Origin of the sequence: Gordonia sp. JH63, from assembly GCF_009856645.1 — a bacterium.
GTDB lineage: Bacteria > Actinomycetota > Actinomycetes > Mycobacteriales > Mycobacteriaceae > Gordonia > Gordonia hongkongensis.
On sequence record NZ_CP047235.1, the window covers coordinates 3,334,440 to 3,392,110 of the forward strand.

The following is a 57,671-nucleotide window of genomic DNA, read 5'->3' on the forward strand; positions in this document are numbered from 1 at the left end:
GAGATGTCCACCAACCTGCAGAACTCGGGCTTCGAGCTCGAGCGCGGCCACCACGAGGTCGGCACCGCGGGCCAGGCGGAGATCAACTACAAGTTCAACACGCTGCTCCACGCAGCCGATGACGTGCAGCTGTTCAAGTACATCATCAAGAACACCGCATGGCAGAACGGCAAGTCGGTCACCTTCATGCCGAAGCCGCTCTTCGGCGACAACGGTTCGGGCATGCACGCCCACCAGTCGCTGTGGAAGGACGGCAAGCCGCTGTTCCACGACGAGGCCGGCTACGCGGGCCTGTCGGACCTGGCGCGCTACTACATCGGTGGCATCCTGCATCACGCACCGTCGCTGCTGGCGTTCACCAACCCGACCGTGAACTCCTACAAGCGTCTGGTGCCGGGCTACGAGGCCCCGATCAACCTGGTCTACAGCCAGCGCAATCGGTCGGCCTGTGTGCGTATCCCGATCACCGGCAACAACCCGAAGGCCAAGCGCCTCGAGTTCCGTTGCCCGGACAGCTCGGGCAACCCGTACCTGGCTTTCGCCGCGATGATGATGGCCGGCCTGGACGGCATCAAGAACAAGATCGAGCCGCACGAGCCCGTCGACAAGGACCTCTACGAGCTCCCGCCGGAAGAGGCCAAGAGCATCCCGCAGGCCCCGACCTCGCTGGCCGCGGTCATCGACCGTCTCGAAGAGGATCACGAATACCTCACCGCCGGTGGCGTGTTCACCGAGGACCTCATCGAGACCTGGATCGCGCTGAAGCGTGAGAACGAGATCGAGCCGGTGCAGATCCGTCCGCACCCGTACGAGTTCTCGCTGTACTACGACTGCTGAGCCCAGGCTCCGACGTCGACTCGGCCCGCTCCGCGATCGCTCTCCGATCGCCGAGCGGGCCGTTTCGTTGTCGGCCGACTCGACCATCAATCCGCGCGAGCAGCCGTGTCCGACCGTCCCGCCGTGCGACGATGAGCCGCATGGGCACACTGCTGACGTCCGACGAGTTCGAGATCCGCCTGCTGTTCGCGGAATCGGTCCCGGAGGTGATGCAGTTCGTCCGCGACATGGTCAGGCAACGCGAACCGATCGCCCTGGAACTCGAGGGATCGGCTCACCTCGTGAATCTGGCCAACGTCCGGCACTTCTCGCTGGTCGATCAGACGGCCGACGACGAGACGCTGGACTCGGACGACCGCACCACGGTCGTCCTGTCCATCGCCGAAGCCAGAGAGTAGCGACGCCACGCAGATCGCGCGTACGTCGCCGCGGGGCCGGCGGACCGTCAGTCGCCGGCGGCGATGATCACCTTGAGCGCGTGCTCGTCGGCCGCGTTGCCGAACGTGTCGTAGGCCTCGTCGAACTGGTCGAACGTGAACCGGTGGGTGATGAACTTCTCCGGGGAGATGTCGCCGCGTTCGATGCTCTCCAACAGTTCGGGTGCCGTGGTGGCATTCACCAGTCCCGTGGTGATCGTGAGGTTGTTGATCCAGTCCCGCTCGATCGGGAACGTCACGCTCTCGCCGTGTACGCCCACGTTGGCGACATGACCGCCGGGACGCACGGAGTCGAGCGCGACGCCGAACGTCGCGGGCACGCCGACCGCCTCGATCGCGACGTCCACACCGAGTCCGCCTCGGCTGAGTTCCTTGAGTTGCGCGACAACGTCGCCGCCTGCGTTGACGTCGATCGTGTCGGTCGCGCCGAAGTCCCGGGACTGTTCGAGCCGGAACTTGTTGCCGTCCACCGCGATCACCTTCGACGCTCCGGCGGCCGCCGCCGTCATCACGGCGGCCAGGCCCACCGGCCCGACCCCGACGACGGCGACGACGTCGCCCTGCCCGACGGCGCCGTAGCGCACCCCGATCTCGTATCCGGTCGGCAGGATGTCGCTGAGCATCGTCCCTTGCTCCGGCGTCACCTCCGCGGGTAGCGGGATGAGACCGTTGTCGGCAAACGGGACCCGGACGTACTCGGCCTGGGTGCCGTCGATGAGGTGACCGAAGATCCAGCCGATGCCACCCACCGTCTGGCAGTGCGACGTCAGACCCGCTCGGCAGAACTCGCACGTTCCGCACTTGCTCACGCAGGACACGATCACGCGATCCCCGACCCGAACCCGCTCGCAGCCCGGACCGACCTCGGTGACCACTCCGACGCCCTCATGCCCGAGGATCCGCCCCGGCGTGACCGCCGGTACGTCGCCCTTGAGGATGTGCAGATCGGTTCCGCAGATGGTGGTCACCTCCATCTTGACGATGGCGTCCGTCGGCTCCTGCAGAACGGGGCCCGGAACGTGTTCCCACGCCTTCTGCCCGGGACCGTGATACACGAGAGCTTTCATCGCCGACTCCTGATGTGTGCGGGTGTCGCGCGCAGAATAAGCACGATCGCCGTCGCGATCCGTCTCACATTGAGACTTGTCCGACGGGTCCCGGGCCCATCGGGGCGCCGATCATCTCGTCCCGCGTCGACGCCGGGTGTGGCTCACTTGATGGCGACGGGGTTGACCGGCGAGCCGGTCGCCTCGTGGATCTTCAACGGCGCCGCCACGTAGAAGAACGAGTACGCACCGTCCTCGGCACAGTCCGCCGCGAGCTTCTCGAGGTCACAGATCTCGGTGAACGCCACGCCGAGATTCCGCATGAGCGCGTTGTGCAACACCAGGACCGCGCCGTTGTTCGGGTCGGTGGTCACCTCGTTGGCCATCGTGTCGGTCACGAGATTGGGGATCTCCATCTCGTGGAACCACGCCACGAGCTCCGGGGAGTAGACGAGCCCCGACTCGCAGAAGCCTTGGTAGAAGTCATCGCCCTTGTCGTAGAACAGTTGCAGATGGTTCGTGCGGACCACCAGGATGTCGCGCGGCCGGATCGGGGTGCCCTGCTGCTCCGCACACGCGATCAGATCCTCGTGGGTGAAGGTTTCTTGTGGCTCGAGGTGGTCCTTGCCCCGGTGACGGGCCATGTCAAGGAGCACGGCTCGGCCGGCGACCCCGCGCTCGGCGATCGGGGCGACGCTGGCCTTGGACAGGCCGCCGACCGTCGTCTGGGCGTCGAAGCCGTTCCAGATCTTGCCGTCGTACCAGACGTGACCGAGCGCGTCGTACTGCGTCGACCCCTGCAGGGATGCGTAGAGCGTGTCGTCGGCGCAGTGCAGGCCGCCCGGGAATGCCGGCCCGTTTCCGTCTGCGTCCCAGTGTGATTCGTCGAGAACCATCTCGCGCACGGCAGGAGTACGACCCGGCCACAACGGATCGCCCGCGGGGTCCCCGATCAGACGCTGGAGGGTGAACACCTTGCCCTGCTTGATCTGCGCGGCTCCGGCCAGAACCTGCGCCGCGGTCAAGTAGTTGAGACTGCCGACCTCGTCATCGGGCCCCCACCTGCCCCAGTTGGTCGGCGCGTCGGCGAGCAGTTCGGTGAGCTCGGGAACACGGGCGTCAGAAGCTCGGGCGTCGGGCATGGATCACCTTTCTGAGGCGCGGAACGTTCGCCGGGTGAATGCTCACGATGATCAGCTCAGCTGAGAGCTCAATGCGACCTGATCAAACCGATCTCGGAACCGGTCCATCTCGATCCGTGAGTGGCCACCCTCGCATGTGATCCATACCACTTTTGGGACCTGTTACTCTACCGACCCACAAGGTACGACCGTAGTTTGGACCAATGACCCGTGATGTATATGTCGAAGATCTCGTACCCGGTGACCGCATCCGCCTGGAGGGCACCCCGCGAGTGGTTCGGACCACCAGTCGCGTCGACGACAACCAGCTGCGCATCGAACTCGTGAAGGGCCACGACGACCTGAGCGAGGTCGTCCTGGACCGCACCGTCAAGCTGCAGGTCAACTGACTCCTGATTCGACGATCCGACGTTCGGGCGGACCTATGGGTCAGGCCGCCCGGGCGCCGTCGAGATCGCCGAACACCGCCTGATTGTGGTCGAAGGCCGCGATGGCCTCGTCGACGAGCCGTTCGATCCCCTCGGCATCGAGCGGTAGCGCGTCCAGCCGGGCCCGGTAGGCGTCCTTGTAGCGCTTGAGCTTGTCGATCCCGTCGAACGAATAGAAGCTCAGCGCCGCGTCGTCGACCCCGTAATGCTCTCGCATGCGGTGGGCCACCACCTGGCCACCGCTGAGGTCGCCGAGATAGCGCGTGTAGTGATGAGCCACGTATCGCGCCGGGTCGGTGCGGGTGGATTCGATCGCCGCCACATAGCGCGCCACCGCCGGCAGCGGCGCCGCCGGCGACGGGTCGATGCCGAAGGAGGCGAGGTCGGCGCCGAGGCGTTGCAGGCGAAGCAGTTTCGGGTCCAGCACGGCATCGGCCACCGGGTCCCCCGCCAGGTCGGCACCGACACGCTCGAGCGCCTCGTAGACGAAGTACAACTGGACCGCCAGGCGCTGATACTCACCGGAGTCCAACCGGCCCGACATCAGATCGTCGATGAACGGCGCATGCTCGGCGCGTTCGTGCGCCACCGCGGTGGCCGAACGCAGACGTTCGGAGATACTCGGGCGGTCGTGTGGTCCGACGTTCTCGGGATCGGGCGTCATGATGCCACCAGTGTTACCACCAGAGTCCGGTGATCGGAACCCGGCAGGTAGTGGGTGTCCATCGACGTGGCCACGAAACCGCGCAGGATGACCCGGTCGATGGCGACCAGCGGCCGGTTGCCGAGTTGCTTGTCGGTGGGATAGCTCGGCAAAAACCCGGCACCGGCCATGTCGGTGCCGTCGACGAGCCCGTTGGTCAGCAGGCTGCGGTACTTCGCGTGATTCCAGGTGGAGTTGTAGTCCCCGATCGCGATGACCCGGCCGGGTGGGAGCTCGGCGAAATGTGCGGCGAGCGTGTCCATGTCGTCGTGCCAGTCCCAGTTGCGACCCCACAGCGGTGCCGCCGGGTGGATGGCCAGGACCTGGGTCCCGGCGGCGCCCGGCAGGTCGGTGCGGGCCTGCAGGTTGTGCAGCACCGTCCCCGGGATGTTGTATCGCTCGTCCAGCGGGCGCTTGCTGAACATCGCGGTGCCGGCCGCGTAGGTGTACGGGATCGCGAACTCGTGCGGCAGGGTCCGGCCGATCTCACTGCGCCGCAGACGTTCCAGCGCCTCGGGGGTGACCTCTTGAAGGGACACGAGGTCCGGGTCGGCGTCGGCGACGATCTTCTCGAGCACACCCAGGTCGCCCCCGCCGAAGAGGAGGTTGGCCGAGACGATGGTGAACCGCTCGCCGGACGGCGCCGCGTTGGCGATGACCAGCGGCACCTGGGTGTAGGCCAGACCGCCGACGGCGACGATCGCAATCGCCAGCATGAACCAGCGCCGCAGGACCGCGAAGACGACGATCGCGATCACTCCGGGGATCAACGCGAACTGCACGGCGCTGGTGAGGTACAGGGCGACGTCACCGCGGGACGGGTAAAAGTGCAGGAACACGCCCAGCACCACGACGGCGAGCATCGCCCACCCCAGGACGTACGCGGCCGCCCACAGAAATCTCGTCATCGCTCCCCCATGTGATCCGGTGTTCCCCCGCCGGAGTCAGCTGCGCCCTTCCGCGCCCGTCCGTTTCTCTCCGCGCTCAGGCCCCGAAGACCTTCAGCACCACGGCCTTGGCCCGGCGCGTCACCCGGAGATAATTCTCCAGGAACTCGTTGGCCTGGTCCTCCGGCCACCCCGCGGCAAACGCGATCTGGCGCAGTTGTGCACCCGGCCCGGGCAGTTGGTCGATCGGCTTGCCACGCACCAGGACCAGCGCGTTGCGCGCCTTCGTCGCGGTCGTCCAGGCGTCCTTCAACAGCGCGACGTCGTTCTCCGACAGCAACTCCGCCGCGCCGATGGCATCCAGTGAGTCCAGCGTCGACGTGTTGTGCAGGCTCCGATAGCGGTGCGCATACTTCAGCTGCAGGAGCTGCACCGTCCACTCGATGTCGGCGAGGCCACCGCGGCCGAGCTTGGTGTGGGTGGCCGGGTCGGCGCCGCGCGGCAGACGTTCGGCGTCCACGCGGGCCTTGATCCGGCGGATCTCCCGAACGGCGTCGTTGCTGACACCGCCGGCCGGATACCGCACGTGGTCGATCATGTGCAGGAAGTCGATGCCGAGGGCCTCGTCGCCCGCGACCTGATGCGCCCGGAGCAGCGCCTGCACCTCCCACGGTTGCGCCCATTGCGCGTAGTAGGCGGCGTAGGACGCGAGAGTCCGCACGATCGGACCGTTCCGACCCTCGGGGCGCAGCCCCGTGTCGACCTCGAGCGGCGGATCCGCGCTCGGGCTCCCCAGCATCGACCGCACGTTCTCGGCGATCGTCTGCGCCCACTTGAGCGCCTCGGACTCCTCGGCGTCCCGATCGGGCTGACACACGAACATCACGTCGGCGTCGGATCCGTAACCCAGCTCGCCACCGCCGAGCCGACCCATGCCGATCACCGCGATGCGCGCCGGCGCCCGGCTCCCCCGTTCGCGCTCGGAGATGTTGATCGCGACGGTGAGCGCTGCGTTCAGGACCGCCGCCCACACACTGGACAGCGCCTTGCAGACGGCCGGTACGTCCAGCAGTCCCAGCACGTCGGCGGAGGCGATGCGGACCAGCTCGGCCCGACGATGCGAACGGGCCACGGCCACCGCGCGTTTCATGTCCTGCTGGCGGACGGTCGAGGCGACGAGGCCCTTGGCGACGTCCTCGGGGCGCACGTTGCACAGCTTGGGCCCGTCCGGCCCGTCGGAGTACTGGTGGATCACCTCGGGCGATCGCATCAGCATGTTCGCGATGTACTCCGACGTCCCGAGTACCTTCATCAGTCGCGCCGCCACCACGCCGTCGTCGCGCAGCAGTCGCAGGAACCAGTCGGTGTCTTCCATCACGTCGCACAGCCGGCGGTAGTTCAGCAGACCGGCATCGGGATCCGGCGTGTCCCCGATGTGTTCGAGCAACTGCGGCAGGATGAGCAGCTGGATCTGACCGCGGCGTCCCGGCGCGTTCGACAGCGCGCGGATATGACTCAGTGCCCGATCGGGTTTCGCGTAACCCAGTGCGGCCAGCCGCCTCTCGGCGGAGGTGTCGGTCAGGGTCAGCTCGTCGGTCTTGAAGCGCGTGACCGCCTCGAGCAGCGGGCGGTAGAACAGCTTTTGGTGCAGCCGCCGGACCCGCAGGCTCTGATGGCGGATCTGTTCGCGCAGCACCCCCGTCGCGTCGAGCTCGCCCTCTCGCCGGATGTGTGCGGCGCGGGCGAGCCAGCGCAGCGCCTCGTGGTCGTCGGGCTGCGGCAACAGATGCGTCCGGGACATGCGCTGCAGCTGCAGCCGATGTTCGAGGAGACGCAAGAACTGGTACGACGCACTGAGATTCGCGGCGTCGTCGCGTCCGACGTAACCGCCTGCGGTGAGCGCGGCCAGCGCATCGACGGTCGGCATCACGCGCAGGTTCTCGTCCACCCGGCCGTGCACCATCTGCAGCAGCTGGACCGCGAACTCGACGTCGCGCAGACTGCCGCGCCCGAGTTTGAGGTTGCGCTCGCGCTCGTCCTCGGGGAGCAGGGATTCGACGCGGCGTCGCATCTTCTGCACCTCGGGCACGAAGTCGGGCCGCTCGGCCGCCTTCCACACCATCGGTTTGACCGCGGCGATGTAGTCGTCGGCGAGTTGCATGTCGCCGGTCATCGCCCGGGCTTTGAGCAGTGCCTGGAACTCCCAGGTCTTGGCCCACCGTTCGTAGTAGGCCACATGCGATTCCAGGGTTCGAGTCAGCGCGCCGGACTTCCCCTCGGGACGTAGCGCGGCATCGACCTCGAAGAACGCGAGCGAACCGATGCGCATCATCTCGCCCGCGATCCGCGCCGCGGTACCGTCGGCCGGGTCACTGACGAAGATGACGTCGACGTCGCTGACGTAGTTCAGTTCGCGCGCACCGCATTTGCCCATCGCGACGACGGCGAGCCGGACCGGGATCGGATCGTCCCCGCAGACCTCGGCGAAGGCGACGGCCAGCGCCGCGGTCAGGGCGGCGTCGGCGCAGTCGGACAGGTAGGCACCCACCTCGGGCAACCACATCACCGGTTCGTCCTCGACGGTCGAGGCGACGTCGTGGGCCGCGAGTTGCAGGATCAGGTTGCGGTAGGCCAGGCGGAGTGCGATGACGGCCTTCGGGCCGGTGAGCGCCGACCGGTACACCCGGTTGCCCTTCTCGACCTCGCCCGGAACGGGCTCGGCACCGACGGAGGCGAGCATCAGACGGTCGACCTCGGCACGGTCGGGCAACTCGTCGGCGAGCAGGAGCCGCCAGCTCGACGGTTCGGCGACCAGGTGATCGGCGAGCGCGTCCGACGAGCCGATGACCGCGAACAGGCGCCCACGGAATGCGCGCTCCGTGCGCACCAGGCCGTCGATCTCGGACCACTCGTCGCCGACGGCGCTGCGCAACCGCACGAGCGTACGGAGGGCCAGGTCGGCGTCGGGAGACCGCGACAGGGCCCACAACACGTCGACCGACTCCGGCGTGTTCCACCCGAGATCGGCGAGGTTCCGGGGTGCGGAGTCGTCGAGCAGACCCAGCCGGCCCGCGCTGGGGACGGTGCTGCGTCCGGCTCGCCCCGGGGGTCCCGATCGTGTTGTCACATTACAAAAGTAGCGACCGGATCCGATCGGCACGACATCGCGGTCCCGGACCGGGCAAGGCAGCCCTTACAGCGGCAGGTAGTTCTGCAGCTCGAACGGGGTCACGAGGCTGCGGTAGTTCGTCCATTCCGTCCACTTGTTGCGCAGGAAGTAGTCGAACACGTGCTCGCCGAGGGCCTCGGCGACCAGCTCCGAGTTCTCCATCTCCTTCAGCGCGTCGGCGAGGCTGCCGGGGAGTTCCTTGTAACCCATCGCGCGACGCTCGGCCGAGGTGAGTGCCCAGACGTCGTCCTCGGCCTCGTCGGGCAGCTCGTAGTCCTCGTTGATGCCCTTGAGCCCGGCGGCCAGCAGCACCGCGAAGGTCAGGTACGGATTGCAGGCGGAGTCCGGGCTGCGGACCTCGATGCGGCGTGACGACGCCTTGTTCGGCGTGTAGAGCGGGAGGCGGATCAGCGCCGAGCGGTTGGCGCCGCCCCAGGTGGCCGCGGTCGGCGCCTCGCCACCGTGGATGAGCCGCTTGTAGCTGTTCACCCACTGGTTGGTGACCGCGCTGATCTCCGAGGCGTGATGCAGGATGCCGGCGATGAACTTCTTCCCGGTGGCCGAGAGCTGCATCGGGTCGTCGGGGTTGTGGAAGGCGTTGAGGTCGCCCTCGAACAGGCTGAGGTGGGTGTGCATCGCCGAACCGGGGTGCTCGCTGAACGGCTTGGGCATGAACGTCGCCCACACGCCTTCGTTGATCGCCACCTCCTTGATGAGGTAGCGGAACGTCATCACGTTGTCGGCCATCGACAGCGCGTCGGCGTAGCGCAGGTCGATCTCCTGCTGACCGGGCGCACCCTCGTGATGGGAAAACTCGACCGAGATGCCCATCGACTCCAGGGCCTCGATCGCATGCCGCCGGAAGTTGGGCGCGGCGTCGTGGACGGCCTGGTCGAAGTACCCCCCGGAGTCCGCCGGAGTCGGCACCGACCCGTCCAGGGGCGCTTCCTTGAGGAGGAAGAACTCGATCTCGGGGTGGACGTAGCAGCTGAAGCCGAGGTCGGCGGCCTTGTTGAGCTGCCGGCGCAGCACATGCCGTGAGTCGGCCCAACTGGGAGTGCCGTCGGGCATCGCGATGTCGCAGAACATGCGTGCGGAATGGTGCCGACCGGCCGAGGTTGTCCACGGCAGCACCTGGAAGGTCGACGGATCAGGCTTGGCCACGGTGTCGGCTTCCGAGACCCGGGAGAATCCCTCGATGGACGAGCCGTCGAAGCCGATACCCTCGGCGAACGCGCCCTCGAGTTCGGCCGGGGCGATCGCCACGGACTTCAGATAACCGAGGACGTCGGTGAACCACAGTCGGACGAAGCGGATGTCGCGCTCCTCGAGGGTCCGCAGCACGAATTCCTTTTGGCGATCCATGGTCGCCGACATTAGAAGTACGCTGTTAAATCCGTGTTACACGCGCAATTCCAACTCGATGTGCTGCAGTTTTACGGACTCAATCCCACATCGTGAGACGTCCGACCAGTAGCTGGGACGCGGGGCCGGGCACGAAATCCCAAGTGAACTGCCGACAGAGTCGCACACGGCGCTCTCGACCCCGTCCGCGCGTGTGACCAATCGCATAAACATGGCAGGTCACAACAGGTCGTCCTAGTGAAACAATGGCCTACGTCCGTGTTCAACCCGGGTACCCGCCGCGCCTCTCCGGCCAGTCGGGACTCGAGGCAGAAAAGAGACAACGATGTCCGATTCCTCGGTTTACGGCGCGTCCGCCCCCGCCCAGTCCGCCAAGCGACGCGTGACCCGCATCCACCATCTCGCGCAGATGAAGGCCGAGGGTGAGAAGTGGTCGATGCTCACCGCATACGACTACTCCTCCGCCCGCATCTTCGACGCCGCCGAGATCCCCGTCCTGCTCGTCGGCGACTCCGCCGCCAACGTCGTCCTGGGCTACGACACCACCATCCCGGTCACCGTCGACGAGATGATCCCGCTCATCCGCGCCGTCGTACGCGGCGCACCGCATGCACTCGTCGTAGCCGACATGCCGTTCGGCAGCTACGAGATCGGCCCGCAGCACGCCCTCGAGAACGCATTCCGGATCTTCAAGGAGACCGGTGCGCACGCGGTGAAACTCGAAGGCGGTGAACGCGTCGCCCCGCAGATCGCGGCGCTGACCGCGGCCGGCATCCCGGTCATGGCCCACATCGGGTTCACCCCGCAGAGCGTCAACGGGCTCGGCGGCTTCCGTGTCCAGGGCCGCGGGGACGGCGCCGATCAGCTCGTCGCCGACGCCATCGCCGTCCAGGAGGCGGGCGCCTTCGCCGTGGTGATGGAGATGGTGCCGGCCGATCTCGCCGGTCAGATCACCCGCAAGCTGACCATCCCGACCGTCGGCATCGGCGCGGGCAACGAGACCGACGCGCAGGTCCTCGTGTGGCAGGACATGGCCGGACTCACCCACGGCAAGACCGCGAAGTTCGTCAAGCGCTTCGCCGATGTCGGAGGCGAATTACGCTCGGCCGCCGAGCAATACGCCGACGAGGTGCGCCGCGGAGTGTTCCCCGGCCCCGAACACAGCTACTGAGAGCCCGGACGTCAGCACTACGCTGACGTCCATGCGGAACTTCTACCCGGAGATCGAGCCCTACGCCTCCGGCCATCTCGACGGCGGCGACGGCCAGCAGATCTACTGGGAGACCTCCGGCAACCCGGACGGCAAACCCGCCGTGTTCGTGCACGGCGGGCCCGGGGGCGGGACGTCCCCGGCGCAGCGCCGGTTCTTCGACCCGGCGAAGTACCGGATCGTCCTGTTCGACCAGCGCGGCTGCGGACAGTCCCGGCCCCACATCGCCGACGGCGCGGACCTCACCGTCAACACGACACCCCATCTCATCGCCGACATGGAGCGCCTCCGTACTCATCTCGGGATCGAACGCTGGCAGATCTTCGGCGGTTCCTGGGGTTCGACACTCGGTCTGGCCTACGCGCAAGCCCATCCCGACCGGGTCACCGAACTCGTGCTGCGCGGCATCTTCCTGCTGCGGCGCAGCGAGATCGACTGGTACTACAACGGCGGGGCCGCCCACATCTACCCCGACCTGTGGGAGAGCTACCTCGAGCCCATCCCCGTCGACGAACGCGACGGCGACCTCGTCGCGGCCTATCACCGCCTGCTCACCTCCGGGGACGCCGCGACGGCCCGCGCCGCCGCCCGCGCCTGGACGGGTTGGGAGCAGGCGACCAGCTATCTCCTCCCCCGCCCCGACGAGGAGTCGGACGGTTCCTCGACGGACGACCCCCAGAAAAAGGACACCGACCGCTTCGACCTCGCCTTCGCATCGATCGAGAACCACTACTTCGTCAATCACGGATTCCTGCGCGACGGTCAGCTCCTCGACGAGATCGACACGATCGCCTCCATCCCCGGCGTGATCGTGCAGGGCCGCTACGACGTCGTGTGCCCGATGCGCAGCGCCTGGGACCTGCACCGCGCCTGGCCGGCTGCCGATCTCCGCATCGTCGCCGACGCCGGGCACGCGTCGTACGAGCCGGGTATCAGACATCACCTGATCGAGGCCACGGACCGGTTCGCGCGGTAGCCGACGCCAGTACTCCGCACGCACCACTAAGCTCGACGGACAGCCGTCGAGAAACCAGGAGGAACAGGTGGCCGCATCCGAGCAGGTCGAGGTGGAGCTGAAGTTCGACGTGGACGCCGGACACGTGGCCCCCGACCTGCGGGTGCTGCCCGGCGTCGTCTCGGCGACGACCCCGGAGACGTTCTCACTCGACGCCACCTACTTCGACACCGAGAACCTCGACCTCGCCGGCAACAAGATCACCATGCGGCGGCGTACCGGCGGAAGCGACCAGGGCTGGCACCTCAAGCGCCCCACGGGCATTCCGGGAACCCGGCGAGAGCTGCACGTGGGCTTCGACGAGGCTCCCGCGGACGGCGACGTCCCCGCCGCACTGTCGACACCGGTCCTGGCCCACATCCGCGAACGCACCCTGATGCCGGTCGCCGTCATCTCCACGACGCGCACCGTGACCCGGTTGCTCGGCGCCGACGACGAGCCGCTCGCCGAACTCGCCGAGGACCTCGTCACCGCCCAGTCGCTCCTGCCCGGCGGTCACAGCCAGCAGTGGGCGGAGTGGGAGTTCGAGCTCCTCGCCGGTGGCACGCCGAAGCTCCTGAAGGCCGCCGACAAGGCGCTGCGTGCCGGGGGCGGCCGCGAGGCGTCGAGCGCGTCGAAACTCGCCCGTGCGATCGGCGCCACCCCGACCGTGCACGAACCGCGCCTGTCCAAGCGGCCCACCGCACTCGAACTCGTCGTCACCGACATTGCGCTGCATCGCAATTCGCTGGTCGACTACGATCCGCTGGTGCGCGTCGACGCCCCCGACGCGGTGCACCAGATGCGCGTGGCGTGCCGCCGCCTGCGCAGCGTGTTGTCGGGCTTCCCCACCGTCCTCGACGCCGAGCGCACCGCCCACATCGGCGCCGAGTTGAAGCTGCTCGCCCAGATCCTCGGCGACGCACGCGATTCAGAGGTGCAGCTCGAGTTGAGCGAATCACTGCTGCGTGGCGAGAACGCCTCGCCGGAGCTGCTCGCCGAGCTCGCCGGCACCGAGGTCACCGCGCACGACCGCGCCCTGCGAGCGGCGCACGCCGCGATGTCATCGAAGCGGTACTTCGCCCTGCTCGACAGCATCGACGGCCTGATCGCGTCGCCCCCGCCGGGCCCCGACGCCGACATCCCGGCCACCACGGTCGTCGACAAGGCGATCGCCCGCAGCCGCAAGCACATCCACCGCGCACAGGCTCGTCTCGCCGGCTTCGCCGAGGGTTCCGGCGAGTGGGAAGAGCAGCTGCACACCATCCGCAAGCGCGCCAAGCGGCTGCGCTACAGCATCGACGCGACCGAACCGCTCGGGAAGAAGAAGTATCGCGAGGTCGGCGTGGCGGCCAAGAAGATCCAGTCCGCGCTGGGCGATTTCAACGACACCCGGATCAACCGGACGCGACTCGCACAGATCGCCTCGGCCGGCACCCTCGGCGGCCCCGACATGTTCGTACTCGGCCGGATCGACGCCCGGCTCGAGGCCGACGGGCACCGCGCGATCGCCGCGTACCGCCGAGTCGCCAAGGAACTCTGACCAACCGGCCGCTGGTTGAGCCGGCACCGAGCGGAGCGGGCCGCCCCCCTGCTGGTTGAGCCGGCACCGAGCGGAGCGAGGCGCCGAGTCGAAGCCACTCCGCCACCACCGCTCACACCTCGCGGAACTCCACCGTCCGGGTCACTTCGTCGGCTTTGGTGAGTTCGACGGCCACGCGGTCGCCGGGGCGTAGATCACCCGCGCAGCGCGCGATCACCGGCGGATCGGACAGGAAAATCTGCGCCTGCCTGCGCTCGGTCGCGCCCGACATCACGACCGCGTCGAACCGCTCACCCACCCGCTCACGCAAGATGACGGCTTCCGCCAGGTCGATGCTCGCGCGATCCGCGGTGGCGCCGAGAGTGTCGGCCGACCGCAGGATCTTGGGCAGCGTCGGCAACGCGCGGTGCACCCAGTCCGGTACCGGCGTACCGGATGCGATCGCCAGACACACTTCGGTGGCGAACCGGTCCCCGAGCCGCCGCAGCGGTGCGGTGACATGGGCATAGAGCCCACCGATCGCCGAATGCCGCATCAGCGCGTCATCGACGGGCTCGTCGGGTCCGGTGAGGGCGAGGTAGTTGGCACCCCGCATGAGCCCGGCCGCGGCCGATTGCAGGGCGAGCGTGCTCGGCTCGCCACCCGGTAGCCCCGCCAGGAACCGGCCCACCGGCAAGCCGGCCGGCCACTGAACCCCGAGGGCCCGGGCAGCGGCACGCAGATCCTCGATCGCGTCCTCCTCGGCCGGCGGCAGGGTGCGCAGCAGCCCGACACCGGCCTCGGCCATGATCGTGCCCGCGCACATCCCGGCCAGCAGCGACACCTGCGAGTTCCACATGTCGGCGGGTGTGTGTGCCTCGAGATCAAGACGCCACCCGTCGGCCGTGCGGACGACCGTCTGGTCGGGCAGGTCGAGTTCGACCGCGCCCCGCGCCAGCGCGACCTCGCGTCGCAGTTCGCCGAATGCAGGCAGGGCGGCGATGGCGGGATGCAGCCGGCCGGCGGCGGCATCGGCCGAGACTCCGGCGTAGTCGAGGCGCGCGACCGAGGCGATGCGGGACCGCCGCACCCGGACATCGGTCACCGATCCGTCGCCGGCCACCCGGATGGTCCACAGCACACACAGTCTGACCTGCTCCGGCAGAAGGGAACCCGCGCCCTCGGACAGTGCGCGAGGGTGCAACGGGACCGACCCGTCCGGGAAGTACACGGTCGCGCCGCGTCGCCGGCTCTCCTGGTCGAGAGCACCTTCGGGGGTGATCAGGGCCGCGACATCGGCGATCGCGTAGTCGACGACGAACCCGTCGCCGTCGGCGGTGAGGTGCACCGCCTGGTCGAGATCCCGGGACGTCGGCGGGTCGATCGTGACGAAGGGGACGCCGGTGTGGTCCTCGCGGACGTCGGCGTACCGGTCGGCACCCGGAGCGCCGGAGTCGATCATCTGCGCGGTGGCCCGGGCTTCGGCGAGGGCATCGTCGCCGTACTCCTCGTCGACGCCCAGTTCGGTGCGTATACCGGCGAAGTCGATGTCGGGGGCGGAGAGGATGCGCTTCACTCCCCCAACCCTAGAGAAGAGTGAGGCGAACGAGTCGGCACGTAAGCCGGATCCTGTTCCCGCACGGTCGTGAGACCGCGTGGGCGGCGACCATCCATCTGGGCACACCGTCGCCGGGTACCTCGAGCGGCCCACCCGCGGGCTGGGGCGAGCAGCCCTCGTGACGCCCGCGCACACGCACCGTGAGGTGCGTGCTTCGGCCTTGCTCCGGGTGGGGTTTACCGAGCCGGCACGGTCACCCGTGCCGCTGGTGCGCTCTTACCGCACCGTTTCACCCTTACCGACCTCGCGGCCGGCGGTCTGTTCTCTGTGGCACTGTCCCGCGGGTCACCCCGGGTTGCCGTTGACAACCACCCTGCTCTGCGGAGTCCGGACTTTCCTCGATGCGCGGCGTGACGGGAGACCGCCCGTTCCGCGCACCGCGGCCGCCCGGCCGACTCGTTCGCGCACCCAGGATACGGCAGGCGTTGTGCGGACCCTCGACGGCGGCGTCAGACGCGCCAGTGCGCGGCGTCGTTGACGAGCCGCACAACGGAGCCGCCGTCGTCGAAGTACTCGGCGATCGACACCGACGCGAGGTCGAGGTGCAGCCGGAACAGCAGTTCGGGTCCGACGCCGAGCGCGTCCTGCAGCAGCGTCTTGATGGGCGTTACATGCGAGACCAGCACCACGGTCTGACCCGGATACCTCTGCAGCAGTTCGGCTTTCGTCCGCGAAATACGTTCGGCGACCTGCGCGAAGCTCTCCCCGCCGGGCGCGGGCACGGTGATGTCGGACAGCCACGCGCGGTGCAGATCCGGGTCGCGCTGCGACGCCTCGGTGAACGTCAGACCCTCCCAGTCACCGAAGTCGTTCTCGATCAGCCCGGGATGTTCGACGACGTCGATCCCGGTCAGCACTGCGACCTCCTCGGCCGTCGATCGTGCACGCCGCAGCGGCGAGGTCACGATCGCGGCGATCCCCTCCTCGCGCACCACGCGCGCGGCGGCGGCGCGGGCCTGGCGTCGACCCTCGTCGGTGAGGTCCGGGTTGCCTCGCCCGGAGTAGCGCCGCTCCATCGACAGCGGCGTCTGGCCGTGCCGGAGCAGGATGAACCGGGTCGGATCGCTGCGCCGACCCTGCCACGACGGCGCCTTGGTCGCCGAATCTCCCTCGGGGACAGACTCTTCGGCCGTCGCGGTCACGAATCTAAATCCCGGACTCGGCGGTGCGCACGAGGATCGCGCCGCACTCTTCGCACCGGATCACCTCGTCGGACTGTGCCGCGGCGATGGTGGCGATGGTCCCGCGGTCGAGTTCCATCCGGCAGGCACCGCATCGGCGTGCACGCAGCAGGCCGGCGCCGATGCGGCCGCCGGCGCGTTGCTTGTCGTACATCGCGAGCAGCGGCGCATCGATCTCGGCTTCGAGGGTCTCGCGGCGCTCCCGCGCGCGCGACAGGTCCTCGTCGATGGCCACTAGGGACTTGTCGCGCCGGACCTGCGCTTCGGCGACCTTCTCCTCGAGGTGGCTGATGGTCGCCGCGGCACGGGTGCGTTCGGATTCGACGGCCTCCTGCTGCTCCATCAGCGACAGCATCTCGTCTTCGAGCACCGCTCGCCGGCGACCCAGGCCCGCGAGTTCGTGTTGCAACTCCGACAACGCTTTCGGCGCCAGGCCACCGGCGGTCAACAGGGCCGAGTCCTTGGCCTCACGGTTGGCCATACCGGTCACCTCGGAGTCGATCCGGCGGTACTCGCGTCCGAGGTCCTCGGCGGCGATCTCCGCGCGCACCAGATCGTCACGGGCGGCATCGATCGCGGAGTTGTGTTCGGCGATCTCGGCGTCCTCCGGCAGGGTCTTGCGGCGATGGACGAGACGATTGATCTCGGCATCGGAGTCCGCGAGATCGAGCAGCAGTCGCTGCACGGCGGCGTCGACTTTCATTGCGGTCTCCTCTTCGGCGAAAGTCCCCCCACCGTACGCGGGGGGCGCGCGAGAGCCGGCGGCGGCTCGGTTTCTCCCGAGTCAGCCCGCACTGTGCAGCGCGAACGGATCGGTCGGCGCCTCGAAGACGCTCACCGGCATGCCCAATTCTGCCTCGAGCAGCGCCTCGACCTGCGCACACCACGGGAACTCGGTCGCCCAGTGTCCGGCGTCGACCAGGGCCGGCCCGCCGTCGCGCAGACTCTCGTCGACCGGATGATGACGGAGATCACCGGTCAGGTAGACGTCGACGCCGAGACCGCGGACACGTCCGAGCAAGGAGTCCCCGGCCCCGCCGCACACCGCGACGGTCCGTACCAGCGCGTCCGGGTCTCCCGCGGCGCGGACACCCGCCGGGGTGCGCAACACCCGGGCGGCCTCGGCGACGAAATCGCGCAACGTCATCGGCTCGGTGAGCGACCCGACGCGGCCCAGCCCGACATCGCTGCCCAGGTCGGCCAGTTCGAACACGTCGAAGGCCGGCTCCTCGTACGGGTGCGCGTCGCGCAAGGCGCGCAGGACGCCGGCCCGCAGTCCGCGCGAGGCGACCATCTCGACCCGGGCCTCGTCGACGTGGGTGCGCATCCCGATCTCACCGATGGTCGGTGAGGCGTCCTCGCCGGCCTCGAATTGCCCGGTTCCGACGACCGTCCACGAGCAGTCCCGGTAGTCGCCGATCGCCCCCGCACCCGCGGCGAACATCGCCTCGCTGACCTGCTCGACGTTGCCCTCCGGCACCATCACGACCCACTTGTCCATTGCCGCAACCGGTTTCGGGTCGATGGGGACGGTGCCGCGCAGCCCGAGCCGGTCGGCCAGCGCGTCGGAGACGCCGGGGCGCGCACTGTCGGCGTTGGTGTGTGCGCACAGCAGCGCGATCCCGTTGCGGATCAGCCGATGGACGATCCGGCCTTTGGGGGTGTCGGCGGCCACGGTGGTGACACCGCGCAGGAGGAGCGGGTGATGGGCGACGATGATCCCTGCGCCGGCCGCGACCGCGGCGTCGACCACCGCATCGGTGACGTCCACGCACACCAGCACGCCGCGCGCCGGGTCGGCCCGGTCGCCACACACCAGACCGACCGCATCCCACGATTCGGCGAGGGCGGGCGGATAAGCCCGCTCCACGACGTCGACCACGTCGCCCACGGTCACAGTCGCGTCAGACGGGTTCGCCGGTTCCACTGTCTATCTCCTCTCGTACCAACTCGATCGCCCGCGTGAGCGCGCGGACCTGCGGAAGTGCCCGGACGGCAAGACGAAGATGCGAGTCGCCGAGGCCGACGAAGTTGGCGCAGCTGCGCACCGCGAATCCGTGGCGGATCAGCAGCTGCTTCACCTCGGTGGCGTGGTTCATCTCGACGAGCAGGAAGGGCGCCGCGGGCTCGGCCGCCACCCGGAGCCCGATCCGCGTCAGCTCGGCGACCATCTCGGTGCGCTCGTCGGCGACCCGCCGGGCGATCCCGGCGCAGTATCGCTGCCCCTGTTCCTCGACACAGGCGGTCAGCGCGGCCAGCGCGGGGGTCGACACGGCCCACGGTCGTCGGCCGGCGCGGAGTCGATCGAGCAGGTCGACCGGCCCGAGCAGATACCCCGCGCGGAGTCCAGCGAGACCGAAAGTCTTTGTCACACTGCGGATCACGAGAAGGTCGGGCCAGTCGGCCGAGGCGAGGGACTGGGGTTCGAGTGACCCGTCGGCGCCCAGGGTGAGGTCGGCGAAGGCCTCGTCGACGACGAGGATCCGTCCCGGCCTGCGCAATGCGGCGATGGCCTCGACCGGGTGCAGCACCGACGTCGGGTTCGTGGGATTGCCCAGGATGACGAGATCGGCGTCGTCCGGCACGGCGGTCCCGCTGTCTCCCGGACCGGGCAGCTCCCAGGGTGCGGCCAGCGCGACCTGCGTGATCGGGATGCCCGCGGCGCGGAGCACGACCTCCGGCTCGGTGAACGACGGCTGGATCAGGGCCGCGTGACGAGCCCCCAGCCGCGGGAGCATCTCGAACCCGTCGGCGGCTCCGGAGAGCAGCAGCACTTCCTCGGGACGACGGCCGTGTGCCGCGGCGATCGCGTCGACGGCGCGTCGCTCCTGCCCTCCGGTCGGATACCGCGCAAGATCGTCGAGTCCCGACCGGATGGCGTCGAGGACGAACGCCGGCGGTGTACCGCGGACGTTCACGGCGAAGTCGACGAGCCCCGGCGCGGCGTCCTGGTCGCCGTGACGTTCCGGGTCGGTCAGATCGGCGCGCGGCGGCGGTGTCCCGGCCGGGCCGGTCTCGACGTCGAGCGCGTCGTACCCAACTGTCATGTGTTCAGACCTTACGTGCACGATGGAGAGGTGACGACGACGCCGGATCCCCGCCATCCCGAGACCGTCCTACTCGTCGACCTCGACGGCACGGTCACCGACAGCTTCGCAGGTATCGAGAACAGCTTTCGGCATGCTCTCGCCGTCGTCGGGGCGCCCGAGCCCGACCCGCGCATCGTGGCCGGCATCGCCGGGCCGCCGATGATCGACACGCTGAATGCCCTGGGACTCTCGCCCGAGACGGCCGACAAGGCGATGCGCGCGTACCGAGAGCGATACACCGAGGTGGGCTGGCTGGAGAACTCGGTGTTCGACGGGATGGCCGAGCTGCTCGCCGATCTGGCCGCCGGCGGCCGGACCCTGGCGATCGCGACGTCGAAGAACCAGACCACCGCGCGTCGGATCCTCGAGCACTTCGGTCTGGCCGGACACTTCCGCTACATCGCCGGGGCCAGCGACGACGGTATCCGCCGTGAGAAAGCCGACGTGATCGCCTCCGCCCTCGCCGAACTCGGACTGCCCACCGACCCGCAGACCGGGCACGTCACCACTCCGGTCGTGATGATCGGCGACCGCAGCCATGACGTGCTGGGCGCGGCCGAATTCGGCATCTCAGCGATTCTCGTGCGGTGGGGTTACGCTCTGGGCGGGGAGGAACAGGGCGCGACCTGGGCGGTCGGGTCCGTGGCCGAACTGCGCGACGTCCTGGGTGCGTGACCTCGTACCCGGCGATCGGCTGAGGCGCACATCGACTTGTTGAGGTAGCAGTGTCTGACGAACTCCACATCTGCTTCGTGTGTACGGGCAACATCTGCCGGTCGCCGATGGCGCAGAACATCTTCCGAACGGCGCTCGACGACGCCGGACTCGGCGGCAAGGTGCGTGTTTCCAGTTGCGGGACGAGCGGCTATCACATCGGTGAGCCGGCGGACAATCGCGCGCGAACCGAACTGGTCGCGCACGGCTACTCCGACGCTCATGTCGCCGCGTTGATCGGACCCGAGCACTTCGACGCCGACCTCCTGCTCGCGATGGACGAGGGCCACGTGCGCGAACTCGAACGCAAGCGGCTCGGCGACCGCACACGACTGCTGCGCTCGTTCGATCCGTCCGCGCCCGCCGACGACCTCGATCTCGCCGACCCGTACTACGGCACCCCCGACGACTTCGTGGTGACACGCGAACAGATCGAGGGTTCGATGCCGGGCCTGATCGACTGGGTGCGGGCCGAACTCGGGGTGTCCTGACTCCGGTCCGCGTCTCCTCAGGCCGCCGGCGCGATGAGATTGTGCACGAAGCGGATCTTGGTCAGAACCGTCTCGGGCAGCACGAACGGGTAGAGGTCGGGATGGCCCATCGACCGGTTGATCTGGTTGAGCGCCCACGTCAGCGGTAGCCACTCGTCGATGACCCGGTCGAATCCCACGTCCCCGGGCGGCACCCCGTCGAAGGTTGTGCCCGCGGGCGCCATGGCGAACGCCGCTGCGGTGTCGAGCGTGTCGCGGATGTGCAGGTAGTGCGCGAACGTCTCCGCGAAATCCTCCGCCGGGTGCATCGTCGCGTACGAGGACACGAAGTCCTGCCGCCAGCCCTCGGGAGCGCCCTCGCTGTAGTGGCGGTCGAGAGCCGCCTGATAGTCGTCGTCGGGGTTTCCGAACAGCTCCTCGAAGCCCGCTCGTCGCTCGTCGGTGATGAGAACGAGCTGGTAGTAGTGGCCGATCTCGTGCCGGAAGTGCCCGAGGACGGTCCGGTACGGTTCGGCGAGTTCGACGCGCATCTGTTCGCGGTGGACGTCGTCCCCCTCGGCGAGGTCGAGGGTGATGACGCCGTTCGCATGACCGGTGATGACCGACTGCTTCGCACTGGAGAGCAGGTCGAAGGCCAGCCCGGACTCCGGGTTCTCCTCCCGGGTCTCGATGGGGAGCCCGAGTTCGTCGAGTTCCAGGATGAGGCGACGCTTGGCGGTCTCGGTCTGGCCGAAGATGACCAGCGCCTCGGGATCGTCGTCGCCGGGACGGGTACGGGTGAGGCGGCACGACTCACACATGGTCGGCTTGCCGCTCCACTTCACCAGCCAATTGCATTGCGCGACCTTGGTATTGGCACAGCGTTCGAGCAGCACGCCGTCCACCTCCACGCGCGCCTGGTCGTCGAGGACGTGGATGGTCCTGGTCTTCAGCCAGAAGCCGAGCGGGCTCCGGCAGTTCAGACACAGACTGTTCTCGAAGGAGAGACGCTGACCGCACTTCAAGCAGAGGAAGTCTCGCATTTCGATCAGGCTACCCCCGCTCGGTAGCCTGGGCGGTGTGCACGTACTGCGAACGATCCTCCGGCCCGGGTGGATTGCCCTCGGTCTCGTGGTCGCGGCGTTCGCGGTGGCCTGCTTCACCCTGCTCGCGCCCTGGCAGCTGGGCAAGAACTCCGACACCGAACGCCGCAACGACCTGATCCGCACTGCCACGTCGATCGAGACGGCACCGTTGGCGGAGGTGGCGCCGTCGTCGACCTTCGTGCCGTCCTCGGAGTGGCGTTCGGTCGCGGTGACCGGGCGGTACCTGGCGGACCGGCAGGCTCTCGTCCGGCTCCGCAACATCGATCAGCGCCCCGCGGTGGAGGTGCTCACCCCGTTCGCGGTCAGCGGGTCCGACCGGGTCATCCTCGTCAACCGCGGTTTCGTCCGCCCGGTCGAGGGAGCGGTCCCCGACATCCCGGCCCCGCCCGTCGGCGAGCAAACCGTCGACGGCCGCATCCGGGCCGCCGAGAGCGTGAGCACCGACCGCGGCACACGCGTCGAGAACGGCGCACTGACCGTCGCGACCATCAACCCGGGGCTGGTGTCCGCGGCGACGTCCACCCCGATGGACGACTTCTACCTGCAGCTCTCCCCCGACCAGCCGGGCTCGCTCGGCGAGATCCCGCTGCCCCAGCTCGACACCGGCCCCTACCTGTCGTACGGCCTGCAGTGGCTCGCCTTCGGCGTGATGGCCCCCCTCGGCGTCGGCTACTTCCTCTACTCCGAGATCCGCGCCCGTCGCCGGGCTGCCGCTGCGGCCACCGAGACATCGGCGACCGCGGCCGCCGGCACCGCCGTCGACCAGACGTCCGACCCGGTCGCCGCTGCCACCACGACCGTCGAGTCCCGCTCCCAGCGCCGGCAGCACCGTCGAAAGGAATTGCGGGCCGCCGCCGGGACGACGGTGACCCAGCAGGTCGGCGACATCGGCCATGGCCCGCGCGCCGGTGACGAATCCGGCGACGTCCGCGACAAGCTCACCCGGCGCTACGGCGGCTGAACCGGCGCGCCGCAACTCCGACGCGCGGTCGTACCACGGCGACGACCGCGCAGGTGAGCACCGTCGCGCGTTGCACGCGCCGCGACAAGGCGACCGCGGCCCGGAGATCGGCCGGCCCCGGCGCCGGTCCGGAACCGAGCGTCGGACGCATCTCGACGCCGTACGGGTAGACGGTCCGACCGCCCAGCTGCACCCCCAGCGCCCCGGCGAACCCGGCTTCGACGACCCCCGCGTTCGGACTCGGGTGGGCACTGCTGTCCCGGCGCCACGCCGCGATCGTCCGCCGCGGGGCGCCGCCGATCACCACCAGCAGCGAACCCGCCAGCCGCGCGGGCAGCAGGTTCACGAGATCGTCGAGGCGCGCGGCCGCCCAGCCGAAGTTCCGGTAGCGCTCACTCCGATAGCCGACCATCGCATCGAGCGTGTTGACCGCCCGATACCCCAGCACTCCGGGGACACCCGCCAGTGCACCCCACACCAGCGGACCGACGGTCGCATCGGAGGTGTTCTCGGCGATCGACTCGAGAGCTGCACGGCAGAGCCCCGCCTCGTCGAGTGACTCCGGGTCCCGGCCGCACAGGCTGGGAATGAGCGCTCGCGCACCCTCGAGGTCCTCGGCCTCCAACGCTTGCGCGACCGCATCGCCGACCCGACACAGCGACGTGCCGCCCAGCGCCACCCACGTCGACGCCGCGGTCACCGCGACGCCGACGACGCCTGCAGATCGCCGACCGGGCAACGCCGCGAGCGCCACCGTCGAACCGACCATCACCCCGACCAGCCCGACGCCCGCCGCCCGCGAGTCCCGGTACATACGCCGCTCGACCGCACCCGTCAGCCGTCCGAATCCGGCCACCGGGTGACCGCGCGACGGATCACCGAACAGCTCGTCGAGCACGAACCCGGCCACCAACCCCGCCGCGGTGACGTCACCACGACGGCGATCGGGGTGCGGACTACGGAAACGCGACGGTCTGGGCACCGCGCGATGGTATCCACAGATGGTCGTGCCACACTTGGCCCCCGTGGCCCGGACAACCGCACACCCGACACCCGGTCGGTACGACATCGACACCGGCGTCGCCGAGTTGAGCCCCGACACCATCGCGGGCGGGTGGCTGCTGACCATCAACGGGGCGCACAGCTCGCACATCCACCCCGACGACCCGACCGCGCTCGACTTCGAGTACCTGCGGCAGATGGCGGCCGTCATCGACGAACGGCACCCCACGACCGATCGGCTACGGGTCCTGCATCTCGGTGGGGCCGCCTGCGCGCTGGCGCGCCACCTCGACCACCGCTACCCGGACGCCCGCCAGGTGGCCGTCGAGATCGACGCCGAACTCGCACGCCTCGTGCGGGAGTGGTTCGACCTCCCGCGGGCGCCGAAACTCCGGATACGGGTCGGCGATGCGCGGCAGGTCGTCGAGTCGCTGCAGCCGGGCACCCGCGAGGTCGTCGTGCGGGACGCGTTCGCCGGCGACCGCACGCCACGGCACCTCACGACGCACGAATTCACCGAACGCGTCCGCGACGTCCTCGTCCCCGGCGGCCTGTATCTCGCCAACTGCGGCGACAGCCGGGACCTCGCCGGCGCCCGCGCCGAAGCCGCGACCGTCGGATCGGTGTTCGGCCATCTCGCGCTCGTCGCCGACGCCGCGATGTTCCAGGGTCGACGCACCGGCAACATCGTGATCGCGGGCAGCGACACCCCGCTCGATCCGTCGGCCTCCCTCGTCCGCACCCTGCTCAGCGATCCGCTACCGGCGCAAATCCTCTTCGGTGACCGGGCCCGCGAGTTCGCCCGCGGCGAGGCCCTGACCGACGAGCCGTGAAGCACCGGGGTGGTCGCGCGGCCGCCCGCCGGACGCGGTGTCGTGACCCGGCTGCCGGCACACGCTGCACACCTGTCGTCGCCAATGGATAGGGTTGGGTTCGATCCCGACGCCGAGGAACCGAGGATGACGTGAGCGATCCATCGTCGCGTGCGGGTACGACGCTGGGTCCGTACCGCATCGACAGACTCCTGGGTCGTGGCGGTATGGGTGAGGTCTACGAGGCCTACGACACCGTCCGGGAACGCCGCATCGCCCTGAAACTCCTGCCCCCACACCTGGTGCACGACAAGGACTTCCGCGAGCGCTTCGAGCGGGAGTCGAAGACCGCGGCGAAGCTCTCCGACCCGCACGTCATCCCGATCCACGACTGGGGCGAGAAGGACGGCGTCCTCTTCATCGACATGCGACTCGTCGACGGGCAGGACCTGCGCAAGCTGCTCGCCGCCGGTCCGCTGCCCGCCGCCCGGGCGGTTGCGATCCTCGGCCAGGTGGCGTCGGCTCTCGACGCCGCGCACCGCAACGGCCTCGTCCACCGAGACATCAAGCCGGACAACATTCTCGTCGACGCCGACGACTTCGCCTACCTCGTCGACTTCGGCATCGCGCAGGGCGCGAGCGACAGCCGCCTCACCCAGATCGGGACCGCGCTCGGGACACTCGCCTACATGGCGCCGGAGCGGTTCGGCGACGACCCCGCCGGGCCGAGTTCGGACAACTACGCGTTGGCCTGCGTGTTGTACGAATGTGTCACCGGTCAGACCCCGTATCCGGTGAAAACCGATCAGGGTCTGATGGCCGCGCACATCACCAAGGAACCGCCGACGATGGGCGGTCCGCTCGACCCGGTCATCGCGCGCGGACTCGCCAAGGATCCGGCGCAGCGCTATCCGACGGCGCGCGAACTGATCCGGGCCGCGGCGTCGGCGCTGACCGAACCGCCCGCGTCGTCGGCACCGCCGACGGTGACACCGCGCATCGTGACACCACCCCCGATGGCCCCGCCCACCTACGCGCCCGGAGGGCCCGGCTCGGACGCGTTTCGCAAGCCAGGGAGTCCGGTCCCCTCGGATCGGACGGTCATCTCGCCCGGCACACCCGCGCCCGGACAGCCCGGCGGCGCCCCCGGTTTCGGGCCACCGCCGGGACAGTCCGGCCCGCAACGACTTTCGAGCCCCCAGGCTTATTCGGGACCCCAGTCCTATTCGGGCGCGCCGTCCTACCCGGGTCCCCAGCGCTCGGGTCCCCAGTCCTATTCGGGCCCCCAGCACTCCGGCCCGCAACAGTTCTCCGGCCCGCAACAGTTCGCGGGCCCGGGCCAGTGGGGCACCCCGACCGCCCCGCCGCGGAAATCGAACACCGGACGGAATGTGGCCATCGCGGTGGGAGCCGGGCTGGTCGTGATCGCGCTGGCGGTCACCGGCATCATCGTGGTCCTGGCCGGTTCGGGCGATGAGGACCCGGCCCCGCCGAGCACGTCGACCAGTGCGATCCCGGCGGGCACCGTCGCGTGCGACTACCCGACACGAACCGCGGTCGGCGGCATCACCCAGCCCGCTCCCGCCCCAAGCCAACCGAACACCGGAACGGTCGACGCGCAGATCCCCATTGCCGGCCAGGGCACGATCGACCTGACGCTCGACCGTGCCGAGGCGCCCTGCAACGTGGGGGCGATGGTGTCGTTGATCGAGTCCGGTTTCTACGACAACAGCAAGTGTCACCGCGCGTCGCGGCAGTACCTGATCTGCGGCTCGTCCGGCGGCCGGGAGGGCACCAACCCGGGCTGGACCAGCCCGGACGAGCTGCCCGAGAATTTGCCGTCGGCCGGCACCGACGACGACGGCGTACCGCAGGTCACCTACCCACGCGGCACCGTCGGCATCCTCGATCTGCCAGACGACGAAGGCGCGACCGGCTCGACGACGTTCTTCCTGCTCGCCGACGACACCGACCTCCCGCTGACCTACTCGACCGTCGGCACCATCGACCCGTCCGGACTCGCCGTCCTCGACAAGGTCCTGGCAGGCGGTTTCACCCCGAATGCCCCGGGCGCGGCGTCGGGCCCGCCGAAGCAGAACCTGCTGATCCAAAAAGCGACCGTCGGCGGGTGACCCGAGGAGTCCATGTGGATCCAGTTGCGGTTTGTCCCGGCAACCGGGACAAACCGCAACCGGAATTCTGGGCCATCACCGATCGGCGCGCGCACAGGCACGGATCGCGGTGCTCTCCGTGAGCTCGACGCCGCGTTGGGTGGGGTTGCCGCCGCTTGGTGGTTGGGCCTCCACCCGAAAGAACCTCGAAAACACCTGGTGTTCACCGGCTCTCACGGAGCGCATTCGCGCTCGTCGGCGACTGCGGTGGTCCGGCACCGCCGCCTGACCGACGCCGACGTCACCACGCACGCCGACCTCAGGGTCACCGCAGCGGCGCTCACCGTCCTCGACGCCTCCGCCGAACTCGGAATCGCTGTCCTCGATTCGGCGCTTCTCTCCGCCTCGGTGAAACTCGCCGACCTACAGGCCGCGCACTTGCGCTACCCCGGGCGGCATGGTTCTCCGGCCATCACTCAGCACTTGCGACTTCTCGGCGACGGCGCGCGATCGGAGGCGGAGCGAATCGTGGCCACGTTGTTTCGCGAGTCGGGCATAGTGAGCTGGACACCGAACGCGGGCGCCGAGGGATACGTCATCGACGTGGCCTTCACCCGGGAGAAGCTGGCTGTCGAAATCGACGGATTCGCCTACCACCGCGATGTCACGACGTTTCAGCGAGATCGGACAAAGCGCAATGCGCTCATCGCCGCGGGCTGGACCGTCCTGAACTTCACCTGGGCCGACATCGTCGAACGCAGTGATCAGGTGGTGACCACGGTGAAAAATGCGTTGAGCCGTTCGGCCGCCTGATCCGGTTGCGACTTGTCCCGCAAAGCGATACAAACCGCAACCGGATCAGCACGAGCCGCAAAGGGCCACCCGACTAGATCACGTAGTTCATCCGGCTCAGGATCGCCTGTCCGAGAGCCTGATCGCCATGCAACTCCACCGCAGACGGATCGGCATCCCGTCGGCCACCGGCGTACCGCGCGAGATTCGTCGCATCCAGCCGGATACGCACGTCGGCGGCGTCGTCGCCGCCGTCGAACTCGTCGACGACACCTGCCCGGTCCGCGACGGCGATTCGCACGGTCCGCGGAGACACCCCGGTGATGTCGAAGAGGACGGTGCTGCCCTTCGGTGCATCGGCTCGCTTCCCGACGACGAAGGGCAACGACGCGCCGATCTCGTCGAGTGCGAACGACGCCGGGCCCCGCTCGGCCACGGCGGAACGATCGGTGCCGTCACGCAGGTCGATCTCGTGCACCCAACAGTCGAAGATCCGAATCCGCATGAATCGCCCGTACGTGTCCGGCCCGGCAGGCGTCATCGCCTCGGCGTCGAAGTCGTTCTGCGACATGGCTTTCAGCGCCTCGGTCCGGACGCCGATGATCTCGTCGAGGGCGGCGACCACCTCGGCACGCGGCTTCGGGCGGTAATGGTCGACCCACTTCTCGTTGAGTTCGCCGATCGGGTTACGGACGTGGTCGAGGGCGCTGACCGTACGGGTGGCCTCGACGTCGCGGCCGTCGAGCATGCTTTCGGTCCCGACGATGTGGGCGACGATGTCGGCATTGGTCCAGCCGGGCAGAACCGACGGCGCCGACCACGCATCGTCGTCGAGCGCGCGGGCCAGTTCGCCGATCACGCCCCACTGCGCGATCAGAGCCTCGGTCACCTCGTCGATCGGCAGGATCGTCGTCGCCATCGTTTCTCCTCGGGTCTGGATCGGCGATCAGGTCGCCGGCGGGTCACTCGGTTCAACCGTATCGGGGACCGTTCGGCGGATCCCGGGACCCGCCGAACGGAGGACACTGCGCGGTGTCGGCCCCGGCGAACGACCCGGGCACCCTACGCTTGTCCGCGTGTCTGCATCCGTGCGCGCCGGCGACCGGCTCGGTCCGTACCTCATCGACGGGTTGATCGGCCGGGGCGGAATGGGCGAGGTGTACCGCGCGACCGACACCCGCAAGGACCGGGTCGTCGCCCTGAAGCTGCTCAGCCCTCAGGTCGCCGACGACCCGGCTTTCCGTGACCGGTTCCACCGCGAGTCGCGCGTTGCCGCCCGCCTCAACGATCCACACGTCATCCCGATCCACGACTGGGGAGAGATCGACGGGCGCCTGTTCATCGACATGCGCCTGGTCGACGGCCGCGACCTACGCACCCTGCTCCTGCAGGACGGACCCCTGCCGGCTGAACGCGCGCTGCGGATCGTCGGTCAGATCGGTGACGCCCTCGATGCTGCGCATCGATCCGGCCTCGTCCACCGCGACGTCAAACCCGACAACATTCTCGTCGACGATCGCGACTTCGCGTACCTCGTGGATTTCGGTCTCGCACAGGCGGACACCGACACACGGTTCACGAGCACCGGCACCGCGGTCGGTTCCTTCGGCTACATGGCGCCGGAGCGGTTCGGCGACGATGCCGTGGGGCCGCCCGCCGACATCTACGCGCTGGCGTGCGTGCTGTTCGAATGTCTCGCCGGAGTGCACCCGTTCGCCTCGGCGACCACCATCGAGCGGTTGATCGCCGCCCACCTCACCGCCCCGCCGCCGCGCCTCGGTGCCGCGATCGATCACGTCATCGCCCGCGGGATGGCGAAAGATCCGTCGCAGCGCCAGCTCTCGGCGGCAGCGCTGGTCGCCGACGCCGGCGCCGCCCTGCGGTCGGAGCCTCTCGGCGGCACGCCGACGATCATCCCGGCCGGACCCCCCACCGTCGTCCCCGTCACCGCGTCGGCATCGACACCCGCCGGTCCGCCCGGGCCGTGGGACGCCACCCGGGCCGCGGTCTGGACCACACCGCCCCGCCGCCGGTCACCTCTGGTTCCCATCGTCGTGGCGACGTCCGTCGTGCTGCTGATCTGCGCCGGCGTCGTCGCCTGGGCGATCATCACGACCGAGCGGGACAACCCGGCGACCACAGCCGCCGACGCATCCGCAGTGTCCACGACCACCGAGGCGGCGCCCCAGCCGACGACGCCGACGCCGGCCGAACCGACACCCCTTCCCGGACCGACTTCGCAACCGGGCCCCGCGTCGCAGCCGGGTCCGGCACCCCGGCCGTCGGCGAGTCCTCAACCCGCAATCGTCCCCGGCGATCTCGGTCTCACCGTGCCGATGACCCGACCGGCGTGTGACGGCACCGGAATCGTCGTGGTCGCGAACGCGATCGCGCCCGGAAACTACCCCGGTGAAGTGCAGTCCTATCTGAACCAGCACCCGGGTGCGGCCTACCTACGCACCGATCAGTCGTGCCCGTCGCTCAAGCAGGAGAGCGATGTCGGCACTCCGATCTATGCCGTCTATTACGTCGCGGGCCGCAGCCTCGAGGACATCTGCACGATGCGCGATCAGATCGGCGGCGATGCGTACGGCCGCTGGCTCGACTACACCACCGACCCGGAATCGCAGATCACCTGCTGACCGCGCCCCTACAGGGACGACGCGACGAACAAGGACCGGACCTGTCCGCATCGTCGGGCAGGATGAGCACATGTTGGAAACCTCCGCGCGATTGCTTGCGTTGCTGTCGCTACTGCAGACACGACGCGAGTGGTCGGGTCCCGAACTCGCCGAGCGCCTGGACATCACCACCCGCACCGTCCGGCGCGACATCGACAAATTGCGCGAACTGGGCTACCCGGTGGACGCCAACGTCGGCTCGCGCGGTGGCTACCGACTGGGCGCCGGCGCGGAGATGCCGCCGCTGCTGCTCGACGACCAGGAGGTCCTCGCGGTCGCCCTAGGTCTCGACGCGGTGACGACCGGTGCGGTCGCCGACATGGCGGAGGCCTCGGCGGGCGCGCTCGCGAAGCTGCGTCAGGTCATGCCGTCGAGGCTGCGCCACCGGCTCGACGCCCTGCGGATCGAGGCCGTCCCGCGTACCGCACCGGCGAGCGCGGTGTCCGCGGACCGGCTCACCGAAATCGCGACCGCATGCCATCGGAACGAGCGGCTGCGGTTCGACTATCGGCGCAACGACGGGGAGGAGAGCCGACGCGAGATCGAACCCTATCGACTCGTCCGCAACGGGAACCGTTGGTATCTGGTCGGTTTCGACATCCAACGCTGCGCCTGGCGGTCGTTCCGGGTCGACCGGATGGAACCGAAGGTGCCGACCGGACCGCGTTTCACCCCGCGCGAACCACCCGAGGGCGGCGCGGCGGCGTTCGTACTGCGCGGTCTCGGGTCCGTCTACCGACGCGTCACGGCGCGGGTGCGTATCCATGCCTCGCTCGACGCGGTGTCGGCGATGGTCCACGAATCGTGGGGTGCACTCGAGTCCGGCGACGAGCACAGTTGCGAGATCACGCTGTACAGCACGTCGCTCGCCGAGATCGCTCGCTGGCTGTACGCCTTCGGCGCGGATTTCACCGTGATCGAACCGGTTGAACTCCGGGCCGAGTTGGTGGCCGCCGCGGAGTACCACGACCGGGTCGCCGAACGGTACCGACGGGCAGTCGTCGCGCAACCGTGACCGTCACCGACGCCGTTACCCGACCGTGACATCGGCACCGTGTCTGTCACATGGACGCTCCCGAGCCGACCGACTCCGCCGATTTTCTCTACCGTCGGTGTCATGCGACTTCTCATCACTGGCGCCACGGGGTACGTCGGTTCCCGCTTGGTGTGCGCACTGCTCAAGCAGGGACACGACGTGGTCGTCACGTCGCGGGACACCCGGAAGCTGGCCAAGTTCGGTTGGTCGGACCAAGTCAGCATGGTGACCATGGACGCCGACGACCCGGCTTCGGTCCAGAAGGCGATGTCGGACGCCGGCCAGATCGACGCGATCTACTACCTCGTCCACGCCATCGGCCAGGCCGACTTCGCGAACGGCGACCGCGACGCCGCACGCAACGTCGCCGAAGCCGCACGCGACGCCGGAGTGGGACGGATCATCTATCTCGGCGGTTTCGTGCCGTCGGACGACAAACTGTCCACCCATCTGCAGAGCCGCGCCGACGTCGCCGACGGACTGGGGGTCGACGGCGGGCCCGAACTAGTGTGGCTGCGCGCCGCAGTGGTCATCGGCGCGGGTTCGACGTCGTTCGAGATCATTCGCTACATGGCCGACCGACTGCCGGTGATCCCCGAACCCGACTGGATCACCAACGAGATGGATCCCATCTCCATCCGCGACGCGGTCCACTATCTGGCCGCGGCGTGCGACTCGTCGGTCCTGCCCGCCGGGAACTACGACATCTCCGGCCCCGACAGCGCGCGCTACATCTCGATCCTGCACGAGTACGTGTCGGCGATCCGGATGCCGAGGCTGCGGCTACCGGTCTTCGGGATCTCGACCCGGCTCGCGGGCCGGGTCGGCGGCATGCTCGTGCCGGTCCCGGCGTCGCTCACCGAGGAGCTCGTCACCTCCCTCGACCACCCGATGACGGCGTCCGAGCACCGCATCCGCGACCTCGTCCCGCCGCCCGAGGGCGGACTGACACCGATGCGCGAGGCCGTCCACGCATCCGTGCGGTCGCCGTATCCCCGCTCGGTGTGCGACCTCGACGACCTCCACCACCTCGCCGACACCGACCCGGCCTGGGCCGGCGGCGACTGGCTGCGGGTGAAGCGCAGCGTCGTCGAGACGATCGGTACGTCCCTCGGAGTGGCGACGAAGGTCGTCGGAGTCCTCCGACCGGGTCGCGCCGATGTAGCGTCGTGACCGGTGACCATTGATCGACCGATTTCCTGACCGATCGAACTAGGTGGTGATGTGCTGGTGACCTCACTGGCGCGCGACCTGTACGACTCCGTCGCCGCGGACCGCGACCCCGATCCCGGCGCCCACTACATCCGACGACGCTGGCTGGTCGGCGTCTTCCTCGTCATCGGTGCGGTGGTTCTCGGCATCTCCCTACGGGTGGAGCCGGGTGACGCCGCGTTCTACCCGCTGACCATCGGCCTGGCGGCGGTGTGGATCGTAGGCGCGTTCGTCTCCGGACCGCTGCGCCTCGGCGCCTTCAGCCCCACCCCCTCGCGCCCGCCCGACCGGATCGGCGCGATCGGACTCGGCGTCGTCGTCGGCCTGGCCGTGGGCGGCGCGTTCGTGGTCGGTGGCCTGGTGGCACGGATGATCCCCGGCGTCAGCGACCTCGCCAACCAGGTGCTGGCCTTCGCCGACTTCGGCAGCCTAGCCGTGGTCACCGCGATCACGATGCTCAACGGCCTCGCCGAGGAGCTGTTCTTCCGCGGCTCGGTCTACTCGGCGGCCCGCCCGCACAACCCGATCCTCGTGTCGACGGTCATTTACGTGCTGGTCACCATGGCCAGCGGCAACGTGATGCTGGGCTTCGCCGGCGCGGTCCTCGGCACCGTCTGCGCCATCCTCCGACGCAGCACCGCCGGCATCCTCGCACCCGCGATCACCCACGTCATCTGGGGCGCGGTGATGGTCCTGGCCCTCCCGCCCGTCTTCGCCTGACCCTCTGCTCCCCGGTCCGCGAGAAGCGACCCCCATTGCTCCCTGACGACCCCCTGCTCCCTGAGGAGCGCCCGGAGCTTGCGGAGGGCGCGTTCCCCTGCTCCCTGAGGACCGCCCGGAGCTTGCGGAGGGCCACCCCATCGCTCCCTGAGGAGCGCCCGGAGCTTGCGGAGGGCGCGTTCCCCTGCTCCCTGAGGAGCGCCCGGAGCTTGCGAAGGGCGCGTCACGAAGGGTCTTCGCAACCCGACCCACCAAGACCCTTCGTGACGCTCGCAAGCTCGCTCCTCAGGGAGCAGGGTGACGCTCGCAAGCTCGCTCCTCAGGGAGCAGGGCGACGCTCGCAAGCTCGCTCCTCAGGGAGCAGGGTGACGCTCACAAGCTCGCTCCTCAGGGAGCGTGGTAATCCCGGTCAGACCCGGTTTGAGCGACCGGCATCGGAGCGACTAAATTCGTGTGCGCAGCGCCACGCTCGTCAGCGCGGCACGCGCGTATAGCTCAGCGGTAGAGCTCTGGTCTTACACACCAGCGGTCAGGGGTTCGAATCCCTTTGCGCGCACTCCCCCGATTTCGTAGCTCAGACCCGCGCCCAGCGCGACTCCTAGCCGTGAAATAGCTACCGGCTCAACCACTCCCGCGTGTAGACGTCCTGCCAGCGCACCGAGATGTTGCGTCGGGCGGCAGCACTGCTCTCGGTCCCGAGGGTGTCGATCAGCACGTCGTCGACGATGTCGCGTACCTCGTCGGAGAGCGCGGGCAGGTCGTCGGCGTACCGGGCGATCAGGCCGACGCGCACACCGTCGACGGTGTCACCGGTGCCGTCGACCGACGCGAAGACCGTCAGGCGGCCGAGTTCGCGGCGGGTACGCACGGCGATGAGTTGTTTGACGACGCGGTCGCTCGTGTTGACGCGCAGTTCGTCGGTCGCCAGGGTCCGAGCCGGCCGCCGAATCCGTTGCAGGCTGCCCGAGATCGAGGTGATCAGCCGATCGACGTCACCGATGGGTTCGTCGGCGGCGATCTGCTGTGTCGCCTCGACGAGCCAGGCGTCGGCAACGTCGGTGGCCTCGAAGTCGCGTCCGTGCTTGTCAGGCACCGACCTCGCCTCCCTCCGCGTCGTCGACGGTCTCCGTCGGTGTGATTCTCGGTTTACCAGGGTTCCACGGCGCCAAACGGGTCAACAGGAACTTCCGGCTCCGTTGGAGATGACCGCGCACCGATCCCGTGGTGATGCGCAACACCTGTCCGATTTCCTCGAGCGTAAGCCCCTCGACTTCCTTCAGCCACCACGCGGCGCGCGAATTGGCGGGGAGGTTGTCCAGTTCGGCACGCAGCGCATCCATGAGCAGACTCCGTTCGGCCATGTCGGAGGGCAGCGGTCCGGCGGCCTCGAGTTCGGCGAACCGCTCGTCGTCGAACGGGACGTCGCGTCGGCGGCGGTGGTAGTCCACCGCCTTGCGGTGCGCGATGGCGAACATCCACGTGCGGAAGCTGCTCCGGAAAGCAAAGTCGGGCAGCCCCTTCCACGCGTCGAGCAAGATCTCCTGCGTGAGGTCCTCGGCGGTCTGCTGACCGTCGACCATCCGCAGCATGTATCGCAGCAGACCCGGGGTCACGCGCCGGACGAGCACGTCGAACGCCTCGGTGTCGCCGACGGCGGCCGCGCCTGCGAGCTCGTCATCGCCGAGCTCAGATAGGTCCAGCGCAGACGAGTCGAGTGGCTGCCTGTGAGCTGAATCACCGGTATTCATGCGTGCAACTCCCCCCGTCCGTCCCGACTGACCTTACAGACGGATCGTGAACAGCCTTTGCGATAGCGCATCATCCGAACGCGGTCCGTCTACGAAGAAGACACGACGACCGAAGGAGTTCGACATGTCCGCAAGCGCCACCACCACCAAGGACGCGACCAAGGACGACGCCACCACCGTCGACGCGACGCGCACCGACGGCGCCGCGGGCCGTGCCCTCGCCCGCCGTGATCCGTCGGGCGACCGGGGACGCACCTCCATCGCCGACATCGTGGTCGCCAAGGTCGCCGGGATCGCCGCGCGCGAGATCGACGGTGTCCACGACCTGGGCGGCACCACCGAGCGCGTGGTCGGCCGGGTCCGCGACGTCCTGCCGGGCACGACGGTGAGCACCACCCAGGGCATCGAGGTCGAGGTCGGCGAGCGTCAGGCCGCCGTGGACGTCTCGATCGTGGCCGAGTACGGCGTCGCGATTCACCAACTCGCAGCGGCCATTCGACGGAATGTGGTCTCGGCGATCGAGCAGATGACGGGTCTCGAGGTCACCGAGGTCAACATCACCGTGCACGACATCGCGTTCGGCGACGACGAGCAGGAGTCGAACACCACCCCGCGGGTCCAGTGATGACGTCGGACCTCCCGGCGGCGCGGACCGACGACGGGGGCCCACTGGCGGAACGCCTCGCCACCGCCGTCCTCGCCGTACCGGGCGTCCGTGACCTGCACAGCGGCCTGTTCGGGGAGATCGCCACGTATCTCCCCGGGCGTCGGGTCCCGGGCGTGTCCCTCGCCGACGACCACGGCGAGGTCCACATCGTCGTCGACGCCGCGTACGACCTCCACAGCACCGCCGCGCGGGTACGCGATGTCACCGAGGAGCTCGCCGCGCGACCCGTCACGGTGACCGTGGCAGACATCAGCGTCAGCTCGAAGCCGACTCCGAAAGATGGTGAAGCGCAATGAACAACGCGATCGTGGGCCTGTTCGTCGGCCTGCTCCTCGCTCTGGCCGCCGTCGCCGGCGGGCTGGCCGGTTTCCTGCTCGCCATCGTGCTCGGCGCCGCGGGACTCGTGTTGGGACTCAACCGGGACGGCACCATCGATCTGGGCGCACTCCTGCGGAGCCGGGGTCGTGGCTGAGCACGAATCCGGCGGGCCCGCCCGAGATGCTCACCCGACCGCGGGTGACTCGCCGCCCGGCACGCTCACCGTCGCCGATCGCGTGATCGAGAAGATCGCGGCCCGAGCGGCTCTCGACATCCCGGGGGTCGTCCGCCATCGCGGTGGCGTCGGGTCGGTACTGGGAGTCGGTGAGCGGAACTTTCCCGACGCGGCCGTTCATGCGGGCGGCGCCAGGATCACCCTGTCCCTCGCCCTCGAATGGCCGTGCGCGGTCGCCGAGGTGTCCCGCACCACACGCGATCACGTCGCCGCCGAGGTCGAGCGACTCGCCGGCATCGTTCCGCTTCGCGTCGACGTGACGGTGTCCAAGTTCGAGCCACGACAGGCGATCCGGCGCCTGCAGAAGGGTTACGTGGACCTGCCGCCGGTATCCGACGAGCCCGAATACGAGGACGTTGACGCCCACATTCGCGACAACGACCCGCGCCCCGACGACCCGGACCCGGACCCGGACCCGGACAACACCGACGCATCCACTCCGACCATCAGCATCGACACGGGGGTACGACGATGACGCAGACCGCACCCGAATCGGGTACCGCTCCTGTCGCGACCCTACGGAACACCGACGCCCAGAACGTCTTCCCACCTGCAGCTCTCCCGGGCGCTGCGATCGCCGGCGCAGCGTTGGGGCTCATCCTCCTCGCGTTCGGCGCGGCAGCCGTACGCGACATCGCCGTCGACGCGAGCTGGCTCAATGGTCGTCCGTGGTCGGTCACCGCCGCCGAGTGGGTCGCAGAACTGCAGTGGCAGAACTGGATGTGGCCGGCCGCGATCGGGTCGATCTTCGTAGGCCTCGTCCTGCTGTGGATCGCGATCAAGCCTCGTCGCCGGACCCACCTCGAACTCGCCGCCGGCGAGGGGATGTGGACCCGCCCCGGAGACGTCGCCCGACGCTGCAGCGCCGCCGTGTCCGACCTGCCCGGCGTACTCGACGCCGACACCGTGGTGACGCGACGGAAGGTCACATGCACCGTCGGGGTGCGGAGGCAGGTCGCCGACCGCGCCCTCATCGACAGCACGGTCGCCGCCGTGGCGGCCGATCTCGCCTCGTCACCGCGGGTTGTGGTGCGCGTGCGCGATCGAGGACCGAGGAGCGTCCGATGAATCGTCTTCCCGCAACCGCACATCGGCTGTCGGTCGGACTCGTGGCGCTGCTGCTCATCATCGTCGGCGTCGGAGCCGTGGCATGGAAGGTCGACGCCCAACCGGTGGCCGGGTGGGTCGACCGTCTCGACGAGCGTGCCGCTCTCGACGCCGCGCAGGCGTCCTGGTGGGTCTGGGTATTGGCTGGCGTCACCGTGATCGCGATCGGCTGGGGCCTGTTGTTGCTGGCCACCAACGTACGGCCCCGCGCAGTGGACGACGCCCTGCTCGTCGGTTCCGATCAGACCGGAGCGCTCACCGTCGCACCGAAACTGATCGCGAACGCGGCAGCGACGGAACTGGCCGGGAACCCGCTGTTCCAGAAGGTGACCGCGAGAGCGATCGACGACCGGTCGCGCAGCATCATCCGACTCGAGGTGTCGGCGACGCCGAATCGGAGCTTCGACGAGGTCACCGCGCCCGTCGCGGAGACCGTCGCCGCCATCCGTACCGCGCTCGGAGAGTCCGGAGTCCACGTCCAGGCTCTCATCCACCTCGACAGGTGACCCGAAGAAGCGACCCCGACGGACGGCCTCATCCGAGGCTGTCGTCGAACCAATGAGATGAAGGAGAAGAGAATGGGATTCAGCGACAAGGCCGGCAACAAGGCCGAGGACCTCTCGGGTAAGGCCAAGGAGGCCGCCGGCGATGTGACCGGTGACGACCAACTCAAGAGCGAGGGCAAGGGCGATCAGCTCTCCGCCGCCGTCAAAGACGGCGTGGAGAACGTCAAGGACGCCGCGTCGAACATCAAGGACAAGCTGACCGGCAAGTGATCATCGCCGCCGGCAGCCGAACCTCCCCGCCGGCGGTGACAGGGCGAATCCCGGAGGTGCTCAGCACATTCGGGATTCGTCCTGTTGGGGCCACGAACGGCCCGTCACGTCCCCTTGACGTTGAGGATCTGTCGCAGGGTGTGCTCGATGTCCACCAGATCGACGGCGTCGGCCATGACCTGATCGATGTCCTTGTACGCGTCCGGGATCTCGTCGACCCACTGCTCGCCGTGACGGTACTCGATCCCTGCCATCCGGGCGGCGAGATCGTCGGCGGTGAACCGCCTCCGCGCCTCGCTCCGCGAGAACCGCCGGCCGGCACCGTGCGGCGCCGAGCACAGGCCCGCGGGATTCCCCTTGCCGCGCACCACATACGACCGTGTACCCATCGAACCCGGGATGACGCCCCGTACGCCCTCATGGGCGTCGATCGCACCCTTCCGGGTGAGCCAGACGTCTTGGCCCGCGTGCGTCTCCCGCACGGTGTAGTTGTGGTGGCAGTTGATCCGGTCCACCTCCAGGGATTCCGTTTCCTCGACGACGCCGCCGGAGGCGTTGTCTGCGAACCACTTCCCGAACACCTCGACGAAACGGTCCATCATCTCCGCGCGGTTCTCGAACGCGAACCGCTGCGCCCAGGCCAGATCCCGCAGATAGGCGGTCAGCTCCGGGGCCCCCTGCGGCAGGTACGCGAGATCGGCGTTCGGCAGTTTGATCCACCACTGGCGGCACAACCGCTGAGCGATCTTGATGTGCTTCTGCGCGATCTTGTTGCCGACGCCCCGCGAACCCGAGTGCAGGAACAGCCACACCACGTCGCCCTCGTCGAGGCACAGCTCGATGAAGTGGTTGCCACCGCCGAGCGAGCCCAGCTGCTCCCGCCACTTCGGCGAATGTGACAGGTCGACACCGTCTTTCGTCGCCTGTTCGGCGAGGGCATCGATGCGTGGCCGGGTGAACTCGAACCGGTCCAGACCGCGGTTGTAGTTGCCGGGCGACAGCGGGATCGCGTCCTCGATCGTCCTCCGCAGTCGCCCGAGGTCCATTCCGTCGATGTCCGCGGCGCGCAGGCGCGTCTGCACCGCGATCATGCCGCAGCCGATGTCGACGCCGACGGCCGCGGGAATCACCGCGCCGGTCGTCGGGATGACGGTGCCCACCGCGGAGCCCTTCCCGAAGTGTGCGTCGGGCATGAGGGCGATGTGCGGGTGCACGAACGGCAACCGGGCGGTCTCGGCCGCTTGGGTCAGGGTGTTGTCGTCCACGTGCGATGCATAGTTCAGCACCTTGGGCGACACCTTGGTCGGCATGGAGTTCTTCCTCTCGTGTGCGCCCGCGTCAGCGGGCCCACACATCACACCGTCGAATCCCCGGTGCGGCAACCGTATTTCTTCTTCCCGATGCCACCCGGAACTCCCGCCGCCACCCGTCGCGGCGACACGACGGCGCGCAGCACTGACTCACGGGCGACACGAGACACACCAGGCGACCCGTCATGTACCGACCCGAGTCGACAGCAGATGGTCAGCCGATGACGCCGAGTGCCTTGTCCCAGACGGCGTTCTCGCGCACCTCACCGGGACCGACCATGTCGGCGAAGACAATCGTGCCGTCCCGATCGACGAGAAAGGTCCCGCGGTTCGCGTAGCCGCGATCCTCGTTGAACACCCCGTAGGCGCGCGCGGTGTCGCCGTGCGGCCAGAAGTCGGACAGCAGCGGGAACAGGAAACCCTGCGCGGCGGACCACACCTTGTGCGTGGGAGAGGGTCCGACCGAGATGGTCACCGTGGTCACGTCGTCGTTGTCGAAGCGGGGCTGCTGGTCACGGATGTAACCGAGCTCGCCCTGGCAGGTACCGGTGAACGCGAGCGGGAAGAACACGACGAGCACGTTGCGGTCGGCTCGCAGGGTCGACAGCGACACGAGCTGGTTGTTCTGGTCGCGCAGGGCGAAATCCGGGGCCCGGTCACCGACGGTCAGGGGCGCAGAAGGCAGAGCACCGCTCATGCTTTCTTGCCCGCGCGGGCCTTGGGCTGGACCAGTCGGGCCGCCGACCAGTCACCGAGGCTGATGGCCGACGTCTGGGTGAGTCCCGCGGTCGGGGCCGCCTCGGCGATCTCACTCGGATCGACGTAGCCGGACTTGCCGGTCTTCGGCGACAACACCCACACGAAACCGTCTTCGGCGAGCGGACCGATCGCATCCATGAGGGCGTCGACGAGGTCGCCGTCGCCGTCGCGCCACCAGAGGACCACGACGTCGACGACGTCATCGGCATCCTCGTCGACCATCTCGGCGTCGATCGCGTCCTCGATGTCAGCGCGCAGTTCGTCGTCGGTGTCCTCGTCCCAGCCGAGTTCCTGCACGACCAAGCCTGCGGTCAAGCCCAGTTTCTGGGCGTTGCTACCGTCTGTGGCGGCTACCACCGCGCGTGACCTCCTGAAGATTCGTGGATCGTTCTGTGCGTCGTCTGTGGCGAATCCGCGTGCGCTCCCGCACGCCGTTCGCCTGTCAGCATAGGCAACAGCCTAGAGCCTCACATTGCAAGCCGAACGCCGTCAGGGATTTCGGGCGTTTCGCACCGGTTCCGTGACCGACCCGCCCGATCGTTACCCACAGCGGGGCGGAACAAACCGTACCCAGCGGCGCGAGGCGGACGGCGGCGTCAACCCCCGGGTCGCTCGGCCGACGTCGTGGCGGGAACCGACGGTCGAGGTGTGGCCGAGGACGTGGCCGGGAGCGGCGTGTAGGTACCGCACACATCGAGCAGGCGCTGTTTGGTGCGAGACCACTCGCTCGACACCGGGTTCAGGCCGGCACGCAGTTCGCGACTGATCGCGTTCTCGAGGCGCGCGGTCGACGCGAGGAACGCCCGCGCCGGCGTGGAAACGGCCGCTGGCGACGTCTCGGTGATCTTGGGGCGGATCCCGTCGGCACCGGCGATGAGACTGGCACGTGCCTTCTCGTCGAGATCCCCGACCCCGGCGTAGGTCTGCGCCGCGTTCAGCCGGGCGACGAAGGCGTTGAACCCGCGGACCATCACGACCATCGACGCCATCGACTCGCGGCAGAGCTCGACACCCTCGGCACGCACCTCCGCGGCCGCCGAGGCGGACAGTTCGGAGCGGTACACCGCCACCTCGCCGGGCGCCGGCGCCCCCGCGCCATCGACGGTCGACGCGCACGCCCCCGACAGGGCCGCGCCGAGTGCGATCGTGGCCGCGGTCGCCGACCGGACGGCACGACCCCGGCGCCGCCCGTCGGCCGCGCCTCCTCGATCCGGCATCCACTCCCCCTACTGGTCAGTAACCGTTTCTGGACGCTACCGCATCACGCCGATCGGGACACGCGACACGGATCCACCCGGTGCCAAGCCACCCCACATGGGGCACGATGAGGGTAGGCGCCGCACCACATCGGAGTGCGGTGCCGACGCCATGCGGTCGGACCACCACCCCGAGTTCGGCCTGTCAGAGGGAGTAGGCATCACCGTGACCAACCAGATGGACCAAGCGACACAGGACGTCTCGCCGAGCGCCGCCGGGAACACCGGCCCCAGCTCGAACGGACGTGCCGCCGGACAACGAGTCCGGGTCATCCGTGAAGGAGTCGCGTCCTATCTGCCCGACATCGACCCCGACGAGACCGACGAGTGGCTCGACTCGTTCGACGCCCTCCTCGACGCCGCGGGCCCTGGTCGCGCCCGGTACCTGATGTTGCGTCTGCTCGAACGCGCCGGCGAGAAGCGGGTGTCGATCCCCGCGCTCACCTCCACCGACTACGTCAACACCATCCCCACCGAGGCCGAACCCTGGTTCCCCGGTGACGAGGACGTCGAACGCCGATTCCGCCAGATGATCCGGTGGAACGCCGCGATCATGGTGCACCGCGCACAGCGCCCGGGCGTCGGCGTGGGCGGCCACATCTCCACCTACGCCTCGTCGGCGTCGCTGTACGAAGTCGGCTTCAACCACTTCTTCCGCGGCAAGGACCATTCCGGCGGCGGCGACCACATCTTCATCCAGGGCCACGCCTCCCCGGGCATCTATGCCCGCGCCTACCTCGAGGGCCGCATCGACGAGGCCCGCATGGACGGGTTCCGGCAGGAGCACAGCCACGCCGGCGAGGGCGGCGGCCTGCCGTCGTACCCGCACCCGCGACTGATGCCGGACTTCTGGGAGTTCCCGACGGTGTCGATGGGCATCGGCCCCATGAATGCCGTCTACCAGGCGCGGTTCAACCACTACCTGCACGACCGCGGCATCAAGGACACCTCCGACCAGCACGTGTGGGCCTTCCTCGGCGACGGCGAGATGGACGAGCCGGAATCGCGCGGCTTCGCGAGCTTCGCGGCCACCGAGGGCCTCGACAACCTGACCTTCGTCATCAACTGCAACCTGCAGCGTCTCGACGGCCCGGTGCGCGGCAACGGCAAGATCATCCAGGAGCTCGAGTCGTTCTTCCGCGGTGCGGGCTGGAACGTCATCAAGGTCATCTGGGGCCGCGAGTGGGACTCGTTGCTGCACGCCGACCGTGACGGCGCGCTGGTCAACCTGATGAACACCACCCCCGACGGCGACTTCCAGACCTACAAGGCCAACGACGGCGCGTTCGTCCGCGAGCACTTCTTCAACCGCGACCCGCGCACGAAGGAACTCGTCAAGGACCTCTCCGACGCCGACATCTGGAATCTGAAGCGCGGCGGCCACGACTACCGCAAGATCCACGCCGCCTACGCCGCGGCGATGACCCACAAGGGACAGCCGACGGTCATCCTGGCCCACACCATCAAGGGCTATACGCTCGGCAAGCACTTCGAGGGCCGCAACGCGACGCACCAGATGAAGAAGCTGACGCTCGACGACCTGAAGGCCTTCCGCGACAGCACTCGCATCCCGATCACCGACGAGCAGCTCGAGAAGGACCCGTACCTGCCGCCGTACTACAACCCCGGCAAGGACTCGCCGGAGCTGCAGTACATGCTCGACCGGCGCAAGACCCTCGGCGGCTTCCTGCCGAGCCGCCGCACCAAGGCGAAGGTGCTGAAGGCCGACATGAGTTCGGCACTGAAGGCCACCGCGAAGGGCTCGGGCAAGCAGCAGGTCGCGACCACCATGGCGCTCGTGCGCGTCTTCAAGGATCTGTTGCGCGACAAGGAGGTCGGCAAGCGGATCGTGCCGATCATCCCGGACGAGGCGCGGACCTTCGGTATGGACTCATGGTTCCCGACCCTCAAGATCTACAACCGCAACGGACAGCTCTACACCTCGGTCGACGCCGAGCTGATGCTCGCCTACAAGGAGAGCCCCGAGGGTCAGATCCTGCACGAGGGCATCAACGAGGCCGGGTCGGCAGCCAGCTTCGCCGCGGTCGGCACGTCGTACTCGACCCACGACGAGCCGATGATCCCGCTGTACATCTTCTATTCGATGTTCGGCTTCCAGCGCACCGGTGACAGCTTCTGGGCCGCCGCCGACCAGATGGCGCGCGGCTTCATCATCGGCGCGACCGCGGGCCGCACCACGCTGACCGGTGAGGGCCTGCAGCACGCCGACGGGCATTCGCCGCTGCTCGCCGCGACCAACCCCGCCGTCGTCTCCTACGATCCGGCCTTCGCCTACGAACTCGGCCACATCGTCGAGAGCGGCATGGAGCGGATGTTCGGCGAGGACCCCGAGAACGTCTTCTACTACCTGACTGTCTACAACGAGCCGATCAGTCAGCCGGCGAAGCCCGAGGGACTCGACCCGACCGGCATCGTCAAGGGCGCCTACCGGTTCCAGAGGGCGCCGGAGGGCAAGGAACACCCGGCCAACATCCTCGTGTCCGGTGTGACCATGCCCGACGCACTGCGCGCCGCCGACATGCTCGCGGAGGAATGGAACGTCGGCGCCGACGTCTACTCGGTCACGTCGTGGAGCGAGCTCGCCCGGGACGGGATCCGCGCCGACCGCGAGGTACTGCGTGATCCGGCCGCCGAGCCGGCACCGGCGTACCTGACCGAGCTGCTCGCCGACGCCGCCGGCCCGTTCGTCGGTGTCAGCGACTACATGCGCGGAGTGCAGGAGCAGATCCGGGCATACCTCCCGGGCACCTACCTCACGCTGGGGACGGACGGGTTCGGGTTCTCCGACACGCGCCCGGCGGCGCGACGGTTCTTCAACGTCGACGCCGAGTCCATCGTCGTCGCGGTGCTCGTCGCGCTCGCCCGGGACGGCAACATCGAGATGTCGGTGGCCAAGCAGGCCGCCGACAAGTACCAGATCGACGACGTCTCGGCCGCACCCGAGCAGACCAGCGATCCGGGAGTCGCCTGACCGGTCGCGCCGACGGACACGGCCTCCACTCGCCCTCGGCCGGGGAACCCACCCCGGCCGAGGGGCTAGATTGAGGTCGTGTCCGATGCGCGCGTGAACAGGAAGCAGCCACCGGCTGACGTGTTCGGTGAGCGGGGCGCGCACGTACCGGCCCCCGCCACCGTGCACGACGCGCTGCCGGACACTCTTCTCCGGCGGGTCAAGCAGTACAGCGGCCGACTCGCCACCGAGGCGGTCCATTCGATGCAGGACCAGCTGCCCTATTTCTCCGACCTCGACGCCGCGCAACGCGCGAGTGTGCAACTCGTCGTGCAGACCGCGGTGGTCAACTTCGTCGAGTGGATCCAGGACCCCGAGGGCAACGTGAAGTTCACGGTCCAGGCCTTCCAGGTGGTCCCGCAGGACCTCGCCCGCCGCATCACGCTGCTGCAGACCGTCGAGATGGTCCGCGTGGCCATGGAGTTCTTCGAGAAGTGGCTGCCGCTCCTCGCCCGCAACGATGCCCAGCTCCGTGCGCTGACCGAGTCGGTGCTGCGCTACGGACGCGAGATCGGTTTCGCCGCGGCAGCGATCTACGCCTCGGCCGCGGAGTCACGCGGGGCGTGGGACTCCCGGCTCGAGGCCCTCGTCGTCGACGCGGTGGTCCGCGGCGACACCGGGCCACAATTGCTCTCTCGCGCAGCGGCGCTCAACTGGGACTCGGATGCGCCGGCCACCGTGATAGTCGGGACGCCGCCCCCGGAACAGAACGTGTCGGTGCCACTGGCGATCCACAACACGGCCAAGTCCTTCGACCGGTCGGCCCTGTCGGTGGTGCAGGGTTCGGTGCTGGTGGCCATCGTGAGCGGTCCCGCCCGTCCGACCGAGAAGTTCGTCGGCGCACTGCTCTCCCACTTCGCCGACGGTCCGGTGGTGATCGGTCCGACCATGCCGAACCTCGGCAGCGCGCACTCGAGTGCCACCGAGGCCATGGCCGGGATCGAGGCGGTGGCCGGCTGGCCGAGCGCACCGCGGCCGGTCCACAGTCTCGAACTGCTACCCGAGCGCGCGCTCAACGGCGACGAGTCAGCGATGACCGCTTTGATCGAATCCCTCGTCCAGCCGCTCGCCGAGGGCGGTGCGACGCTGAGCACCACTCTCGAGGCCTACCTCGACTCCGGCGGCTCGGTCGAGTCCTGCGCCCGAATTCTGTACATCCATCCAAATACGGTTCGCTACCGACTGAAGAAAATTTCGGAAATCACAGGACGTGACCCAACTAACCCGCGCGATGCCTACGTTCTGAGGGTCGCGTCGACGGTGGGTCGACTGACACACTTCCGGCACAAATCGCCAACATCTGCCACATGAGTCACACGGGTTTCATGTCCGATTCACCGTTTGTGCTGATAGGAGCCTTAAGAACACGGTTCGGTAACAAATCTCAGACTGATGACGAACCAGGTGACCTCTAGGTCTCCTTTGTGGGAACCCCACAAAAGCCCGCGACAAGCTTCATGCTTCTCCACACCCACATCCCCCGGGTAAAGGGTGTTCTCTGGTCACGTGCTTTCGATGCTTGCTCCCGGACAGGGATCTCAGACACCCGGCATGCTCACGCCATGGCTCGAATTGCCGGGCGCGCGTGACCAGATCGCCACCTGGTCCAAACAGACCCGTCTGGACCTCGAACGCCTCGGCACCACCGCCACGGCGGAGGAGATCACCGACACCGCCGTGACCCAGCCGCTCGTCGTCGTCGCCGCACTGCTGGCCTACGACGAGGTGCGCAAGCACGGTGAACTGCCCGCCGACGCCGTGGTCGCCGGCCACTCGGTCGGCGAACTCGCCGCCGCCGCGATCACCGGTGTCATCTCGGCCGACGAGGCCGTCACGCTGGCCGCGCTGCGCGGCTCGGAGATGGCGAAGGCGTGTGCCCTGCAGCCCACGACCATGGCCGCGGTCCTCGGGGGCGACGAGGCGGCCGTCCTCGCACGTCTCGACGAACTCGATCTCGTCCCCGCCAACCGCAACGCCGCCGGGCAGATCGTCGCCGCCGGCGCGGTCGCGCAGATCGACGAGCTGATCGCCTCGCCGCCGGAGAAGGCCCGGATCCGCAAGCTCGCGGTCGCCGGCGCGTTCCACACGCACTTCATGGCCCCTGCGCAGGACGCCGTCGCCGCAGCCGCCGCCCGCATCACGCCCGCCGATCCCACCCGGACCCTGCTGTCGAACTCCGACGGACAGCCGGTCACGAACGGCGCCGACGCGCTGGCCAAGCTGGTGGGACAGGTGACCAGGCCGGTCCGCTGGGATCTGTGCTCGGCGTACCTGCGAGACCACTCGGCACACGCCCTGGTGGAACTGCCCCCGGCAGGGACGCTGGTGGGCATCGCGAAGCGCGAGCTCAAGGGCACCCCCGCGCTGGCGCTCAAGGAGCCCGGCGACATCGCGAAGATCACCGAACTTGGATAGCGGTCGCGGGTAGTCCGCGACCCCCGGAACGTCGGCTTCATGTCGGCGTGTCCAAGCGCGCGGACTTCTCTGTCCGTGCTGCGCTCCGGAAATCTCACATCCACGTAGGAAGACGAAAGGGAACCACACAGTGGCTGCCACCCAGGAACAACTCATTGCCGGCATCGCCGAGATCATCGAGGAAGTCACCGGCATCGAGCCGTCCGAGGTGACCCTCGAGAAGTCGTTCGTCGACGACCTGGACATCGACTCGCTGTCCATGGTCGAGATCGCGGTCCAGACCGAGGACAAGTACGGCGTCAAGATCCCCGACGAGGATCTGGCCGGCCTGCGTACCGTCGGTGACGCGGTCGCCTACATCCAGAAGCTCGAGAGCGAGAACCCCGAGGCCGCAGCTGCCATCAAGGCGCAGGTCGAGGCAGACGAGGCCTGATGACCCCCTCTTCCCTCCGCGAGTACTCCACGCTGGGTGGGAACTTCCCGAGTGTGGTGGTCACCTCCATGGTGGCCACCACCTCGTTGGGTGGGGATCTCGACTCGACCTGGAAGAACCTGCTGGCCGGCGAATCGGGCATCCGTGAGCTGACCGACGACTTCATCACCAAGTACAACCTCCCGGTGCGCATCGGTGGTCGTCTCCTCCAGGATCCCGCCGAGGAGGTCACGCGCATCGAATCCCGGCGGATGGCCTATGTCGAGCGCATCTCCCACGTGATGAGCAAGCGCCTCTGGGCGCAGGCCGGCGAACCCGACGTCGACAAGGACCGCCTCGCGGTCGTCATCGGCACCGGTCAGGGTGGCGCCGACGCGATGGTCGACGCAGTCCAGGCCATGGAGGGCACCGGCAACTACCGCAAGGTGTCCCCGCTCGCCGTCTCGATGGCGATGCCGAACGGACCGGCGGCCGTCGCCGGACTCAACGTCGGCGCACGCGCCGGCGTGATCACTCCCGTCTCGGCCTGTTCGTCGGGCGCCGAGGCCATCGCGCACGCCTGGCGGCACATCGTCATGGGTGACGCCGACATGGTCGTCACCGGCGGCGTCGAGGGTCACATCGACGCGGTGCCGATCGCCGCGTTCTCGATGATGCGGGCGATGAGCACCCGTAACGAGGACCCCGCAGCGGCGTCGCGACCGTTCGACAAGGATCGCGACGGTTTCGTGTTCGGCGAGGGTTCGGCGATGCTGATCCTCGAACGCGAGGAACACGCCCGCGCACGCGGTGCACATATCCACGCCCGCCTGCTCGGTACCGGCATCACCTCCGACGGATTCCACCTCGTCGCCCCCGACCCGAGTGGTCAGGGCAACGCGCGGGCCATGACGCGGGCCCTGCAGACCGCTGGTCTGCAGCGCTCCGACATCACCCACATCAACGCGCACGCGACGTCGACCCCCATCGGCGACACCGCCGAGGCCGCCGGCATCCTCGCCGCCATCGGACAGCACGCTGCGGTGTACGCGCCGAAGTCCGCGCTCGGACACTCCATCGGTGCGGTCGGGGCGCTCGAGTCGGTCCTGACGATCAAGAGCGTCGAGGAAGGCGTCATCCCGCCGACCCTCAACCTCGAGAACCTGGACCCGGAATGCGACATCGACGTCGTGCACGGTGAACCCCGGTACGGGCAGATCGATTACGCGATCAACAACTCGTTCGGTTTCGGTGGGCACAACGTGGCGCTCGCCTTCGGTCGCTACTGAGCATCACCGCCACACCCCCCGACACCCAGGAGACATCGATGACGACCTTGGCTCCCGTTGCCGGCCGCGAAGAAGCCGCCGATCCCCGCGACCCGCTGTTGCGGCTGACCAACTTCTTCGACGAAGGCACGATGTCGCTGCTCCATCCGCGCGACAAGTCGGGCGTCCAGGCCGCCGTCGGACTGGTGCACGGGGTCCGTACGGTCTCCTACTGCACCGACGGCACCGTCATGGGCGGCGCCATGGGTGTCGTGGGGTGTGCGCACATCGTCAACGCCATCGACACCGCCATCACCGAACAGGCGCCGGTCATCGGCATCTGGCACTCGGGTGGCGCCCGCCTCGCCGAGGGTGTCGAGGCGTTGCACGCGGTGGGTCAGGTCTTCGAGGCGATGGTGCGTGCCTCGGGCTACATCCCGCAGATCTCGGTGGTCGTCGGCTTCGCCGCCGGCGGCGCCGCCTACGGCCCGGCGCTCACCGACGTCGTGATCATGGCGCCGGCCGGCCGGGTCTTCGTGACCGGCCCGGACGTCGTCAAGAGCGTCACCGGCGAAGAAGTGGACATGGAGTCGCTGGGCGGCCCGACCACCCACGGCAAGAAGTCCGGTGTCTGTCACATCGTCGCCGACTCCGAGCCCGACGCGCTGTGGCGCGCACGGCGTCTGGTGTCGACGTTCACCCAGCAGGGACATTTCGACCGCGAACACGCGCGGGCCGGCGACACCGACCTCAAGGCCCTGCTGCCGGAGTCGAATCGGCGCGCCTACGACGTCCACCCGGTCGTCGAGCAGTTGCTCGACTCCGGTGTCGCGGCCGACGGCGAGACCCAGATCTCGAGTTTCGAAGAGCTGCAAGCCAAATGGGCACCGAACATCGTCGTCGGCTTCGGCCGGTTGTCCGGACGCAGCGTGGGGATCATCGCGAACAACCCGCTGCGGATGGGCGGCTGCCTCAACTCCGAGAGCGCGGAGAAGGCATCGCGTTTCGTCCGCCTCTGCGATGCCTTCGGCATCCCGCTCATCGTCATCACCGATGTGCCGGGTTACTTGCCCGGCGTCGGCCAGGAGTGGAACGGCGTCGTCCGCCGCGGCGCGAAGCTCTTGCACGCGTTCGCCGAGGCCTCGGTCCCCCGGGTCACGCTGGTGACCCGGAAGATCTACGGCGGCGCCTACATCGCGATGAACTCGCGTGCGCTCGGCGCCACCGCGGTGTTCGCCTGGCCGGGCTCCGAGGTCGCCGTGATGGGCGCGAAGTCCGCGGTGGGCATCCTGCACAAGAAAGCTCTCGCCGCAGCGCCCGACGACGAGCGTGAGGCCCTGCACGACCGTCTCGCCGCCGAGCACGAGGCGATCGCCGGCGGTGTCGGCCGCGCACAGTCCATCGGCGTGGTCGACGAGATCATCGACCCGGCGCACACTCGCAGCATCATCGCCGAGGCGCTCGCCGCGGCACCCGCGCGCCGCGGTCGCCACAAGAACATCCCGCTCTGACGCATCGCACAGACGACGAAAGTGCCCCGGTCCACGAGGACCGGGGCACGTCTCGTTGTAGTTCGTCCCCCTGCTAACCCACCCGCTGCTGCAACCAGGTGACCTCGGCGCCGGCACCGCCCATGCGGTACTGCTCGAGCGCGTTGTCCCACGCGGTTCCGAGCGCGCCTTCGAGTTCACCGGCGAGACCGGCGCTGTCGGGCTGCGATTCGATCATCGAACGCAACTGGTTCTCGCCGATGATGACGTCGCCGTTGGCGCTCGTGGAGCCGCGCCAGAGGCCGAGTCCCGGGACGTAGCAGAACCGTTCACCGTCGACACCCTCGCTGGGGTTCTCGGTCACCTCGAAACGCAGCGCCGACCACTCCCGCAGCGCCGTCACCAGACGAGCCGCGGTACCGACCGGACCCGCCCAGTCGACAGTGGCACGCTGCATGCCGGGTTCGGCATCCTGTGCCGACCATTTCAGGTTGGCGCGCGCATTCAGGGTCGACGACAGAGCCCACTCCACATGCGGGCACAGCGCCACCGGCGCCGAGTGGATGTAGACCACTCCTGTTGTCATGTCCGCAAACTGATTCAGATTGCGCACCTTGTTCACCTCCGTTGTCGACGAGGAACGTCTTCCCCAACACACCTCGCGACAGCGGATATCACATTCGTAGGGTCAATTGTGCCCCATGATGCACGTGTTGCGCTAGTTTCTCCTGCGAGAAAAATTCAGTTCTGTGACGAGAGTTCATCAACGACACGATCGTTGAACTCGCTCCACAGCGGCTTCGCCCATGGTCCGAAGAGCCGATCCGTCAGCACGACGCAGGCCGCGTCGAGCGCCGGATCCACCCAGAGGAACGTGCCGGCCTGACCGAAGTGCCCGAACGTCCGCGGGGAGTTCCTCGTCCCGGTCCAGTGCGGCGACTTCTCGGACCTGATCTCGAAGCCGATCCCCCAGTCGTTGGGACGGTGCTTGCCGTACCCGGGGACGAATCCGTCGAGTCCGGGGAACCGCACCGACGTCAGCGTCCCGAAGGTCTCCGGCGCCAGCAGGCGCGGATCCAGCAACTCGCGGGCAAAGGCCGCCAAATCCGCCACGCTCGAGCGGGCGGCATGCCCGGCCGGCCCGTAGAGCGTCGTCGACGACATCTCCAGCGGCGCGCACACGGCTTCGGAGAGATAGCGGCCGAACTCGATACCGGTCGCCTCGGCCACGACCTCGGAGGCCACCTCGAAGCCCGCGCTCGAGTAGATCCGCTGCTCCCCCGGCGGGGCCTCGACCTCGCGGGTGTCGTAGGCCAGGCCGGACGCGTGCGAGAGCAGGTGGGCAAGGGTCGACCCCGACGGCCCGGCCGGGTCGTCCAGCTCGACGGCTCCCTCCTCGACGGCGACGAGCACCGCGTAGGCCACCAGCGGCTTCGTGACCGAGGCGAGCTCGTAGACGCGAGCGGGGTCGCCGAACTGGTCGGCGACCCCGTCGCGGGTGATGATCGCCGCCGACACGTGGTCGACGGGCCATTCCGTCAGAGAATCAAGGACAGACACATCGGGTCACGTTACCCGGGTGCTCACCAGTCCTCTTCGGTGTAGCGGATGACTCCGCGGATGTTCTTGCCGTCCAACATGTCCTGGTAGCCCTCATTGATCTGGTCCAGACGGTACTGCCGGGTGATCATGTCGGCGATGTTGAGCTTGCCGATCTTGTACATCGACAGCAGCTGTGGGATGTCGAGCTTCGGGTTGGCACCGCCGAAGATCGAACCCTGCAGATTCTTCTGGAGCAGGGTCAGCATGGCGAGATTGAGGTTGACATCGCTCTCGAGCATGTTGCCCATACCGGTCAGGACGCAGGTGCCACCCTTGGCGGTGATACCCATCCACAGGTCGACGTCCTTGCCGTGGACCTCGCCGACCGTGACGATCACCTTCTGGCACATGCCGCCGTGAGTGGTCTCCGCGATCGCCATGGCCGCCTCTTCGACCGTGGCGAAGGCCGCGGTGGCCCCGAACTTGAGCGCCTGCTCCCGCTTCCACTCCACCGGGTCGATGGCGAACAGGTTGCGGGCGCCGGAGATGACCGCGCCCTGCAGGGCCGCGGTACCCACGCCGCCGACACCCACGATCGCGACGTCCTCCCCCGGTCGTACGTCGCCGCTGCGGGTCGACGAGCCGTAACCGGTGGGGATGCCACAGCCGCAGAGCGCCGCGACCTCGAACGGGATGTCCTTGTCGATCTTCACCGCCGAGGCCTCGTGCACGACCATGTACGGCGCGAAGGTGCCCAGCAGCGTCATCGGGTAGACGTTCTCGCCGGCGGCGGTCTGGATCCGGAAGGTGTTGTCCGACACCGCCTCGCCCTGCAGCAGCATGGCGCCGAAGTCGCACAGGTTGGCCATTCCCGACTGACACGACGGACACTTGCCGCACGACGGGATGAACGACAGCACGACGTGGTCGCCGACCTCGAAGTCGGTGACTCCCTCACCGACCTCGGCCACGACGCCCGCACCCTCGTGACCACCGAGGATCGGGAACCCGGCCATCGGGATGCCACCGGTCATCAGGTGATGATCGGAGTGGCACATGCCGGCGGCTTCCATCTTGATCTTGATCTCGTGGGCCTTGGGATCGCCGATCTCGATGTCCTCGATCGCCCACGGCTTGTTGTGCTCCCGCAGCAATGCACCCTTTGTCTTCACTGAACTCCTCCGTTCGAACCCGGCGACGTCTCGCACCGGGAGGATCTACTCACTCCGACGGTTGCCGCCATGACGTGACAGTAGTCACTCAACCACAAAATTGGAACGTGTTCTAGTGCGTGTTTCTTGGCGCGTCGATGCCGGCGGTGGTCGGGACGGACGAGACCACGACGACCTGGGCGCGAGTGCTTGCGCCCAGGTCGGAGGGTGTCGACGTCGCCGAGGCGTCCGACGACAGTGGATACGACGGGGTCAGTCGGCCAGGCCGGCGTCCTTGCTGCCGTAGCTCTGGCGCAGGGTCGGCTTGACGACCTTGCCACCGGCGTTGCGCGGCAACTCGTCGACGATGACGATGTCCTTCGGATGCTTGAACCGCGCGAGGTTCTCGTTGAGGTACGGCTCGAGGTCGGCGAGCGTCAGGTCCTCGACGCCTTCGGCGAGCACGATCACCGCGACCGGCACCTCACCCCACTTCTCGTGTGCGCGACCGATGATCGCCGCCTCGGTGATGCTCGGATGACCGAAGAGGACGTTCTCGACCTCAGCGCAGTAGATGTTCTCGCCACCGGAGATGATCATGTCCTTGGCGCGGTCGACGACGTAGAGGAAGCCCTCCTCATCGGCACGGACCAGGTCACCGGAGTGGAACCAGCCGCCGGCGAAGGCGTCGGCGGTGCCCTGCTCGTTCTGCCAGTACCCCTTCATCATGTTCGGGCCGCGGTAGACGATCTCGCCGACCTCACCCTGCGCGACGTCGTTGCCCTCGGGGTCGACGATGCGCGCGGTCACCGCCGGGACGACCTTGCCGATGGAGCCGATCTTGCGCAGGGCGTCCTTGCCCTCGAGTACGCAGGTGATCGGCGACATCTCGCTCTGTCCGAAGACGGCGACGTTGAGCGCCTCCGGGAAGGTCTCGTTCATCGCGTTCAGGACGGTGTCCGACGCCGGGGCCGCACCCCAGCTGATCACACGTAGCTTGAGATCACGCGGCTTGGCCTGCTGCGCGGCACAGACGGCCTGCCACTGTGCGGGCACCAGGAAGATCGAGGTGGTGCCCTCGCGCTCGATGGTGTCCAGCATGTCGTCGGGATCGAACGCGCCGAGCGGATGGATCACCGAGAGGGCGCCCATGTAGAACAGGGGCGCCATGGCGCCGAGGCCGGCGATGTGGAACATCGGGGCAACACACGAGCCGATGTCGTCGGAACGGGTCTGCAGGGCCTGCAGACAGGTGACCGCCTGCGCCTGCATGTTCGTGTGGGTGAGCATGGCGCCCTTGGGCTTTCCGGTCGTGCCCGAGGTGTACATGATCAGCGCGACGGTCTCCTCGGGAACGTCGATCTCCTCGAGATCCGACGAATCCTCGGCGACGAGCGCCTCGTAGTCGAGGTGGTTGTCCTTGTCCGAACCGCCGACCACGATGGTGTGCTCGATCGCTCCGGTGGAGGCGGCCGCGGCGTCGGCCAGCGGGGCGAGCAGGGTCTCGGTGACGATCACCTTCGCGCCGCTGTCGTTGACGAGGAACGCGACCTCGGCCGGGCTCATCCGGATGTTCACCGGCACGGGGATGGCCCCGATCAGGTTCGCGCCCAGAACCGCTTCGACGTACTCCGAGCGGTTGAGCAGGACGATCAGCACACGATCGCCGAACTGCACGCCGCGGCGGCTCAGCGCGGCCGCGAAGGCGCGGCTGCGCTCGTCGAGTTCCTTCCAGGTGGTGACGTTGCCCAGGAACTTCAGCGCCGCCTTGTCCGGGGTCATGAAGGCGTGGCGGCGGATCTGGTTGTTCCAGTGGTTGCGGCGCGAACGCAGCGGCTCGGTGGCCAGGTCGCTGAAGGTGTCGACGGTCGCGGTCATACGATCGGTCTCCTCGTTGTCTCTCTGGTGGTGATGGGGTCGGGAACGGTTGTGGTACAGCGATTCCGACGTGTCGCAGTGCTCACTTGGAGGCGCCGGCGAACGCGGTGATGGCCGCCTGGAACTCCGGGGACTGGAGCAGTTCGGTCTGGCCGTCGAGTTCTCGTTCGATCGCGGCCTCGAAACCGGACATCGTGTGCGCGTCGAGCGCGGCCTTCGTGAGCCGGAGCGCCGCGGCGCTCTTGCCGGCGAGCTTGCGGGCGACCTTGCCGACCACCTCGTCGAGCGCGGCACGGTCCTCGACGACGCCGTTGACGAGTCCGGCGTCGAGAGCCTCTGCGGCACGCAGCTTCTCACCGAGCAGCGCCAGCTCGTTGGCTCGCACGCGGCCGACGGCCGTGGCGAACGACATCGAGGCCGCGCCGTCGGGCATCAGACCGATGTTGACGAACGCGAGCAGGAAATACGACCTGGCCGTCGTGTAGATGAGGTCGGCACCGAGTGCGAGCGACGCACCGATCCCGGCGGCCGCACCGTCGACCGAGGCGATCACCGGGACCGGGACCGAACGCACGGCCCGGATGAGATCAGAACCTCCGGAGATGATCTGACGCGCCTGCGTCGGAGTGAACCCGGAGGCGCCGCCCGCGGTCGACTGTCCGGCGAAGCCCCGGACATCGGCGCCCGCACTGAAACTGCCGCCCGCGCCGTCGAGCACGATCACGCGGACGTCGTCGCGAGTCGACCACTCCGCCAACGTGTCCTCGATCGCCTGATGGGCCCCGCCGTCGAGGGCGTTCATCCGTTCCGGACGAGAAATCGTCAGGCGCCCGATCCCGGAGTCGTCCACCGATGTGATGACTCCGCCGCGCGTGATCTCTTCGCTCACTGCTCTCCCCACTCCAGGCCGGCTTCTCGGTAGACACAGCCCCCCGCATCTGTGCCATCGCCTAGATTACTACCACAATGCGACGCAGATCACGAGAATCTCGGTTAACTTATCAGACCCGCAAGCCGGGCTCTCCTGCAGTTTTGCCGGTCGATGCCGAAATCTGTCACGAGAACGTGGTCTCCGGATAGGCTCTGTCGTCATGACCGCACGTCCGCAGACGTCGCGCCCGGACACCGGCGCCCGGCGTCGCCGTCCCGCCGACCGGCGACGCATGATCGTCGACGCCGCGGCGAAGGCCTTCAGCGACGGCGGGTACCACGCGGTGCGGCTCGACGACATCGCCGACGCCGTCGGCATCTCCACCCCGGCGCTGTACCGGCATTTCCCGAACAAGTACGCACTGTTCGCCGAGACCACCGCCGACCTCGCGACCGGCCTGCGCGACGTTCTCGACACCGTCCCGGAGGGGTCGCCCGAGGAGTTGCCCGCACTCCTCGAGGCGATCACCGCCACCTCGTTCGACAATCGCCGCCGCGGTGGGCTGTACCGGTGGGAGTCGCGCTACCTCGAGCCCGCCGACGCCGCGATCGTCCGCGATGTCGTCGTCCACCAGCATCGTCGTGTGCGTGCCGCCGCCCGCCGGCTGCGCCCGTCGCTGACCGATCTCGACGCCAATCTCGTTGCCGCCGCAATGATCAGCGTCGCGGCAAGTCCGACAACGCATCGCGCCTCGTTGCCGGCCCGCGAGGCGACGGCGTTGATGTCGGCCGCCGCGATCGGCCTGCTCGAAGTCGAGCTGCCAGAGCCGACCGACCCCGAGCCGCCGTCGGTGACCGGACTCGCCCCGGCCGCCAAGCGCGAGGTCATCCTGACCGAGGCGATCGAGCTGTTCGCCGCCCGCGGGTTCCGGGACGTGACGATCGAGGACATCGCACACGCGGCCGACCTGCCGGCATCAGGCGTGTACCGCCACTTCCCCAGCAAGGTCGCCATTCTCGAGGCCTCGTTCTGGCGCGCGACCGACCGGGTCACGTCGGCCATCTCCGACGCGCTGGCGGCGTCGACCACGCCCCGCGAGGCGATCGCCGCGATGGTCGCCTCGTACGTCCGGTTATCATCCAGCGCAACCGATCTCATCGCGATCTACGAGACCGAGATCGGGCACACGACTCCACAGGCACGCGAGGAACTACGCAACCAGCAGCGGATCACCGTGGACGAGTTCGCCACCTGGCTCACCCGCGTCCGCGACGAGCTGTCGCTCTCGCAGGCGCGGTTCCTCGTACACGCTTCCCTGAACGTGGTCACCGACCTGTCGCGTCAGTCCCTACCGCCCTCCCCCGACCGGATCGACGCACTGGCGATGCGGATTCTGTTGCACGGCTGACTATCTGATGACCGGCAAGCACGCCGAACCTCGCTCCCTGATCCGAAAGAACTGCAGAACCCGAGAGACGTGCTGTGCCACTGCTCCCTGAGGTGCGAGCGAAGCGAGCCACGAAGGGCTTCGCAACGTGTCTCACCAGGCCCTTCGTGGCTCGTCGCTAACGCTCCTCGCACCTCAGGGGGCAATGGTTATGTCGTTCTTCGGATTCGGAAGGCGATGGTTGGCCGCGCCCTCCGCAAGCTCCGGCCGCTCCTCAGGGAGCGATAGGACTCGCTTCTTTCGGATCAGGGAGCCGAGGCCTCACAGCACCGCGAAGTCGTCCATCAGCCAGCGACCGTCCTGCTCCACGAGGGTGACCTTGACCCGCGACTGGTACGGGAATCCCTCGGGGAACTCCTGTGCGGTCTGCGGCGATTTCAGGGTCTGGTCCAGGGTGACCAGCACAACGGCCTTGCCGTCGTCGACGGACATGAGGCCCGCATTGTCGGCCGTCGCCGTGGACACCGATTCGGCCTCGGCGGATCCGCGGCGGGCGTCCTGCGAGGACTCGATGTAGGTCTGGGTGAACGCGGGCGTGGAGATCTCCCGGATGCGTCGGTCGAGGTCAGCGTAGTCGGCAGAGTTGTAGGTCGAGATCTCGGCCGCGTATCGCCGGGCGGTCTCGAGGAGGGACGTCGTCGTACCGGCCGACGCGCTCGACTCGGCGCGTTCATCGGCATCCACGTACGCCACGGCGAGCACCGCCGTCGACGCCGCGAGGACGACGACCGCCACGATCAGCGCA

Annotated in this window: 55 protein-coding genes, 1 tRNA gene, 1 other RNA gene and 1 pseudogene (2 of these 58 cut by a window edge); 31 read left to right on the forward strand and 27 right to left on the reverse strand. The window is 68.4% G+C overall.

Annotation, left to right across the window (positions count from 1 at the left end; genetic code table 11):
* Positions 1–837, forward strand: partial view of a type I glutamate--ammonia ligase gene (glnA, locus tag GR168_RS14800; protein ID WP_010841141.1) — the 3' portion only. Its footprint begins 597 nt before the window's first position; 837 of the gene's 1,434 nt are visible here — the last part of the coding sequence; its start codon lies beyond the left edge, outside the window; its stop codon occupies positions 835–837.
* 140 nt (positions 838–977) lie between these two features.
* Positions 978–1,235, forward strand: a complete 258-nt coding sequence (locus GR168_RS14805; protein WP_065630060.1) for a hypothetical protein — start codon at positions 978–980, stop codon at positions 1,233–1,235.
* 47 nt (positions 1,236–1,282) lie between these two features.
* Here the strand turns inward: GR168_RS14805 and GR168_RS14810 are convergent, their stop codons facing one another.
* On the reverse strand, positions 1,283–2,341 hold the full coding sequence (locus GR168_RS14810) for an alcohol dehydrogenase catalytic domain-containing protein (protein ID WP_159371069.1): 1,059 nt from the start codon (positions 2,339–2,341) through the stop codon (positions 1,283–1,285).
* A gap of 143 nt (positions 2,342–2,484) precedes the next feature.
* Positions 2,485–3,462 (reverse strand): cyclase family protein, encoded by a 978-nt coding sequence (locus GR168_RS14815; RefSeq protein WP_159371070.1) that lies wholly within the window; start codon positions 3,460–3,462, stop codon positions 2,485–2,487.
* 203 nt (positions 3,463–3,665) lie between these two features.
* Here GR168_RS14815 and GR168_RS14820 point away from each other — a divergent pair, with 203 nt between their 5' ends.
* Complete coding sequence (locus GR168_RS14820; RefSeq protein ID WP_058253116.1) at positions 3,666–3,851, forward strand: hypothetical protein; 186 nt, start codon at positions 3,666–3,668, stop codon at positions 3,849–3,851.
* Positions 3,852–3,891: 40 nt separating this feature from the next.
* Here GR168_RS14820 and GR168_RS14825 read toward each other — a convergent pair whose 3' ends face one another.
* The 4 genes from GR168_RS14825 to glnA (GR168_RS14840) form a co-directional block, all read right to left on the reverse strand.
* Positions 3,892–4,554, reverse strand: a complete 663-nt coding sequence (locus GR168_RS14825) for a biliverdin-producing heme oxygenase (RefSeq protein WP_159371071.1) — start codon at positions 4,552–4,554, stop codon at positions 3,892–3,894.
* Entirely contained in the window at positions 4,551–5,501 is a 951-nt protein-coding gene (locus GR168_RS14830; RefSeq protein WP_159371072.1) for an endonuclease/exonuclease/phosphatase family protein, read from the reverse strand. Before GR168_RS14830 ends, GR168_RS14825 begins: the two co-directional genes overlap by 4 nt.
* A 76-nt stretch (positions 5,502–5,577) precedes the next feature.
* Positions 5,578–8,607: a bifunctional [glutamine synthetase] adenylyltransferase/[glutamine synthetase]-adenylyl-L-tyrosine phosphorylase gene (locus GR168_RS14835; RefSeq protein WP_159371073.1), complete on the reverse strand. Its 3,030-nt coding sequence runs from the start codon at positions 8,605–8,607 to the stop codon at positions 5,578–5,580.
* 66 nt (positions 8,608–8,673) lie between these two features.
* Positions 8,674–10,014 carry a type I glutamate--ammonia ligase gene (glnA, locus tag GR168_RS14840; protein ID WP_065630066.1) on the reverse strand — a complete coding sequence of 447 codons (1,341 nt, stop codon included), beginning with the start codon at positions 10,012–10,014 and terminating at the stop codon, positions 8,674–8,676.
* A 325-nt stretch (positions 10,015–10,339) separates the two neighbouring features.
* On the opposite strand from glnA (GR168_RS14840), the gene panB reads away from it, so the two are divergent.
* From panB to GR168_RS14855, 3 genes are all read left to right on the forward strand, one after another.
* Complete coding sequence (gene panB, locus GR168_RS14845) at positions 10,340–11,185, forward strand: 3-methyl-2-oxobutanoate hydroxymethyltransferase (RefSeq protein ID WP_058253120.1); 846 nt, start codon at positions 10,340–10,342, stop codon at positions 11,183–11,185.
* Positions 11,186–11,216: 31 nt separating this feature from the next.
* The gene (pip, locus tag GR168_RS14850) at positions 11,217–12,200 is read left to right on the forward strand and encodes a prolyl aminopeptidase (RefSeq protein WP_159371074.1); all 984 of its coding nucleotides are present in this window, start codon (positions 11,217–11,219) and stop codon (positions 12,198–12,200) included.
* A 67-nt stretch (positions 12,201–12,267) separates the two neighbouring features.
* Positions 12,268–13,761 carry a CYTH and CHAD domain-containing protein gene (locus GR168_RS14855; RefSeq protein WP_159371075.1) on the forward strand — a complete coding sequence of 498 codons (1,494 nt, stop codon included), beginning with the start codon at positions 12,268–12,270 and terminating at the stop codon, positions 13,759–13,761.
* A 112-nt stretch (positions 13,762–13,873) separates the two neighbouring features.
* On the opposite strand, the gene GR168_RS14860 is transcribed toward GR168_RS14855, so the two are convergent.
* The 6 genes from GR168_RS14860 to cobC all read right to left on the reverse strand — a co-directional run bounded on the left by GR168_RS14860 (position 13,874) and on the right by cobC (position 19,586).
* Positions 13,874–15,316 (reverse strand): RNB domain-containing ribonuclease, encoded by a 1,443-nt coding sequence (locus GR168_RS14860; protein WP_159371076.1) that lies wholly within the window; start codon positions 15,314–15,316, stop codon positions 13,874–13,876.
* Positions 15,317–15,342: 26 nt separating this feature from the next.
* Positions 15,343–15,757: RNase P RNA component class A (gene rnpB / locus GR168_RS14865), an RNA gene on the reverse strand.
* A 50-nt stretch (positions 15,758–15,807) separates the two neighbouring features.
* On the reverse strand, positions 15,808–16,500 hold the full coding sequence (locus GR168_RS14870) for a histidine phosphatase family protein (protein ID WP_159371077.1): 693 nt from the start codon (positions 16,498–16,500) through the stop codon (positions 15,808–15,810).
* Positions 16,501–16,504: 4 nt separating this feature from the next.
* Positions 16,505–17,242, reverse strand: a complete 738-nt coding sequence (locus GR168_RS14875; protein WP_159371078.1) for a C4-type zinc ribbon domain-containing protein — start codon at positions 17,240–17,242, stop codon at positions 16,505–16,507.
* An 81-nt stretch (positions 17,243–17,323) separates the two neighbouring features.
* Complete coding sequence (locus tag GR168_RS14880; protein ID WP_238994907.1) at positions 17,324–18,466, reverse strand: Nif3-like dinuclear metal center hexameric protein; 1,143 nt, start codon at positions 18,464–18,466, stop codon at positions 17,324–17,326.
* A complete protein-coding gene (cobC, locus tag GR168_RS14885) occupies positions 18,444–19,586 on the reverse strand; it encodes an Rv2231c family pyridoxal phosphate-dependent protein CobC (protein WP_159371079.1) in 1,143 nt (380 codons plus the stop codon). The genes GR168_RS14880 and cobC overlap by 23 nt, the downstream gene beginning before the upstream one ends.
* A 30-nt stretch (positions 19,587–19,616) precedes the next feature.
* Here cobC and GR168_RS14890 point away from each other — a divergent pair, with 30 nt between their 5' ends.
* Together GR168_RS14890 and GR168_RS14895 are read left to right on the forward strand one after the other, a co-directional pair.
* Positions 19,617–20,303 (forward strand): HAD hydrolase-like protein, encoded by a 687-nt coding sequence (locus GR168_RS14890; RefSeq protein ID WP_159371080.1) that lies wholly within the window; start codon positions 19,617–19,619, stop codon positions 20,301–20,303.
* Between the two features lie 50 nt (positions 20,304–20,353).
* Entirely contained in the window at positions 20,354–20,833 is a 480-nt protein-coding gene (locus GR168_RS14895; protein ID WP_159371081.1) for a low molecular weight protein-tyrosine-phosphatase, read from the forward strand.
* A 17-nt stretch (positions 20,834–20,850) separates the two neighbouring features.
* Here the strand turns inward: GR168_RS14895 and GR168_RS14900 are convergent, their stop codons facing one another.
* On the reverse strand, positions 20,851–21,855 hold the full coding sequence (locus GR168_RS14900; protein WP_058253129.1) for a putative zinc-binding metallopeptidase: 1,005 nt from the start codon (positions 21,853–21,855) through the stop codon (positions 20,851–20,853).
* Positions 21,856–21,892: 37 nt separating this feature from the next.
* On the opposite strand from GR168_RS14900, the gene GR168_RS14905 reads away from it, so the two are divergent.
* Positions 21,893–22,879, forward strand: coding sequence for an SURF1 family cytochrome oxidase biogenesis protein (locus tag GR168_RS14905; protein WP_203235860.1), 987 nt, complete (start codon positions 21,893–21,895; stop codon positions 22,877–22,879).
* Here the strand turns inward: GR168_RS14905 and GR168_RS14910 are convergent.
* On the reverse strand, positions 22,857–23,861 hold the full coding sequence (locus tag GR168_RS14910; protein ID WP_275406143.1) for a cobalamin biosynthesis protein: 1,005 nt from the start codon (positions 23,859–23,861) through the stop codon (positions 22,857–22,859). The genes GR168_RS14905 and GR168_RS14910 overlap by 23 nt on opposite strands.
* A gap of 43 nt (positions 23,862–23,904) precedes the next feature.
* Here GR168_RS14910 and GR168_RS14915 point away from each other — a divergent pair, with 43 nt between their 5' ends.
* The 3 genes and pseudogenes from GR168_RS14915 to GR168_RS14925 all read left to right on the forward strand — a co-directional run.
* Positions 23,905–24,714 (forward strand): fused MFS/spermidine synthase, encoded by an 810-nt coding sequence (locus GR168_RS14915; RefSeq protein ID WP_159371083.1) that lies wholly within the window; start codon positions 23,905–23,907, stop codon positions 24,712–24,714.
* A 131-nt stretch (positions 24,715–24,845) separates the two neighbouring features.
* The gene (locus GR168_RS14920; RefSeq protein ID WP_159371084.1) at positions 24,846–26,825 is read left to right on the forward strand and encodes a protein kinase; all 1,980 of its coding nucleotides are present in this window, start codon (positions 24,846–24,848) and stop codon (positions 26,823–26,825) included.
* A gap of 64 nt (positions 26,826–26,889) precedes the next feature.
* A pseudogene (locus GR168_RS14925) lies at positions 26,890–27,617 on the forward strand (DUF559 domain-containing protein); the annotation flags it as partial.
* Positions 27,618–27,690: 73 nt separating this feature from the next.
* On the opposite strand, the gene GR168_RS14930 reads toward GR168_RS14925, so the two are convergent.
* Complete coding sequence (locus GR168_RS14930; RefSeq protein ID WP_159371085.1) at positions 27,691–28,515, reverse strand: maleylpyruvate isomerase family mycothiol-dependent enzyme; 825 nt, start codon at positions 28,513–28,515, stop codon at positions 27,691–27,693.
* Positions 28,516–28,672: 157 nt separating this feature from the next.
* Here GR168_RS14930 and GR168_RS14935 point away from each other — a divergent pair, with 157 nt between their 5' ends.
* The 5 genes from GR168_RS14935 (at position 28,673) to GR168_RS14955 (ending at position 33,801) form a co-directional block, all read left to right on the forward strand.
* Complete coding sequence (locus GR168_RS14935; RefSeq protein ID WP_159371086.1) at positions 28,673–30,238, forward strand: serine/threonine-protein kinase; 1,566 nt, start codon at positions 28,673–28,675, stop codon at positions 30,236–30,238.
* Between the two features lie 70 nt (positions 30,239–30,308).
* Positions 30,309–31,292 (forward strand): YafY family protein, encoded by a 984-nt coding sequence (locus tag GR168_RS14940; RefSeq protein ID WP_159371087.1) that lies wholly within the window; start codon positions 30,309–30,311, stop codon positions 31,290–31,292.
* Positions 31,293–31,394: 102 nt separating this feature from the next.
* Entirely contained in the window at positions 31,395–32,486 is a 1,092-nt protein-coding gene (locus GR168_RS14945) for an NAD(P)H-binding protein (protein ID WP_159371088.1), read from the forward strand.
* Positions 32,487–32,537: 51 nt separating this feature from the next.
* Entirely contained in the window at positions 32,538–33,245 is a 708-nt protein-coding gene (locus GR168_RS14950; protein WP_159371089.1) for a type II CAAX endopeptidase family protein, read from the forward strand.
* A gap of 484 nt (positions 33,246–33,729) precedes the next feature.
* Positions 33,730–33,801, forward strand: a tRNA-Val gene (locus tag GR168_RS14955).
* A gap of 57 nt (positions 33,802–33,858) precedes the next feature.
* Here the strand turns inward: GR168_RS14955 and GR168_RS14960 are convergent.
* Both GR168_RS14960 and GR168_RS14965 read right to left on the reverse strand, forming a co-directional pair.
* Positions 33,859–34,338, reverse strand: a complete 480-nt coding sequence (locus tag GR168_RS14960; protein WP_159371090.1) for a hypothetical protein — start codon at positions 34,336–34,338, stop codon at positions 33,859–33,861.
* Positions 34,331–34,993 (reverse strand): sigma-70 family RNA polymerase sigma factor, encoded by a 663-nt coding sequence (locus GR168_RS14965; RefSeq protein WP_159371091.1) that lies wholly within the window; start codon positions 34,991–34,993, stop codon positions 34,331–34,333. The genes GR168_RS14960 and GR168_RS14965 overlap by 8 nt, the downstream gene beginning before the upstream one ends.
* Before the next feature lie 124 nt (positions 34,994–35,117).
* On the opposite strand from GR168_RS14965, the gene GR168_RS14970 reads away from it, so the two are divergent.
* From GR168_RS14970 to GR168_RS15000, 7 genes are all read left to right on the forward strand, one after another.
* A complete protein-coding gene (locus GR168_RS14970; protein WP_058252039.1) occupies positions 35,118–35,618 on the forward strand; it encodes an Asp23/Gls24 family envelope stress response protein in 501 nt (166 codons plus the stop codon).
* Positions 35,618–35,956 (forward strand): hypothetical protein, encoded by a 339-nt coding sequence (locus GR168_RS14975; protein ID WP_159371092.1) that lies wholly within the window; start codon positions 35,618–35,620, stop codon positions 35,954–35,956. The genes GR168_RS14970 and GR168_RS14975 overlap by 1 nt, the downstream gene beginning before the upstream one ends.
* On the forward strand, positions 35,953–36,132 hold the full coding sequence (locus tag GR168_RS14980; protein ID WP_058252041.1) for a hypothetical protein: 180 nt from the start codon (positions 35,953–35,955) through the stop codon (positions 36,130–36,132). Before GR168_RS14975 ends, GR168_RS14980 begins: the two co-directional genes overlap by 4 nt.
* Positions 36,125–36,688, forward strand: a complete 564-nt coding sequence (locus GR168_RS14985; protein ID WP_159371093.1) for an Asp23/Gls24 family envelope stress response protein — start codon at positions 36,125–36,127, stop codon at positions 36,686–36,688. Before GR168_RS14980 ends, GR168_RS14985 begins: the two co-directional genes overlap by 8 nt.
* Positions 36,685–37,281, forward strand: a complete 597-nt coding sequence (locus tag GR168_RS14990; protein ID WP_159371094.1) for a DUF6286 domain-containing protein — start codon at positions 36,685–36,687, stop codon at positions 37,279–37,281. The genes GR168_RS14985 and GR168_RS14990 overlap by 4 nt, the downstream gene beginning before the upstream one ends.
* A complete protein-coding gene (locus tag GR168_RS14995) occupies positions 37,278–37,826 on the forward strand; it encodes a hypothetical protein (RefSeq protein ID WP_159371095.1) in 549 nt (182 codons plus the stop codon). The genes GR168_RS14990 and GR168_RS14995 overlap by 4 nt, the downstream gene beginning before the upstream one ends.
* Before the next feature lie 72 nt (positions 37,827–37,898).
* Positions 37,899–38,096 carry a CsbD family protein gene (locus tag GR168_RS15000; protein WP_159371096.1) on the forward strand — a complete coding sequence of 66 codons (198 nt, stop codon included), beginning with the start codon at positions 37,899–37,901 and terminating at the stop codon, positions 38,094–38,096.
* 104 nt (positions 38,097–38,200) lie between these two features.
* Here the strand turns inward: GR168_RS15000 and GR168_RS15005 are convergent, their stop codons facing one another.
* From GR168_RS15005 to GR168_RS15020, 4 genes are all read right to left on the reverse strand, one after another.
* Positions 38,201–39,406, reverse strand: a complete 1,206-nt coding sequence (locus tag GR168_RS15005; RefSeq protein WP_159371097.1) for an RtcB family protein — start codon at positions 39,404–39,406, stop codon at positions 38,201–38,203.
* A gap of 214 nt (positions 39,407–39,620) precedes the next feature.
* Positions 39,621–40,103 (reverse strand): peroxiredoxin, encoded by a 483-nt coding sequence (locus GR168_RS15010; protein ID WP_068971527.1) that lies wholly within the window; start codon positions 40,101–40,103, stop codon positions 39,621–39,623.
* Positions 40,100–40,522 (reverse strand): DUF3052 domain-containing protein, encoded by a 423-nt coding sequence (locus GR168_RS15015; protein WP_058252048.1) that lies wholly within the window; start codon positions 40,520–40,522, stop codon positions 40,100–40,102. Before GR168_RS15015 ends, GR168_RS15010 begins: the two co-directional genes overlap by 4 nt.
* A 239-nt stretch (positions 40,523–40,761) precedes the next feature.
* Positions 40,762–41,382, reverse strand: coding sequence for a hypothetical protein (locus GR168_RS15020; protein ID WP_058252049.1), 621 nt, complete (start codon positions 41,380–41,382; stop codon positions 40,762–40,764).
* Positions 41,383–41,533: 151 nt separating this feature from the next.
* On the opposite strand from GR168_RS15020, the gene aceE reads away from it, so the two are divergent.
* The 6 genes from aceE (at position 41,534) to GR168_RS15050 (ending at position 50,058) form a co-directional block, all read left to right on the forward strand.
* Entirely contained in the window at positions 41,534–44,413 is a 2,880-nt protein-coding gene (gene aceE, locus GR168_RS15025) for a pyruvate dehydrogenase (acetyl-transferring), homodimeric type (RefSeq protein ID WP_203235949.1), read from the forward strand.
* A gap of 78 nt (positions 44,414–44,491) precedes the next feature.
* Complete coding sequence (locus tag GR168_RS15030) at positions 44,492–45,763, forward strand: helix-turn-helix domain-containing protein (protein WP_065630086.1); 1,272 nt, start codon at positions 44,492–44,494, stop codon at positions 45,761–45,763.
* A gap of 195 nt (positions 45,764–45,958) precedes the next feature.
* Complete coding sequence (locus tag GR168_RS15035; RefSeq protein ID WP_137810264.1) at positions 45,959–46,867, forward strand: ACP S-malonyltransferase; 909 nt, start codon at positions 45,959–45,961, stop codon at positions 46,865–46,867.
* Positions 46,868–46,997: 130 nt separating this feature from the next.
* A complete protein-coding gene (gene acpM, locus GR168_RS15040; protein ID WP_058252053.1) occupies positions 46,998–47,300 on the forward strand; it encodes a meromycolate extension acyl carrier protein AcpM in 303 nt (100 codons plus the stop codon).
* Positions 47,300–48,568 (forward strand): KasA/KasB family beta-ketoacyl-ACP synthase, encoded by a 1,269-nt coding sequence (locus GR168_RS15045; protein ID WP_065630088.1) that lies wholly within the window; start codon positions 47,300–47,302, stop codon positions 48,566–48,568. Before acpM ends, GR168_RS15045 begins: the two co-directional genes overlap by 1 nt.
* Before the next feature lie 38 nt (positions 48,569–48,606).
* Entirely contained in the window at positions 48,607–50,058 is a 1,452-nt protein-coding gene (locus GR168_RS15050) for a carboxyl transferase domain-containing protein (protein ID WP_137810265.1), read from the forward strand.
* Between the two features lie 73 nt (positions 50,059–50,131).
* Here the strand turns inward: GR168_RS15050 and GR168_RS15055 are convergent, their stop codons facing one another.
* From GR168_RS15055 to GR168_RS15075, 5 genes are all read right to left on the reverse strand, one after another.
* Positions 50,132–50,650 carry a DUF3145 domain-containing protein gene (locus GR168_RS15055; RefSeq protein WP_010841193.1) on the reverse strand — a complete coding sequence of 173 codons (519 nt, stop codon included), beginning with the start codon at positions 50,648–50,650 and terminating at the stop codon, positions 50,132–50,134.
* Positions 50,651–50,778: 128 nt separating this feature from the next.
* Positions 50,779–51,597: a serine hydrolase domain-containing protein gene (locus GR168_RS15060; protein ID WP_065630089.1), complete on the reverse strand. Its 819-nt coding sequence runs from the start codon at positions 51,595–51,597 to the stop codon at positions 50,779–50,781.
* 23 nt (positions 51,598–51,620) lie between these two features.
* Positions 51,621–52,751 carry an NDMA-dependent alcohol dehydrogenase gene (locus tag GR168_RS15065; RefSeq protein WP_065630090.1) on the reverse strand — a complete coding sequence of 377 codons (1,131 nt, stop codon included), beginning with the start codon at positions 52,749–52,751 and terminating at the stop codon, positions 51,621–51,623.
* Positions 52,752–53,003: 252 nt separating this feature from the next.
* Positions 53,004–54,608, reverse strand: a complete 1,605-nt coding sequence (gene fadD5, locus GR168_RS15070) for a fatty-acid--CoA ligase FadD5 (protein ID WP_159371099.1) — start codon at positions 54,606–54,608, stop codon at positions 53,004–53,006.
* Positions 54,609–54,690: 82 nt separating this feature from the next.
* On the reverse strand, positions 54,691–55,497 hold the full coding sequence (locus GR168_RS15075; protein ID WP_159371100.1) for an enoyl-CoA hydratase-related protein: 807 nt from the start codon (positions 55,495–55,497) through the stop codon (positions 54,691–54,693).
* 202 nt (positions 55,498–55,699) lie between these two features.
* Between GR168_RS15075 and GR168_RS15080 the strand changes: the two genes are divergently transcribed.
* Positions 55,700–56,887, forward strand: coding sequence for a TetR/AcrR family transcriptional regulator (locus GR168_RS15080; RefSeq protein WP_078112763.1), 1,188 nt, complete (start codon positions 55,700–55,702; stop codon positions 56,885–56,887).
* Between the two features lie 300 nt (positions 56,888–57,187).
* Here the strand turns inward: GR168_RS15080 and GR168_RS15085 are convergent, their stop codons facing one another.
* Positions 57,188–57,671, reverse strand: partial view of a hypothetical protein gene (locus GR168_RS15085; RefSeq protein WP_159371101.1) — the 3' portion only. It continues 410 nt past the right edge of the window; the window shows 484 of its 894 coding nt (coding positions 411–894); its start codon lies beyond the right edge, outside the window — the gene reads right to left on this strand; the stop codon is at positions 57,188–57,190.

Bases quoted from the DNA above. Each gene is read 5' to 3' on its own strand.
- GR168_RS15005 (WP_159371097.1), bottom strand. From the start codon at position 39,406: ATGCCGACCAAGGTGTCGCCCAAGGTGCTGAACTATGCATCGCACGTG.
- GR168_RS14805 (WP_065630060.1), top strand. From the start codon at position 978: ATGGGCACACTGCTGACGTCCGACGAGTTCGAGATCCGCCTGCTGTTC.
- GR168_RS14820 (WP_058253116.1), top strand. From the start codon at position 3,666: ATGACCCGTGATGTATATGTCGAAGATCTCGTACCCGGTGACCGCATC.
- cobC (WP_159371079.1), bottom strand. From the start codon at position 19,586: ATGACAGTTGGGTACGACGCGCTCGACGTCGAGACCGGCCCGGCCGGG.
- GR168_RS14815 (WP_159371070.1), bottom strand. From the start codon at position 3,462: ATGCCCGACGCCCGAGCTTCTGACGCCCGTGTTCCCGAGCTCACCGAA.
- GR168_RS15000 (WP_159371096.1), top strand. From the start codon at position 37,899: ATGGGATTCAGCGACAAGGCCGGCAACAAGGCCGAGGACCTCTCGGGT.
- GR168_RS14970 (WP_058252039.1), top strand. From the start codon at position 35,118: ATGTCCGCAAGCGCCACCACCACCAAGGACGCGACCAAGGACGACGCC.
- aceE (WP_203235949.1), top strand. From the start codon at position 41,534: ATGCGGTCGGACCACCACCCCGAGTTCGGCCTGTCAGAGGGAGTAGGC.
- GR168_RS14825 (WP_159371071.1), bottom strand. From the start codon at position 4,554: ATGACGCCCGATCCCGAGAACGTCGGACCACACGACCGCCCGAGTATC.
- GR168_RS15045 (WP_065630088.1), top strand. From the start codon at position 47,300: ATGACCCCCTCTTCCCTCCGCGAGTACTCCACGCTGGGTGGGAACTTC.
- glnA (WP_065630066.1), bottom strand. From the start codon at position 10,014: ATGGATCGCCAAAAGGAATTCGTGCTGCGGACCCTCGAGGAGCGCGAC.
- fadD5 (WP_159371099.1), bottom strand. From the start codon at position 54,608: ATGACCGCGACCGTCGACACCTTCAGCGACCTGGCCACCGAGCCGCTG.
- GR168_RS15020 (WP_058252049.1), bottom strand. From the start codon at position 41,382: ATGCCGGATCGAGGAGGCGCGGCCGACGGGCGGCGCCGGGGTCGTGCC.
- GR168_RS14930 (WP_159371085.1), bottom strand. From the start codon at position 28,515: ATGGCGACGACGATCCTGCCGATCGACGAGGTGACCGAGGCTCTGATC.
- GR168_RS15050 (WP_137810265.1), top strand. From the start codon at position 48,607: ATGACGACCTTGGCTCCCGTTGCCGGCCGCGAAGAAGCCGCCGATCCC.
- pip (WP_159371074.1), top strand. From the start codon at position 11,217: ATGCGGAACTTCTACCCGGAGATCGAGCCCTACGCCTCCGGCCATCTC.
- GR168_RS14940 (WP_159371087.1), top strand. From the start codon at position 30,309: ATGTTGGAAACCTCCGCGCGATTGCTTGCGTTGCTGTCGCTACTGCAG.
- GR168_RS14980 (WP_058252041.1), top strand. From the start codon at position 35,953: ATGAACAACGCGATCGTGGGCCTGTTCGTCGGCCTGCTCCTCGCTCTG.
- GR168_RS14965 (WP_159371091.1), bottom strand. From the start codon at position 34,993: ATGAATACCGGTGATTCAGCTCACAGGCAGCCACTCGACTCGTCTGCG.
- GR168_RS14975 (WP_159371092.1), top strand. From the start codon at position 35,618: ATGACGTCGGACCTCCCGGCGGCGCGGACCGACGACGGGGGCCCACTG.
- GR168_RS14900 (WP_058253129.1), bottom strand. From the start codon at position 21,855: ATGCGAGACTTCCTCTGCTTGAAGTGCGGTCAGCGTCTCTCCTTCGAG.
- GR168_RS15010 (WP_068971527.1), bottom strand. From the start codon at position 40,103: ATGAGCGGTGCTCTGCCTTCTGCGCCCCTGACCGTCGGTGACCGGGCC.
- GR168_RS14990 (WP_159371094.1), top strand. From the start codon at position 36,685: ATGACGCAGACCGCACCCGAATCGGGTACCGCTCCTGTCGCGACCCTA.
- GR168_RS14810 (WP_159371069.1), bottom strand. From the start codon at position 2,341: ATGAAAGCTCTCGTGTATCACGGTCCCGGGCAGAAGGCGTGGGAACAC.
- GR168_RS14995 (WP_159371095.1), top strand. From the start codon at position 37,278: ATGAATCGTCTTCCCGCAACCGCACATCGGCTGTCGGTCGGACTCGTG.
- GR168_RS14945 (WP_159371088.1), top strand. From the start codon at position 31,395: ATGCGACTTCTCATCACTGGCGCCACGGGGTACGTCGGTTCCCGCTTG.
- GR168_RS15080 (WP_078112763.1), top strand. From the start codon at position 55,700: ATGACCGCACGTCCGCAGACGTCGCGCCCGGACACCGGCGCCCGGCGT.
- GR168_RS14830 (WP_159371072.1), bottom strand. From the start codon at position 5,501: ATGACGAGATTTCTGTGGGCGGCCGCGTACGTCCTGGGGTGGGCGATG.
- GR168_RS14875 (WP_159371078.1), bottom strand. From the start codon at position 17,242: ATGAAAGTCGACGCCGCCGTGCAGCGACTGCTGCTCGATCTCGCGGAC.
- panB (WP_058253120.1), top strand. From the start codon at position 10,340: ATGTCCGATTCCTCGGTTTACGGCGCGTCCGCCCCCGCCCAGTCCGCC.